General features: G+C 59.5%; 57 protein-coding genes (2 of these 57 running past the window's edge). 31 read left to right on the top strand and 26 right to left on the bottom strand.

Translation table 11 applies throughout. The features are described from left to right. The 5 genes from dadA to HBO23_RS04630 all read left to right on the top strand — a co-directional run. Positions 1–676 carry the 3' portion of a D-amino acid dehydrogenase gene (gene dadA, locus HBO23_RS04610; protein WP_017135861.1) on the top strand. Its footprint begins 629 nt before the window's first position, so the window shows 676 of its 1,305 coding nt (coding positions 630–1,305); the start codon falls outside the window, past its left edge; the stop codon is at positions 674–676. Beyond that, a complete protein-coding gene (locus HBO23_RS04615; RefSeq protein ID WP_017135862.1) occupies positions 648–1,001 on the top strand; it encodes a RidA family protein in 354 nt (117 codons plus the stop codon). Before dadA ends, HBO23_RS04615 begins: the two co-directional genes overlap by 29 nt. A 79-nt stretch (positions 1,002–1,080) precedes the next feature. Beyond that, the gene (gene alr / locus HBO23_RS04620; protein ID WP_170036713.1) at positions 1,081–2,154 is read left to right on the top strand and encodes an alanine racemase; all 1,074 of its coding nucleotides are present in this window, start codon (positions 1,081–1,083) and stop codon (positions 2,152–2,154) included. Between the two features lie 116 nt (positions 2,155–2,270). Further along, a complete protein-coding gene (locus tag HBO23_RS04625; RefSeq protein WP_017135864.1) occupies positions 2,271–2,819 on the top strand; it encodes a cupin domain-containing protein in 549 nt (182 codons plus the stop codon). Between the two features lie 181 nt (positions 2,820–3,000). Next, positions 3,001–3,417 (top strand): c-type cytochrome, encoded by a 417-nt coding sequence (locus HBO23_RS04630; protein WP_170037030.1) that lies wholly within the window; start codon positions 3,001–3,003, stop codon positions 3,415–3,417. A 74-nt stretch (positions 3,418–3,491) separates the two neighbouring features. Here HBO23_RS04630 and HBO23_RS04635 read toward each other — a convergent pair whose 3' ends face one another. From HBO23_RS04635 to HBO23_RS04650, 4 genes are read right to left on the bottom strand one after another with little or no spacing between them, the layout of a single operon-like run. Then, positions 3,492–3,848 carry a hypothetical protein gene (locus tag HBO23_RS04635; RefSeq protein WP_017135866.1) on the bottom strand — a complete coding sequence of 119 codons (357 nt, stop codon included), beginning with the start codon at positions 3,846–3,848 and terminating at the stop codon, positions 3,492–3,494. Further along, positions 3,848–4,558 (bottom strand): hypothetical protein, encoded by a 711-nt coding sequence (locus HBO23_RS04640; RefSeq protein ID WP_225933017.1) that lies wholly within the window; start codon positions 4,556–4,558, stop codon positions 3,848–3,850. The genes HBO23_RS04635 and HBO23_RS04640 overlap by 1 nt, the downstream gene beginning before the upstream one ends. Beyond that, complete coding sequence (locus HBO23_RS04645) at positions 4,555–5,313, bottom strand: ferritin-like domain-containing protein (RefSeq protein ID WP_186354645.1); 759 nt, start codon at positions 5,311–5,313, stop codon at positions 4,555–4,557. Before HBO23_RS04645 ends, HBO23_RS04640 begins: the two co-directional genes overlap by 4 nt. A gap of 42 nt (positions 5,314–5,355) precedes the next feature. Beyond that, complete coding sequence (locus HBO23_RS04650) at positions 5,356–6,690, bottom strand: saccharopine dehydrogenase C-terminal domain-containing protein (RefSeq protein ID WP_170036715.1); 1,335 nt, start codon at positions 6,688–6,690, stop codon at positions 5,356–5,358. Between the two features lie 328 nt (positions 6,691–7,018). Between HBO23_RS04650 and HBO23_RS04655 the strand changes: the two genes are divergently transcribed. After that, positions 7,019–8,941, top strand: coding sequence for an acetyl-CoA hydrolase/transferase family protein (locus HBO23_RS04655; RefSeq protein WP_170036717.1), 1,923 nt, complete (start codon positions 7,019–7,021; stop codon positions 8,939–8,941). Positions 8,942–9,073: 132 nt separating this feature from the next. Here HBO23_RS04655 and HBO23_RS04660 read toward each other — a convergent pair whose 3' ends face one another. Both HBO23_RS04660 and rep read right to left on the bottom strand, forming a co-directional pair. Then, positions 9,074–9,646: a xanthine phosphoribosyltransferase gene (locus tag HBO23_RS04660; RefSeq protein ID WP_010207474.1), complete on the bottom strand. Its 573-nt coding sequence runs from the start codon at positions 9,644–9,646 to the stop codon at positions 9,074–9,076. Between the two features lie 58 nt (positions 9,647–9,704). Then, positions 9,705–11,714: a DNA helicase Rep gene (gene rep / locus HBO23_RS04665; RefSeq protein WP_017135871.1), complete on the bottom strand. Its 2,010-nt coding sequence runs from the start codon at positions 11,712–11,714 to the stop codon at positions 9,705–9,707. A gap of 255 nt (positions 11,715–11,969) precedes the next feature. On the opposite strand from rep, the gene HBO23_RS04670 reads away from it, so the two are divergent. After that, a complete protein-coding gene (locus tag HBO23_RS04670) occupies positions 11,970–13,634 on the top strand; it encodes an EAL domain-containing protein (RefSeq protein ID WP_170036719.1) in 1,665 nt (554 codons plus the stop codon). Between the two features lie 129 nt (positions 13,635–13,763). On the opposite strand, the gene HBO23_RS04675 is transcribed toward HBO23_RS04670, so the two are convergent. Beyond that, entirely contained in the window at positions 13,764–15,167 is a 1,404-nt protein-coding gene (locus HBO23_RS04675; protein WP_170036722.1) for a NorM family multidrug efflux MATE transporter, read from the bottom strand. A gap of 136 nt (positions 15,168–15,303) precedes the next feature. Here HBO23_RS04675 and HBO23_RS04680 point away from each other — a divergent pair, with 136 nt between their 5' ends. Beyond that, positions 15,304–16,224, top strand: a complete 921-nt coding sequence (locus HBO23_RS04680; RefSeq protein WP_017135874.1) for a LysR substrate-binding domain-containing protein — start codon at positions 15,304–15,306, stop codon at positions 16,222–16,224. Positions 16,225–16,391: 167 nt separating this feature from the next. Then, on the top strand, positions 16,392–18,368 hold the full coding sequence (locus tag HBO23_RS04685) for a methyl-accepting chemotaxis protein (protein WP_170036724.1): 1,977 nt from the start codon (positions 16,392–16,394) through the stop codon (positions 18,366–18,368). Between the two features lie 3 nt (positions 18,369–18,371). Here HBO23_RS04685 and HBO23_RS04690 read toward each other — a convergent pair whose 3' ends face one another. Next, a complete protein-coding gene (locus HBO23_RS04690; RefSeq protein WP_170036726.1) occupies positions 18,372–19,286 on the bottom strand; it encodes an ABC transporter six-transmembrane domain-containing protein in 915 nt (304 codons plus the stop codon). A 112-nt stretch (positions 19,287–19,398) separates the two neighbouring features. On the opposite strand from HBO23_RS04690, the gene HBO23_RS04695 reads away from it, so the two are divergent. Beyond that, positions 19,399–19,977, top strand: coding sequence for a TetR family transcriptional regulator C-terminal domain-containing protein (locus HBO23_RS04695; protein ID WP_170036728.1), 579 nt, complete (start codon positions 19,399–19,401; stop codon positions 19,975–19,977). A gap of 182 nt (positions 19,978–20,159) precedes the next feature. Here the strand turns inward: HBO23_RS04695 and HBO23_RS04700 are convergent, their stop codons facing one another. Together HBO23_RS04700 and HBO23_RS04705 are read right to left on the bottom strand one after the other, a co-directional pair. After that, complete coding sequence (locus tag HBO23_RS04700; protein WP_138452421.1) at positions 20,160–21,656, bottom strand: YifB family Mg chelatase-like AAA ATPase; 1,497 nt, start codon at positions 21,654–21,656, stop codon at positions 20,160–20,162. Between the two features lie 197 nt (positions 21,657–21,853). Beyond that, a complete protein-coding gene (locus HBO23_RS04705; RefSeq protein ID WP_058421153.1) occupies positions 21,854–22,117 on the bottom strand; it encodes an accessory factor UbiK family protein in 264 nt (87 codons plus the stop codon). Between the two features lie 421 nt (positions 22,118–22,538). On the opposite strand from HBO23_RS04705, the gene glnK reads away from it, so the two are divergent. The 4 genes from glnK (at position 22,539) to sutA (ending at position 25,316) form a co-directional block, all read left to right on the top strand. Beyond that, complete coding sequence (gene glnK, locus HBO23_RS04710; protein WP_002555808.1) at positions 22,539–22,877, top strand: P-II family nitrogen regulator; 339 nt, start codon at positions 22,539–22,541, stop codon at positions 22,875–22,877. Between the two features lie 35 nt (positions 22,878–22,912). After that, entirely contained in the window at positions 22,913–24,253 is a 1,341-nt protein-coding gene (locus HBO23_RS04715) for an ammonium transporter (RefSeq protein WP_017135897.1), read from the top strand. 209 nt (positions 24,254–24,462) lie between these two features. After that, a complete protein-coding gene (locus HBO23_RS04720) occupies positions 24,463–24,888 on the top strand; it encodes a secondary thiamine-phosphate synthase enzyme YjbQ (protein ID WP_099550273.1) in 426 nt (141 codons plus the stop codon). Positions 24,889–24,989: 101 nt separating this feature from the next. Next, entirely contained in the window at positions 24,990–25,316 is a 327-nt protein-coding gene (gene sutA / locus HBO23_RS04725) for a transcriptional regulator SutA (protein ID WP_017135899.1), read from the top strand. 168 nt (positions 25,317–25,484) lie between these two features. On the opposite strand, the gene HBO23_RS04730 is transcribed toward sutA, so the two are convergent. The 6 genes from HBO23_RS04730 to HBO23_RS04755 are packed head-to-tail and all read right to left on the bottom strand — an operon-like array spanning position 25,485 to position 30,073. Next, a complete protein-coding gene (locus HBO23_RS04730; protein WP_170036730.1) occupies positions 25,485–26,186 on the bottom strand; it encodes an HAD family hydrolase in 702 nt (233 codons plus the stop codon). Beyond that, complete coding sequence (gene xerC, locus HBO23_RS04735; protein ID WP_017134991.1) at positions 26,183–27,082, bottom strand: tyrosine recombinase XerC; 900 nt, start codon at positions 27,080–27,082, stop codon at positions 26,183–26,185. Before xerC ends, HBO23_RS04730 begins: the two co-directional genes overlap by 4 nt. A gap of 2 nt (positions 27,083–27,084) precedes the next feature. Next, on the bottom strand, positions 27,085–27,801 hold the full coding sequence (locus HBO23_RS04740; RefSeq protein WP_056860805.1) for a DUF484 family protein: 717 nt from the start codon (positions 27,799–27,801) through the stop codon (positions 27,085–27,087). 13 nt (positions 27,802–27,814) lie between these two features. After that, complete coding sequence (dapF, locus tag HBO23_RS04745) at positions 27,815–28,645, bottom strand: diaminopimelate epimerase (RefSeq protein ID WP_017134993.1); 831 nt, start codon at positions 28,643–28,645, stop codon at positions 27,815–27,817. 3 nt (positions 28,646–28,648) lie between these two features. Further along, complete coding sequence (lysA, locus tag HBO23_RS04750; protein WP_170036732.1) at positions 28,649–29,896, bottom strand: diaminopimelate decarboxylase; 1,248 nt, start codon at positions 29,894–29,896, stop codon at positions 28,649–28,651. Positions 29,897–29,905: 9 nt separating this feature from the next. Further along, positions 29,906–30,073: a lipoprotein gene (locus tag HBO23_RS04755; protein WP_017134995.1), complete on the bottom strand. Its 168-nt coding sequence runs from the start codon at positions 30,071–30,073 to the stop codon at positions 29,906–29,908. A 239-nt stretch (positions 30,074–30,312) separates the two neighbouring features. On the opposite strand from HBO23_RS04755, the gene cyaY reads away from it, so the two are divergent. The 3 genes from cyaY (at position 30,313) to rnk (ending at position 31,408) form a co-directional block, all read left to right on the top strand. Next, positions 30,313–30,645 (top strand): iron donor protein CyaY, encoded by a 333-nt coding sequence (gene cyaY / locus HBO23_RS04760; RefSeq protein ID WP_099550435.1) that lies wholly within the window; start codon positions 30,313–30,315, stop codon positions 30,643–30,645. A 2-nt stretch (positions 30,646–30,647) separates the two neighbouring features. Beyond that, positions 30,648–30,866 carry a DUF1289 domain-containing protein gene (locus HBO23_RS04765; RefSeq protein ID WP_056860802.1) on the top strand — a complete coding sequence of 73 codons (219 nt, stop codon included), beginning with the start codon at positions 30,648–30,650 and terminating at the stop codon, positions 30,864–30,866. A gap of 131 nt (positions 30,867–30,997) precedes the next feature. Next, positions 30,998–31,408, top strand: coding sequence for a nucleoside diphosphate kinase regulator (gene rnk, locus HBO23_RS04770; RefSeq protein ID WP_017134998.1), 411 nt, complete (start codon positions 30,998–31,000; stop codon positions 31,406–31,408). Here the strand turns inward: rnk and HBO23_RS04775 are convergent. From HBO23_RS04775 to HBO23_RS04785, 3 genes are all read right to left on the bottom strand, one after another. Continuing rightward, positions 31,405–34,245 carry a class I adenylate cyclase gene (locus tag HBO23_RS04775; protein ID WP_170036734.1) on the bottom strand — a complete coding sequence of 947 codons (2,841 nt, stop codon included), beginning with the start codon at positions 34,243–34,245 and terminating at the stop codon, positions 31,405–31,407. The two genes, rnk and HBO23_RS04775, sit on opposite strands and share 4 nt — an antisense overlap. 171 nt (positions 34,246–34,416) lie before the next feature. After that, positions 34,417–34,671, bottom strand: a complete 255-nt coding sequence (locus HBO23_RS04780) for a TIGR02647 family protein (RefSeq protein ID WP_010207442.1) — start codon at positions 34,669–34,671, stop codon at positions 34,417–34,419. A 95-nt stretch (positions 34,672–34,766) separates the two neighbouring features. Then, on the bottom strand, positions 34,767–35,051 hold the full coding sequence (locus HBO23_RS04785) for a hypothetical protein (RefSeq protein WP_017135000.1): 285 nt from the start codon (positions 35,049–35,051) through the stop codon (positions 34,767–34,769). Positions 35,052–35,177: 126 nt separating this feature from the next. Here HBO23_RS04785 and HBO23_RS04790 point away from each other — a divergent pair, with 126 nt between their 5' ends. Next, on the top strand, positions 35,178–35,837 hold the full coding sequence (locus HBO23_RS04790) for a glutathione S-transferase (RefSeq protein ID WP_170036736.1): 660 nt from the start codon (positions 35,178–35,180) through the stop codon (positions 35,835–35,837). 100 nt (positions 35,838–35,937) lie between these two features. Here the strand turns inward: HBO23_RS04790 and argH are convergent, their stop codons facing one another. Beyond that, complete coding sequence (gene argH, locus HBO23_RS04795) at positions 35,938–37,332, bottom strand: argininosuccinate lyase (protein WP_008439335.1); 1,395 nt, start codon at positions 37,330–37,332, stop codon at positions 35,938–35,940. Between the two features lie 504 nt (positions 37,333–37,836). Between argH and HBO23_RS04800 the strand changes: the two genes are divergently transcribed. From HBO23_RS04800 to HBO23_RS04835, 8 genes are all read left to right on the top strand, one after another. Beyond that, positions 37,837–38,583 (top strand): LytTR family DNA-binding domain-containing protein, encoded by a 747-nt coding sequence (locus HBO23_RS04800; protein WP_099550278.1) that lies wholly within the window; start codon positions 37,837–37,839, stop codon positions 38,581–38,583. A 139-nt stretch (positions 38,584–38,722) separates the two neighbouring features. Further along, the gene (hemC, locus tag HBO23_RS04805) at positions 38,723–39,664 is read left to right on the top strand and encodes a hydroxymethylbilane synthase (protein WP_017135003.1); all 942 of its coding nucleotides are present in this window, start codon (positions 38,723–38,725) and stop codon (positions 39,662–39,664) included. Then, a complete protein-coding gene (locus HBO23_RS04810; RefSeq protein ID WP_138451795.1) occupies positions 39,661–40,410 on the top strand; it encodes a uroporphyrinogen-III synthase in 750 nt (249 codons plus the stop codon). The genes hemC and HBO23_RS04810 overlap by 4 nt, the downstream gene beginning before the upstream one ends. 41 nt (positions 40,411–40,451) lie before the next feature. Then, positions 40,452–41,567: a uroporphyrinogen-III C-methyltransferase gene (locus HBO23_RS04815; protein WP_099550279.1), complete on the top strand. Its 1,116-nt coding sequence runs from the start codon at positions 40,452–40,454 to the stop codon at positions 41,565–41,567. 5 nt (positions 41,568–41,572) lie between these two features. Then, positions 41,573–42,814, top strand: a complete 1,242-nt coding sequence (locus HBO23_RS04820; RefSeq protein ID WP_138451791.1) for a heme biosynthesis protein HemY — start codon at positions 41,573–41,575, stop codon at positions 42,812–42,814. 2 nt (positions 42,815–42,816) lie between these two features. After that, a complete protein-coding gene (locus HBO23_RS04825) occupies positions 42,817–43,017 on the top strand; it encodes a hypothetical protein (protein WP_032865418.1) in 201 nt (66 codons plus the stop codon). A gap of 28 nt (positions 43,018–43,045) precedes the next feature. Beyond that, a complete protein-coding gene (locus HBO23_RS04830) occupies positions 43,046–43,567 on the top strand; it encodes a disulfide bond formation protein B (protein ID WP_138451789.1) in 522 nt (173 codons plus the stop codon). Between the two features lie 209 nt (positions 43,568–43,776). Beyond that, entirely contained in the window at positions 43,777–44,235 is a 459-nt protein-coding gene (locus HBO23_RS04835) for an Rsd/AlgQ family anti-sigma factor (RefSeq protein WP_017135007.1), read from the top strand. A gap of 53 nt (positions 44,236–44,288) precedes the next feature. Here HBO23_RS04835 and HBO23_RS04840 read toward each other — a convergent pair whose 3' ends face one another. Further along, on the bottom strand, positions 44,289–44,966 hold the full coding sequence (locus HBO23_RS04840; protein ID WP_170036738.1) for an FKBP-type peptidyl-prolyl cis-trans isomerase: 678 nt from the start codon (positions 44,964–44,966) through the stop codon (positions 44,289–44,291). A 192-nt stretch (positions 44,967–45,158) separates the two neighbouring features. Between HBO23_RS04840 and HBO23_RS04845 the strand changes: the two genes are divergently transcribed. Beyond that, a complete protein-coding gene (locus HBO23_RS04845) occupies positions 45,159–46,379 on the top strand; it encodes an AlgP family protein (RefSeq protein WP_170036740.1) in 1,221 nt (406 codons plus the stop codon). On the opposite strand, the gene HBO23_RS04850 is transcribed toward HBO23_RS04845, so the two are convergent. Further along, the gene (locus HBO23_RS04850) at positions 46,376–46,837 is read right to left on the bottom strand and encodes a TIGR02444 family protein (RefSeq protein WP_170036742.1); all 462 of its coding nucleotides are present in this window, start codon (positions 46,835–46,837) and stop codon (positions 46,376–46,378) included. The genes HBO23_RS04845 and HBO23_RS04850 overlap by 4 nt on opposite strands. A 50-nt stretch (positions 46,838–46,887) precedes the next feature. Between HBO23_RS04850 and HBO23_RS04855 the strand changes: the two genes are divergently transcribed. The 3 genes from HBO23_RS04855 to HBO23_RS04865 all read left to right on the top strand — a co-directional run bounded on the left by HBO23_RS04855 (position 46,888) and on the right by HBO23_RS04865 (position 50,091). After that, complete coding sequence (locus HBO23_RS04855) at positions 46,888–48,798, top strand: ATP-binding cassette domain-containing protein (RefSeq protein ID WP_056860786.1); 1,911 nt, start codon at positions 46,888–46,890, stop codon at positions 48,796–48,798. Continuing rightward, complete coding sequence (locus tag HBO23_RS04860; protein ID WP_169988013.1) at positions 48,798–49,370, top strand: mechanosensitive ion channel family protein; 573 nt, start codon at positions 48,798–48,800, stop codon at positions 49,368–49,370. The genes HBO23_RS04855 and HBO23_RS04860 overlap by 1 nt, the downstream gene beginning before the upstream one ends. An 88-nt stretch (positions 49,371–49,458) precedes the next feature. After that, positions 49,459–50,091 (top strand): LysE family transporter, encoded by a 633-nt coding sequence (locus tag HBO23_RS04865; RefSeq protein ID WP_017135232.1) that lies wholly within the window; start codon positions 49,459–49,461, stop codon positions 50,089–50,091. A 153-nt stretch (positions 50,092–50,244) separates the two neighbouring features. Here HBO23_RS04865 and HBO23_RS04870 read toward each other — a convergent pair whose 3' ends face one another. Genes HBO23_RS04870 through HBO23_RS04885 form a run of 4 tightly spaced genes read right to left on the bottom strand, consistent with a single transcriptional unit; the run spans position 50,245 to position 53,388 of the window. Then, positions 50,245–50,985: a penicillin-binding protein activator LpoB gene (locus HBO23_RS04870; RefSeq protein ID WP_170036744.1), complete on the bottom strand. Its 741-nt coding sequence runs from the start codon at positions 50,983–50,985 to the stop codon at positions 50,245–50,247. 3 nt (positions 50,986–50,988) lie between these two features. After that, positions 50,989–51,576 (bottom strand): penicillin-binding protein activator LpoB, encoded by a 588-nt coding sequence (gene lpoB, locus HBO23_RS04875; RefSeq protein ID WP_017135234.1) that lies wholly within the window; start codon positions 51,574–51,576, stop codon positions 50,989–50,991. A gap of 35 nt (positions 51,577–51,611) precedes the next feature. After that, entirely contained in the window at positions 51,612–51,983 is a 372-nt protein-coding gene (locus tag HBO23_RS04880; RefSeq protein WP_017135235.1) for a YcfL family protein, read from the bottom strand. Positions 51,984–51,993: 10 nt separating this feature from the next. Next, entirely contained in the window at positions 51,994–53,388 is a 1,395-nt protein-coding gene (locus tag HBO23_RS04885) for a hypothetical protein (RefSeq protein WP_170036746.1), read from the bottom strand. A gap of 268 nt (positions 53,389–53,656) precedes the next feature. On the opposite strand from HBO23_RS04885, the gene HBO23_RS04890 reads away from it, so the two are divergent. Continuing rightward, positions 53,657–54,737 carry the 5' portion of an FTR1 family protein gene (locus HBO23_RS04890; RefSeq protein WP_017135237.1) on the top strand. The gene runs 815 nt beyond the window's last position, so the window shows 1,081 of its 1,896 coding nt (coding positions 1–1,081); its start codon is at positions 53,657–53,659; the stop codon falls past the right edge of the window.

Raw genomic sequence — 54,737 nt, forward strand, 5'->3', positions numbered from 1 at the left:
GTGCAAGCAATTGGGCGTGGAATTCCGTTTCGAACAGGACATCCAGCGCCTTGATTACGCCGGTGATCGCGTTAATGGCGTGTGGATCGATGGCAAGCTGGAAACCGCCGACCGTTACGTACTGGCCCTGGGCAGTTACTCGCCCAAGCTGCTCAAGCCGCTGGGGATCAAGGCGCCGGTGTATCCGCTCAAGGGTTACTCACTGACCGTGCCGATCACCAACCCGGCGATGGCGCCGACTTCGACCATTCTGGATGAGACCTACAAGGTCGCGATCACCCGTTTCGACAACCGCATCCGCGTCGGCGGCATGGCTGAAATAGCCGGTTTTGACCTGTCGCTGAACCCTCGTCGACGTGAAACCCTGGAGATGATCGTCAACGACCTTTATCCTCAGGGCGGCGATTTGACCGAAGCCACTTTCTGGACCGGCCTGCGCCCGACCACACCCGACGGCACGCCGATTGTCGGTGCCACCCCGTTCAAGAACCTGTTCCTGAACACCGGCCACGGCACCCTTGGCTGGACCATGGCGTGCGGCTCTGGCCGTTTGCTGGCTGACCTGATGGCGAAAAAAACGCCGCAGATCAGCGCCGAAGGTCTCGATATTTCCCGTTACGGCAGCAACCACCAGGAGTCCGCAAAACATGTCAATCCAGCGCCAGCTCACCAATGAGCGCATGAGCCAGATCGTTGTTCACAGCGGTACCGTGTATCTGGCAGGGCAGGTCGGCGACGACATGAATGCCGGGATTGAACAGCAGACCCGCGAAACCCTGGCCAATATCGAACGTTTGCTGGACCTGGCCGGCACCGACAAAACCAAGTTGCTGTCGGTGACGATCTACCTCAAAGACATCGACGCCGACTTCGCCGGCATGAACGCGGTGTGGGACAAGTGGCTGCCTAAAGGCGTGGCCCCGGCCCGTGCCACGGTTGAGGCCAAACTGTGCGAACCAGAAATTCTGGTAGAGCTGTCCGTGGTGGCTGCGCTGCCTTAAACGTAGCTTTTTCCCCCGGCGCCGTGGCTGATAGTCGGCGCCGGTTTTTCTTCACTTTACCGCCTAGAAGCCTGCCGCCATGCGTCCTGCCCGTGCCCTGATCGACCTCCAAGCCCTGCGCCACAACTACCAACTGGCCCGTGAACTGACGGGGGCCAAAGCCCTCGCCGTGGTCAAGGCGGATGCCTATGGCCATGGTGCCGTACGTGTGGCCCAGGCGCTGGAAGCCGAGGCGGATGGGTTTGCGGTGGCGTGCATCGAGGAGGCATTGGAGCTGCGGGCTGCCGGGATTCGTGCGCCGGTATTGCTGCTGGAAGGTTTTTTCGAAGCTGACGAACTGCCGCTGATCATCGAACATGATTTTTGGTGCGTGGTGCATTCGTTGTGGCAGTTGGAAGCCATCGAACAAGCCCGGCTGAGCAAACCGCTGACCATTTGGCTCAAGCTCGACTCGGGCATGCACCGCGTGGGCCTGCACCCCAAGGATTACCACGAGGCGTACCAGCGCCTGCTGGCCAGCGGCAAAGTGGCCAGGATCGTACTGATGAGCCACTTCGCCCGCGCCGATGAACTCGATTGCGTGCGCAGTGACGAGCAAGTGGCGGTGTTTGAAGCGGCCCGCCAAGGCTTGTCGGCCGAGGTCAGCCTGCGTAATTCGCCGTCGGTGATGGGCTGGCCGAATATGTCCAGCGACTGGGTGCGCCCAGGCATCATGCTCTACGGTGCTACGCCGTTTGGTGAGGACCAGGCCATCGCTGCGCGTTTGCAGCCGGTGATGACCCTGGAATCGAAAGTCATCTGCGTGCGTGAATTGCCGGCCGGTGAGCCGATCGGTTACGGCGCCAAGTTCATCACGCCAAAACCGATGCGCGTCGGCGTGGTTGCCATGGGCTATGCCGACGGCTACCCGCGCCATGCACCGACCGGCACGCCAGTGCTGGTGGCAGGCCAGCGCAGCCAGTTGCTGGGCCGAGTGTCCATGGACATGCTCTGCGTTGACCTCACCGACGTGCCCCAGGCCGGGCTCGGTTCCCCCGTGGAGCTGTGGGGCAAAAATATCCTTGCCAGTGACGTGGCGGCGGCTGCCGAAACCATCCCCTACCAGATTTTCTGCAACCTGCGCCGCGTACCAAGGCTCTATTGCGGGGCTTAAGCCGCGCCTACGAGCAGAGCCCACCGGGATTTAGGCCCAAGTGTTGTAAATACTGAACGCTGTCGCCATGATAACGCTCAACTACAACAAAGCCTGAATCCTAGGAGGCTCCTGCATTGGACGTCGGCGAACGACTGCAATCCATCCGTAAACTCAAAGGTCTTTCCCAGCGAGAGCTCGCCAAGCGCGCGGGTGTCACCAACAGCACCATTTCGATGATCGAAAAAAACAGTGTCAGCCCCTCGATCAGTTCCTTGCGCAAGGTGCTGGGCGGCATCCCCATGTCCATGGTCGAGTTCTTTTCCGAGGAGATCCTCCAGGAAAAACCGACGCAGATCGTCTATAAAGCCAATGAGCTGATCGACATCTCGGACGGCGCCGTCACCATGAAACTCGTCGGGCGCGCGCACCCCAGCCGGGCGATCGCGTTTCTCAACGAGATCTACCCGCCGGGCGCCGACACGGGCGAAGAAATGCTCACCCACGAAGGCGAAGAAACCGGGATTCTGGTGGAAGGTCGCCTGGAGTTGGTGGTCGGTCTTGAAACTTTTGTGCTCGAAGCCGGCGATAGCTACTACTTTGAAAGCACCAAGCCGCATCGTTTTCGCAACCCGTTCGACGTGCCGGCGCGGCTAATCAGCGCAGCCACACCTGCGAACTTTTGACAGAAGAGGCGTGCTGCCAGCGTTGCAGACACACCCGTTGCTGTAACCGTGAGGCCGAATCTCCCTTTATTTAATAGGGTTGTTTCGGCATGACGGGCTAACCGTTATACTTTCGCCGCCTGCGAAACCGTGGCCGCAGGCGTGAATAGCCACCATTGAGGGTGAACGCGTGAACCTAATTATGAAAATGCTGGCTGCACCAGCAACCGTACTGGCCCTATGGGCTGTCAGCGCTCAAGCTGCGACCAATGATGAAATTGCCAAGCGCCTGGAGCCTGTCGGCCAGGTGTGTGTCCAGGGCCAGGAATGCAAAGGGATGGAAGTTGCCGTGGCTGCGGGCGGCGGCGGCGGCGCGAAGACGCCGGATGAAGTGATTGCCAAGCACTGCAATGCGTGCCACGGCACGGGTTTGCTGGGCGCACCGAAGATCGGTGACAGCGCGGCCTGGAAAGACCGCGCCGACCACCAGGGCGGCCTCGACGGCCTGCTGGCCAAGGCGATCACCGGCTTGAACGCCATGCCGCCAAAAGGCACATGCGCCGATTGCTCGGATGACGAGCTTAAAGGTGCAATCGAGAAGATGTCTGGATTGAAGTAAAAAGTTAAGCCTTTACAAAAGGTTAGCCCGCAAAGTGGGCTAACCTTTGGGTAACAAGAGCGCTTTCGCATATTTTAAAGTACCAAAGTCGCCAGTAGCCCTACGGCTCCAAGAATGAATCCGATGAGTGCCCCGCGCCCCGGTAGTTCCTTTAGCATCGCATAAATGACGATGGGCTCTAATATAAGCAGCAGTGTGAGTGACGCCACTGTCACGATCCATATATTCCCTGTGCCTTGGTAACCTAACCAATAAGCGAATATCAGGCTTATGCCGGCAATGCATATGAGTAAAATAGGTTTTATAAAAAGTTCAGGATTTTCTATAACTCGTCCAGAAAGTTTTGAGGCATAAACTTCACTATAGATAGTTAGGATTTCGCCAAACACCATGAGCACCATGGAGGCTATTAAATAGTGACTGTTTTTCATTATTTATCTCTAGTTAGGATGTCTAGTATTTCACTCGCGGCAGCTTCCGCATAATCACTATTGCCTAGAAGAAAGTGTGGCCCGTCATGATCGAGCAAGAAAGTATTTCTGTAAGGGGTACTTTCAAGTTGAATAATACGGGTTAAGTTTTTTTCAATCAGCTCTAGACAAGATGAGTGGTTGTTTCTTAATAATTTTATAGCGTTTGCGAAATGGGTTGCTTCGTCGGCGATTAAGTTACAAATCCATGTGTCGAAGCCCGAGTGCCCAAACTGATTATAGAACGTATCTTTCTTGTATGTTTTGACTGAAATGTATTCATCGTACGCAAACACAGTAAGTAAGCTTAGTTCGTTTGATAAAATTTCTTCAAAGGGTTTAAAGTCGCTGTTTCTTGATTTTAAATTGTCCAAGAGAGTTTCTTCGTCTGTATTAAATATCAAACGATTCAGTTCTATAAAGCCGTCGGCATGATTTTTTTCATCTAAAAACCATAAGTCTAAATATTGCACGAAGTATGGGGAAAACTCAGAGCGTCTCGGATAAAGGTAGTGATACAGGTTTATCGCGTCGTACTCAGAGACTAAGTCAGCCAAAAAGAAATCCTCGTATTTTGGGTCAATGCCGGGATTGACCCAGTCGCTATTGGCGATTTCTTTGAATAGCGCTCTAGAGCTCCAATGACGCTTATTGAGGAAGGGAGGTTTCATTTTTTTGCTCCGTTTGATGTGTGAGTGTCATGGCTCAATTTTTTGATGATGGTTGGGATTATTGATTCTTGTATTTCTTTTTTAGTGATTGGATAATCAAGCGTGTTGTGGTCTAACACAAAGGTTCCTGTATATTCTGTTTTTTCAAAATCTAATGTGAAAAGCTCTTTAAGTATGGACGGGGCTTCTTGAAGCCTATTCGGGAATAGCTGTTTAGCTTGTTCTATGAAAAAGAAAAAATGCTTAGCTTCATCTCTTTTGGTTTTTCTGATCCAGACTGACAATTGCGAGGAACTAAAGTTGTCGTAATTTTTTATGCTGCGCTGATAGACGTGCGTCGTGATTATCTCGTCATACGCAAGCAAGATGAGAAGTCTAAGTGGGTCCTGCATAAAGGGGGCTAGGCTGTTGAAGTCGGATTGTCTTGTTTCAACTTCCATTGCTACAACGTCAAGCGGAATTCCTGTGTAGGCTGAATAAATCAGAGAGAAGCCATACGCGTGATCGATTTCATCTCTAAGCCAAGGCTTTAAAATATTTGCCAATTCAGAGATGCAAGCTGGATTCTGATCAGCGATATGCCAATAAAGCCTCCTTGCATCGTATTCGGTAATTATTGAGTCGAAGAAAATTTCTTTCCAAGTAGCCTTCTCTGCCTTGCTAAGCGTTAACGGAGGAAAGCAAAAATCCTTGAGAATTGAAGACGCATTGCTTAATTTTTTCGGCGTATTAGAGGTGCTCTGCATGTTATTCATGATAGCGGCCTTTTGGTAAAGTTATTTTTCAGGTAGACGGCTTCATACTAAAAAGTTACTGAAAGACAGCGTGTGGTCGACATCCGATGGTTTCCAGTCTGTCTGTTGACTGACGATGGGTTCCCAATAGTTAACAGTGATGTCGTATACGTAACGCCAATCCAAATTTTCCGACTCTATGACGCCAGCGTTTGGAAAGTATTCTGCCCATTTCATGCCGCCAATTATGCTGGAGGCAACCTGTAAGCTTGTCGCACTGTTGTAGTTGGCCATTTTCCTGGCTTTACCAATTGATAGATTTGACCCTAACCAGAAGGCGCGGAATTTTTTGCTGATTAGGAAAACGCCAAGCTCATCTATTCCCGAAATAATTTCGTCTTTCATAATCGTTTTTTTGATTTTTTCTGATTGCTCACTCTGACCCAAAAGTTGCATTGAATCGAGTGTCTGATCACAAGGTTCATACGCATAGTAAACAGTTGGGCGGTAGGTAGGATTCTCGGGGTCGCCTAAAGTCAAATATTCAGCAATTGACAGTGCTTCGTTATGGGTTAGTAAATAGGCAGAAAATTCCAAATAGTTAGGTGACCAGCTTTTAACTCTAACGTTACACCCTTGCTCTAGCATTTCTAGTGCATATCCATTTTTTCTTGCGCCGTAAGGAATTTCTGTTTCGTGTGTGCCCCAGCCCAATTCTGCTGCTTGCAGGCATTCGGTAACGAGACCGTCCACAGACCATGTGGAGACGAAGTTTAGGGGGGCGCGGGCTGATGCACTGACTTGGGAGTCATGCTCGGAGATTTGTATAACTTGTATTTCAAGGATGTTGGCAAGCGCTGCCCATTCAATCTGGTTTTTCGGTTCTGCTACTATGTTGTTTGCTGCGGCCATTTCTACTAAAGCTTTCTTTAATAAAATTGAGATGAAACCAGGATTTGCGCCATGGGCGACAACAGCGGTTGGGCCAGTAGTTTTCTGTTGATACGTTTTCATTACCTCGCGAAGCTGATAGTTTGTGATAAGCGCCTGGTATTTTTCGTCTTTGTAGGCCCACGGCTCTATACAGGTGTCTAGATAAAGTGAGTCATACTTTTGAGCCAGTTCTAAAAGCTCCAGGCTTGAGACAGATACTGCGAGGTTCACTAAAAAAGTATTTCCGTTTAAGTACGGCGAGAGTATGGGTTTGAAGTTTTCAGCGGTTATGGCCTTTTCTTCCAGGGTGGCTGAGAATTCGGTGGTGATTTCGATAAGGCTCTCGTTTAGGTGTTTCTCAAAAATTGTCACGTTCACTCCATTGTAATGCCTTGATAATAGTGGGAGCAGGCCTTGTGCGACGCTTCCGAAACCGATAATTATTATATGATTAATGTTTTTCATTGCACTTCCTTGGGTATTTGTATTCGTTAGGTGTATAGCCTTTTGAAGATGGTTTCATACTGAAATCGATATTAGTGCGTGGATATAATTTGTGTTTTGATCTTGTCCTAAATGAACGTAGGGCTTTTATTCAATGAGTCGTAAGGCTTTTCTTTGGTCGTAATCTCGGGTTAAACCTTTATGATATGTTTCTGTTTTAATTAGGCTTTTATTTGGCAGTTTCTTCATGCGCACAGGGATGGCCTTATCAAATTGATTGCTGTTCATTGCAGCAAAGACCCGGCAAGCTCGGTCCAACCCCTAATCACGGAATGTTCAGGAGGGTCGGATGGTGCAGTTGTGTTCAATCGAGCAAGCAGTTGACGACGTACTGGCACGCTTGCCGGCGCATATCCACATGGGCATGCCGCTCGGTCTGGGCAAGCCCAACCTGTTCGTCAATGCGCTGTACCGGCGTATCGCCAAGCTGCCGGAGCGCGAGCTGACGATCTATACCGCACTGGCCCTGGGCCGCCCGACCATGGTTGACGGCCTGCAGAAGCGCTTTCTCGAACCCTTTATCGAGCGGGTATTCGGCGACTATCCCGAGCTGGATTTCCTGGCGGATTTGCACAAGGACAGCCTGCCAAAGAACATCCGTGTGCAGCAGTTCTTCATGCAGCCCGGCAGCCTGCTGCATAGCGCGTCGGCGCAGCAGGACTACGTCAGCAGCAACTACAGCCACGCTGCCCGCGATATCAACGCCGCCGGCTTGAACCTGGTGGCGCAATTGGTCGCCAGCAGCGCCGAACACCCCGACCGGCTGAGCTTGAGCTGCAACCCCGATATCACCCTCGACCTGCTGCCGATGATCGCCAAGCGCCGCGAAGCAGGCGAAACCATCCTCGTCGTCGGCCAGGTTCACAGCGATTTGCCCTATATGCCCGGCGATGCCGAACTGGGTATGGACGCCTTCGATTACCTGATCGACGAGAAGGACAGCACCACGCTGTTCTCCACACCGAATATGCCGGTCGGCTTTCAAGACCACTTTATCGGCTTGCATGCCAGCACCCTGGTGCGCGATGGCGGCACGTTGCAGATTGGCATTGGCTCGATGGGCGATGCGCTGACCGCCGCCTTACTGGCGCGCCAGGCCGATAACGAAGCCTACCGGTTGTTGCTGACGGATCTGGATGTTTACCAGTGGGCGCCTTTGATCAGCCGCGAAGGCGGTGTCGAGCCCTTTGCGCGTGGCCTTTATGGATGCAGCGAAATGTTCGTCAACGGCCTGCTGGTGCTGGCCGATGCCGGGATTATTCGGCGCAAGGTCTACCCGGATGTGACGACCCAGCAGCAGGCCAACGCCGGCACCCTGGATGACGCCGCGCAGCCCGACGGTGTTTCCATTCACGGCGGTTTCTTCCTCGGGCCGCGCAGCTTTTACCAGCGTTTGCAGGAAATGACTCACGCCAAACGCCTCGAATTCAACATGACCGCCATCAGCTACATCAACGAGCTGTACGGGCAGGAAGCACTCAAGCGTCTGCAACGCCTGGATGCGCGCTTTATCAACAGCGCGATCATGGTGACGCTGCTCGGTGCGGGCGTGGCCGACCAGCTCGAAGACGGTCGCGTACTCAGCGGTGTGGGCGGGCAGTACAACTTTGTTGCGCAAGGCCATGCGCTGGAGGGCGCGCGTTCAATCCTGATTCTGCGCAGCTGGCGCGAGTCGGCGGGTGAGGTCAGTTCCAATATAGTCTGGGAGTACGGGCATTGCACCATCCCACGGCACCTGCGGGATATCGTCATTACCGAATACGGCATTGCCGACTTGCGCGGTCAGACGGATGCCAAGGTGATCGAGGCCTTGCTCAAGGTCACCGACTCGCGCTTCCAGAACGACCTGATCGAACAGGCGCAAAAGGCTGGCAAGCTGGCCAAGGACTTCGAACTGGACCCACGTTTTACTGAGAATACGCCGGAGCGGCTCAAGGGCATTCAGGCGCGGCATCGCCGGTTGTTCCCGGAATATCCGTTGGGCACTGACTTTACCGATGAGGAGCGAGACCTGTTGCGCGCCCTTAACTGGCTCAAGAGCAAATTCAAGCTGACGGAGATTCTGGAATTGGGCCGGGCTGCACTGGATGCACCGGAGCCGGAGGCGTTTCCTGAGCATTTGAAGCGCATGCGGCTGGATCAGCCGGAGGGGTTGAAAGAGGATCTGTATCAGCGCTTGCTGCTTGCTGGCCTCCAAGCCACCGCGCACTGACAGGCACCAAAAATCAAATGTGGGAGCTGGCTTGCCTGCGATAGCGGAGTGTCAGTCGACAGAGTTGTCGACTGTCAGGCCCTCATCGCAGGCAAGCCAGCTCCCACATTTTTAATCGAGTTCAGGCAGTGATTACTCGATGAAGGTGACGACGCCACCGGCCAGCGACTTCACCCGCGCCAGCGATTCAACCCGATAACCCTGCGCATCCAGCTCCGCACGGCCACCCTGGAACGACTTCTCAATCACAATCCCCAAGCCTGCAACGGTCGCGCCGGCTTGCTTGATGATCGAGATCAGCGCCTGGGATGCTTTGCCGTTGGCCAAAAAGTCGTCGATCACCAGCACGCGGTCGCTGCTGGTCAGGTGACGTGGGGAAATCGCCACGGTGCTTTCGACCTTCTTGGTGAAGGAATACACAGTGGCCGACAGCAGGTTTTCAGTCAGGGTCAGAGACTGCTGCTTACGGGCGAAGATCACCGGCACACCCAGGTTCAGGCCGGTCATGATCGCCGGTGCAATACCCGAGGCTTCGATGGTGACGATCTTGGTGATGCCCGAGTCCTTGAACAGCGCGGCGAATTCGTCGCCGATCAACTTCATCAGCGCCGGGTCGATCTGGTGGTTCAAAAAGGCGTCAACCTTGAGGACCTGATCGGAAAGCACGATGCCTTCTTCGCGAATTTTCTTGTGCAGTGCTTCCACGGAAAGCTTCCTCTAATGGCGCGGTTTGCGCCGAAAGTAGATTAAAAAGTAGTCGATTCTAGCGCTTTAACATCGCGCGTATGTCCGCCAAGGCGGTGTTGCCGCGAACGGCCTTCACCTCGGTCGGGGTGTCGTCATTGCCTTCCCAGGCCAGATCGTCCGGCGGCAGTTCATCCAGGAACCGGCTGGGGGCACAATCGATGATTTCGCCGTATTGCTTGCGCTTGGCCGCGAAGGTGAAGGCCAGTGTCTGACGTGCGCGGGTAATGCCCACGTAGGCCAGGCGCCGTTCTTCTTCGATGGTGTCAGCTTCAATGCTGGAGCGGTGCGGAAGGATTTCCTCTTCCATGCCCATGATGAACACGTAAGGGAATTCCAAGCCCTTGGACGCGTGCAGGGTCATCATCTGCACGCCTTCGGCGCCGTCTTCTTCTTCCTGTTGGCGCTCAAGCATGTCGCGCAACACCAGCTTGCCGATGGCGTCTTCGACGGTCATCTCGCCTTCTTCGTCCTTCTCCAGCGTGTTTTTCAACGCTTCGATCAGGAACCAGACGTTGCCCATGCGGTAATCCGCAGCCTTGTCGCTGGAGCTGTTGGTGCGCAGCCAGTTTTCATAGTCGATGTCCATGACCATGCTGCGCAGGGCGCTGATCGGGTCTTCGCCGGCGCACTGCTCGCGTACCTTGTCCATGAAGCGTTTGAAGCGCGACAGGCGATCGGTGAAGCGCGTGTCCAGGTGCTCGCCCAGGCCGATTTCGTCGGTGGCGGCGTACATCGAGATTTTGCGTTCGGTGGCGTAGTTGCCGAGCTTTTCCAGGGTCGTCGAACCGATTTCCCGACGCGGCACGTTGATCACGCGCAGGAAGGCGTTGTCGTCATCCGGGTTCACGATCAGCCGGAAGTAGGCCATCAGGTCTTTTACTTCCTGGCGTCCGAAAAAGCTGTTGCCGCCCGACAGGCGATACGGCACCTGGTGGTGCTGCAGTTTCAGCTCGATCAGCTTGGCCTGGTAGTTGCCGCGATACAGGATCGCGAAATCGCTGTAGGGCCGGTCGGTACGCAAGTGCAGGCTGAGGATTTCCACGGCCACGCGCTCGGCTTCGGCGTCTTCATTGCGGCAGCGGATCACGCGGATCTCGTCGCCATGGCCCATCTCACTCCACAGTTGTTTTTCAAACTCGTGGGGGTTGTTGGAAATAAGCACGTTGGCGCAGCGCAGGATACGGCTGGTGGAGCGGTAGTTCTGCTCCAGCATCACCACTTTCAGGGACGGGTAGTCGTCCTTGAGCAACATCAGGTTTTCCGGGCGCGCGCCACGCCAGGCGTAGATCGACTGGTCGTCGTCGCCTACCACGGTGAACTGGTTGCGCGTGCCGATGAGCATTTTCACCAGCAGGTATTGGCTGGCGTTGGTGTCCTGGTATTCGTCCACCAGCAGGTAGCGGACCTTGTTCTGCCATTTTTCGAGGATGTCGGCGTGTTCCTCGAACAGCTTTACCGGCAGCAGGATCAGGTCGTCGAAGTCCACCGCGTTGAACGCCTTGAGCGTGCGCTGGTAGTGGGTGTAGACGATGGCGGCGGTCTGTTCCTTGGGGTTGCGCGCGTTTTCCAGGGCCTGGGGCGGCAGGATCAGGTCGTTTTTCCAGGCGCCGATCATGTTCTTGATCTCATCCACGCCGTCGTCGCCTGCGTATTCCTTCTGCATGATGTCAGTCATCAGCGACTTCACATCGGTCTCGTCGAAGATCGAGAAGCCCGGCTTGTAGCCCAGCCGCACGTGCTCCTTGCGGATGATGTTCAAGCCCAGGTTGTGGAAGGTACACACCGTAAGGCCACGGCCTTCGCCGCCCTTGAGCAGCGTGCCGACACGCTCCTTCATTTCGCGCGCGGCCTTGTTGGTAAAGGTCATGGCGACGATGTACTGGGCACGGATGCCGCAGTTCTGGATCAGGTGCGCGATCTTGCGGGTGATCACGCTGGTCTTGCCGGAGCCAGCACCGGCGAGCACCAATAGAGGGCCGCCGACGTAGTTCACGGCTTCTTGCTGCCGGGGATTGAGTCGGGACATACAGAAATCAGGGAGTCGTTGTTCAAAAGGGCGGGCATTTTAACAGGCTGGCAAGATTCTGCTGCTTTAGAACGACGGTGTGACGTACCACTCGATCTAAATTTGCCGGTTTTGATACTTTGCCGCAGGATGTGACGGGTAACTGCAGCGAATGTATACCGTTAGCGTATTTGATAACCCTTATCATTGGTGATTATCAGGCCGCGCGTCATAATGCCCGCCGCCAAAAAATTTTGCAGAGTCTAGGGAGCTAGCTTGTCTACGCCTGTCGAACCCTTGCGTTTGCTGCTACTGGCCGATGAGCCAGCGTGGGCAGCGTTGTTGCGCGAGTGCCTGGCGCCGATGGGCGATGGGGCTGTGCTGGTCAGCGCGCCCAACTGGGACTCGGTGAGTCGTCTGTTCGATGACGACCACAGTGCCATGTTATTGACCACGCCCAGCCTGCAACCCGGCCCAGGCCGTTGCAGCCTGCCGTGCATATTGCTGCTGGAGCAGGAACCGCTGGTTTCACCGCTGGGTGTGAGCGACTGGCTGGTCTTTGGTGCATTGGATACCGATACCTTGCGCCGCTGCCTGCGCCACGTGCGTGAGCGCGGCGTGCTGGAAAACACCCTGCAGCGCCTGGCCGAGCAGGACCCGCTCACCGGTATCGCCAACCGCCAGGGTTTCCAGACCTTGCTGGCGGCGCGTCTAGCCGAAAACGAAGGCCGTGGCCTGGCCCTCGGCCATCTGGACCTCGACAATTTTCGTCACGCCAACGACGCCTTGGGCCATCAGGCCGGCGATCGTTTGATCCTGCAAGTGGTCTCGCGGCTCAAGAGCCAACTCGAAGCCGGTGACCAACTGGCGCGCCTGGGCAGCGACGAATTCGCCCTGCTGATCGACACCCGCCGTGCGCCCCAGCGCGCCGAGTGGATGGCCGAGCGCATTACCGAAGCCATGGCCGAGCCGTATTGGGTGGATGGCGAAAGCCTGCTGATCGGCTGCAGCCTGGGCGTGGCACATGCCCGTGCCCGCGCCGGGGCCGACCCGCTGATGTGGCACGCGCACATCGCCATGCAGCAGGCCAAGAGTACCCAGGGCTGTACCTTTCACATCTTCAACGAACGCATCAACCGCAACGCCCGCAGCCTGGCCGACCTGGAAAGTGAGCTGCGCCGTGCTCTGCGCCGCGACGAACTGGAGCTGCATTACCAGCCGCGCCTGGATTTGGACGACGGGCATATCGTCGGCCTGGAAGCGCTGGTGCGCTGGCGCCACGGCGAGCGTGGCCTGTTGCCACCCAGCGAATTCGTGCCCTTGGCCGAACAGAGTGGCCTGATTGTGCCATTGGGTTACTGGGTGATCTCGCGGGCCTTGCGCGATATGCAAGACCTGCGCGAACGCGGCCTGCCGCCGCTGCATATGGCGGTCAACCTGTCGTTTCGCCAATTCCAGGACAGCCAGTTGCTTTCGACGTTGAGCCGGCTGATCGCCGAGCGTGGTGTCGAAGCGCAGTGGCTGGAGTTCGAGCTGACCGAGACCGCCGTGATGCGCCGCAGTGACTTGGTCAAGCAGACCATGGACGCCCTTGGCCGCTTGGGTGTGCGGTTTTCCCTGGATGATTTCGGCACCGGTTTTTCCTCATTCGTGCACCTCAACAGCCTGCCAATTGCCTTGCTGAAGATCGACAAGAGCTTCGTCGGCGGCATGGAAGAGCGCGAAGAAAACCGCAAGCTGGTGCATGCCATGATCAACCTGGCCCACAACCTCAACCTGGAAGTGGTGGCCGAAGGGGTGGAAACCCCTGAACAGCTGGCGTTGTTGCGGCTGTTTGGGTGTGATCAGGCCCAGGGTTACCTGATCAGCAAGCCGTTGCCGTTGCCGGAACTGGTGGAGTATTTGACGTTCGGCAAGAGCCAGCAGGCGCTGCTGGGCTGAAGGTTGTAAACCCAATCAAAAATGTGGGAGCTGGCTTGCCTGCGATGGCGGTGGGCCAGCCAGCCAATTTGGCACCTGACACACCGCCATCGCAGGCAAGCCAGCTCCCACATTGACCGAGTACATTCTCTAGTCTGGTTGCATGGCCGGGAATTGCGTGCGCACTTCAGGCTCCTGCCGAATCATCCGCTTCATCTTCGCCTCAAACGCCCACGTCAGGCTGACGGCCGCACACGCCAGCCCAAGCGCCAAACCCCACCAGACACCGGTCGGCCCCCAACCCAGTGTGAACGCCATCAACCACGCCGACGGTGCGCCGATCAGCCAATAGCAACCCAGCCCGACCAGGAAGGTGGTCTTGGCGTCCTTCAGCCCGCGAATACAGCCCATGGCAATGGTCTGCACGCCGTCGAACAATTCGAACCACGCCGCCACGGCCAGCAGGCTGACCGCCAGCACGATGACGTCGTGGAAAGCCGGGTCGTTATGGTCCAGAAACAGTCCGATAAGCGCATCGGAAAACAGCCACAGCACAACGGCAAACCCCAACATCACCAATGCGCCAAAACCGATCCCGACCCGCCCGGCCATGCGTGCTTGCAGCAATTTACCGGCGCCGTAATGCTGGCCGATGCGCATGGTGATCGCATACGACATCCCCGCCGGCACCATGAACGCCACCGAGACGATTTGCAGGGCAATCTGATGCGCGGCCAATTGCGTACTGCCCATGGTGCCCATGCACAGCGCCGCGAAGGCGAACAAGCCGACCTCCACCGCGTAGGTGCCGCCAATCGGCAGGCCCAGGCGCCACAGCTCACGCAGATACTGCGTGTTAAGGCGCAACAGGCCCGTGCCGAGCGGGTAGGCCACGTAAGCGCGGTTGCTGCGGATGTACCACATCAACGCCAGGGCCATGCAGTTGGCGACGATCGCTGTGACCAGGCCGATGCCCATCAAGCCCAGCTTCGGCAGACCGAACATGCCCTCGATCAGCGCATGGTTGAGCAGGTAGTTAATGACGGTGCCGCCCAGGCTGATCACCATCACCGGTGTCGCCTTGCCGATGGCGCTGGTAAAGCCGCGCAAGGCCATGAAGCTCAGGTAGCCGGGCAGGGCGAACGGCAGGATGGTCAAGAATTGCCCAGCCGCCTGCACGTTGGTTTCGGTCTGGCCGAACATCAGCAGCACGGGCTTGAGATTCCACAACAGCAAGCCGGCCACCAACGCCATCAACCACGCCAACCAAAGACCTGCTTGGGTCAGGCGAGTGGCGCCTTCGATGTCACCGGCGCCATGACGGATGGCGACCAGCGTGCCGACGGCGGCAATCACACCGATGCAGAAGATCGCGACGAACGAATAGCTCGCGGCGCCCAAGCCGCCACCGGCCAGGGCTTCGGGGCTCAGGCGGGCCATCATCAGCGTGTCGGTCAGCACCATCAGCATGTGCGCCAACTGTGAGGCAATCAACGGCCCCGACAGCCGCAGAATGGCCCAGAGTTCAGTACGCACCGGATGTTGCATGATCATCACACTCAAAAAGTCAGAGGGTTGGGAAAGGGCTGATTCTCGGCGCTCCCGAGGCATTACACAAAAGGATAAAAGCGATCATTCGCATGATTAAAACTCATGGTAGGGTTGGGTATTGATCTGAGGGGGTTCTTCTATGGCACGCCGTCTACCGCCGCTTTATGCCTTGCGCGCCTTTGAAGCCGCCTCCCGGCACAACTCATTTACCCGTGCGGCGGATGAGCTTTCCATCACGCAAAGTGCTGTCAGCCGGCATATCCGTACGCTCGAAGAGCACTTCGCCTGCCGCCTGTTCCAGCGCAGTGGCCGCAACCTGCAGCTCACCGAAGCGGCGCGCCTGCTGTTGCCCGGCGTGCGCGAAGGCTTCGCGGCGCTGGAACGCGCCTGCCACACCCTGAACGCCGAAGACGACATCCTGCGCATGAAGGCGCCATCGACCCTGACCATGCGCTGGTTGCTGGCGCGGCTCAGTCGCTTTCGCGCCTTGCAGCCTGGCAATGAAGTGCAACTGACCAGTGCATGGATGAGCGTGGATGAAGTGGACTTCAACCAGGAACCCTTCGACTGCGCTGTATTACTGAGCTACGGGCACTTTCCTGCGGACTGGGAGGCCTGTTACCTGTTCCCCGAGTTGCTGATTCCGGTGGGTGCGCCCAACCTGCTCAATGACGGGCCGTGGGACGTCCCACGACTGGCAAGCGCCGAGCTGCTGCACCCCACACCCGACCGCCGTGACTGGCGCAATTGGCTGGAGCGCATGGGGTTGTCGTCCCAGGTGTCGCTCAAGGGTGGGCAGGTGTTCGATACCTTGGAGTTGGGCATGATCGCCGCCGCGCGGGGTTACGGCGTGTCCATGGGCGATTTGCTGATGGTGGCCGAAGATGTGGCCCAGGGCCGTTTGAGCCTGCCGTGGCCGACGGCGGTGGCCAGTGGGGAAAATTACTACCTGGTGTGGCCGAAAACCCGTCCCGGTGGTGAGCGTTTGCGGCGATTGGCGGAGTTTCTTCAAGGCGAAGTCAATGCCATGGAATTGCCCCAGGTCGAACGCCTTGCCTAGCGCTTCGGTGCAATCGTTTGCGCGGTACCCCTGTAAATCGCTCAAGTATTGTCTGCGCTTGCCGAATAAGGTGTGCTGGAACCTTTATTTTCCAGCGTTTCCCACCAGATAATTTGCCGAGCTGCGCTAAGAGATCAGGATGATCCTGGCCTCGGCCAGGAGCTGTCATGTCTCAACCTCGCGCTCGGATCGCCTCCCAGTTAGGCCTCGCCTTGGCCGTTATTTTGGCGGTCGTCATCAGCGGCAGTACTGTTTTTGCCCTGCGTTCCTTGGATTCGGCCAACCTCGACACCCGCGAGGAACACCTGGCCAGCGAGGCACGCTTGCTGGCCGATCAACTCAACACCTTCCACAGCACCTTGCGCGAAAGTACTCAGCGATTGAGCGGGCTGTTTGAAAAGCGCTTTGGCGCCGGGTTGAGTGTGCGCGCTGACCAGCAAGTCGCCGTGGCCGGTGTGCAGACCCCGAGCCTGCTGTTGGGCGATGAGGTGTTGAACAACAACTTCGCGGAGGTGGACGAGTTCAAGCAGATGTCCGGCGGCGTGGCCACTGTGTTTGTGCGCAGTGGCGAAGACTTCATTCGCATCAGTACCTCCCTGACCAAACAAGATGGCAATCGGGCCATCGGGACTGTGCTGGATCACCAGCATCCGGCCTACCAGCGCCTGTTGGCCGGGCAGAATTACATCGGGCGGGCGGTGTTGTTCGATCGCGCCTACATGACCCAGTACAGCCCCGTGCGCGATGCCGCCGGCAAGGTGATCGCCGTGTTGTTTATCGGCTTTGATTACACCGATGAGCAGAAGGCCCAGTTCGACAACCTCAAGCGCTTCCGTATCGGCCAGACTGGCTCACTTGCCTTGCTGGACGAACAGAAGCACTGGCTGGTGCCACCGGCGGGTGTGCAGGCGCTGGATCAGGCGGTTCCGGTGATGCTTGATCTGGCCAAGAACCCAGGCAAAGGCCGCTTCTGGAGCGACAAGGACGAAGACTTCTACAGCGTTGCGGTGCCGTTTGAAGGCGGGCCGTGGTCGGTGGTGGCGAGCATGCCGAAGTCCGAAATACGTGCAGTCACATGGGCGGTCGGCATTCGCCTGGTGATCGGCAGCGTACTGGCGATGTTGCTGGCAGTAGGCGCAGCGGTGTGGTTGCTGCGCAGCAAATTGCAGCCTTTGAGCGACTTGGTGCGCCAGGCCGAAGCCTTGGGCGCTGGCGATTTGAGCGCACGCTTGAATGTGTCCAGCCATGATGAAATCGGCCAGTTGGCGAGCAGCTTCAACCAGATGGGTGAGGCGCTTTCGACCATGGTCTCGCATATTCGCAAAGCGGCAGAAGAGGTCAACAGCCGGGCTCAGGCGTTGTCCGGCCTGTCGGGTGGGGCCTATGAGGGCATGGAGCAGCAGTCCGGCGAAATCACCAGCATGGCTGGCGCAGTGGAAGAGTTCAGCGCCACCTCGCTGAACATCGCCGACAACATGGGCAATACCGAGCGATTGGCCCAGGAAAACGCCCAGCAGACGCGTATTGGCCGCACCTCGATGCAAGAGGCGTCGTCGTCGCTGGAGCATATCGCCACTGCCCTCAACAGCACGGCCACGGTGATCAACACCTTGGGCCAGCGCTCCCAGGAAATTGGCGGAATCGTCGGCGTGATCACCTCGATTGCCGAGCAAACCAACCTGCTGGCGCTCAACGCCGCCATCGAGGCGGCGCGGGCCGGTGAACAAGGCCGGGGCTTTGCGGTGGTTGCCGACGAGGTGCGTAACCTGGCCTCGCGTACGCGCCAGGCCACCGACGAAATCTCGGTGATGATCCAAAGCATCCAGCAGGAAACCGGCAACGCCATCAGCACCATGGAGCACGGCAACGTGTTGATGCAGGAAGGCCTGTCGCGCAACGCCGACGTGGCCTCGGCCCTGGCGCGCATCGACGAGCAAAGCCGTTCGGCAGGCCAGCAATTTGCTGCCATTACCACCGCGACCCAGGAGCAGAGCAGCACGGCCAACGTGCTGAGCAGCAACTTGCAAAGCATCGCATTGGCTAACAGCGAACAGCGCGAAGTGGTGTCGAACCTGGCCATTACCGCCAAGGAACTGGAAACCCTGGCGGCAGGCTTGCGGCAGGAGGTCGACCGTTTTCGTTAAGGCTTAATGCTCGCCCAGGCCTGGGTCCACGCGCTTGCCGATATCCTTGAGGCGCGCCAGTTGGTCGACCATCCCAGGCGCCTCGTCCATGCTGGTGACGAAGGTCCACAGGTAGGTCATGACCGCGTAGATGTGGCCGGCCTTGACCGCCGGCGACAAAGCCAGCTGGCTGATCGCGACCACAAACAGCAGGGCTGCCAGCGTGCCGAGAAACAGGTACGCGGCGGCCTCGCGGTCGGACAGCCAGATGCGCAGGCGTGACAGCACGTGGTAGTGGCGACGCAAGGTCGGTGCGCCGACTTTTTCCACCAGGCCGATTTCTTTCTCCAGGCGATCATTCAGGCGCTCATGCAGTTCCTGGTTGCGCTGGGCAAAGCGTGGCAGCAGCGTCACGCATAAGAGCAGGGCGGCCAGGCACGCCAGGCCGACCCAAGGCTCAATCACGATCAGCATCACCGCCGCGCCAATAATCGAGACCAGCGCCGTGGCGATAATCGGCACGTGCTTTTCAAAGAAGTCGACGAATTCGCGCGCAAGCACCACCCGTGCGGCGGATTTTGAGGTGCTGTGGTTCTGCAGGCGCTGGTTAAGAATCACCGGCACCGCAAGGTCGGCGTAGATTCGCGTAAAGGTGCGCGTATCCAGCGCCCGTCGCGCCGCGCCGACCACCCAGAACGCCATCACCACCAACGCATAGAACAATGCGCTGGTGGCATCGCCACGGATAATCGAGTCCACCGCAAACCCGGCAAACAACGGGTAGGCCAACAGCAGCGCATTCTCCAGCGCCACCAGTGACAGTGTGCAGAACAGCTTGCCGGGGTATGCCTTGGCGATCGCCTTGAGCGTTTGGCCGGCGGATTGCTGGCCGATTTTCTTGCTTTCTTCAATCAGGATTTGCGGGGTCACGGATGACATGGGTGCACCAAAGGAGTGATAGACGCTATTATTGAGCGACTGCTCAAGTATCCTTGAGCGATCGCTCAAAAAGCAAGCGCCGCTTATCTACCGGCGCCCAAAGGAATTGCCCATGTCGCGTATCGACCGTAAAGACCAGATCATCGCCGCTGCCCTGGAGCTGTTTCGCAGCAAGGGCTTTGCCGATGTGTCCACCCGCGACCTGGCCGAGCATGCCGGCTTGTCGCGCAGCCACGTCTATCACTACTTCAGCGACTGGAACGAACTGCGTCGCGAAGCCTTTGTGCGCTTTGCCAATGAGCAATTGGATGAAGTGCGCGAGCCCTTGGCAGATGCTCCGCCACTTGAGGCGCTGGTGGGTTTTTTAGGTGATTGCCTGCCGAGCACCGCTGATGCCGGCTGGGCGTTGTGGCTGGATGCCTGGGACGAAGCCATGCACGACCCGCAAATGGCCCAGGCGTATCTGGTGATCAACGCGCAGTGGCAAGGCATGCTGGCTGAGGTGATTGAGCGAGGCGTGGCTGAGGGGATTTTTCGCTGCGACTCGCCGCAACGCGCGGCCCGGCAAATTTTCGCATTGGCGATGGGGTATGCCGATGACCTGATGCTCAAACCGTCTGCGGCGTCGGCCGAGGCGGTGCTGGATGAGGTCATGGAAGTGGCGCAGCTGCTGTTGGGTTTCTCCGCATAAGGGCTCGGTATTTACACCATTTCACTGTGGCGAGCGGGCTTGCCCCGCGTTGGGCTGCACGGCGGCCCCGGCTCTACCGGTTGAATCGTATTGGCCGGACCAGGAGCGCTTCGCACTCCAACGCGGGGCAAGCCCGCTCGCCACAAAAGCCCACATGCCACAGAATTTGCGTTCGTTAAGCGCTAGCCGACTGCCGCAGGCCGGTACTGCAAGGCCTCCTGCAAATGATGCCGGGCAATGTTTTCAACCCGCTCAAGGTCCGCCAGGGTGCGCGCTACCTTGAGCAGCCGGTGGGCTGCGCGCAGGGACAAGGTCAGTCGCTCGCAGGCGCTTTCCAGCCAGCCTTCATCGGCTTTTGCCAGTGTGCAGTGCTCGCGTAACCCCGGCAGATTCAGAAAGGCATTGGCGCAGCCCTGGCGCTTTTGCTGGCGTTCTCGAGCCTCTGCCACCTGCGCCGAAGCCGTCGCCGTATTATCGCCAGTGTGTTGGGTCGGGTTCAGCGCAGTGGTCTCCCGTGCCACGGTCAGGTGCAAGTCGATCCGGTCCAGCAACGGCCCTGAGAGCTTGTTGCGATAACGCTGAATCTGCTCCGGCGTACACCGACAGCGCCCGCTGGGTTCACCCAAATAGCCGCAAGGGCAGGGGTTCATGGCGGCCACCAATTGAAAACGTGCCGGAAAACTCACCCGGTCGCGGGCGCGGGAGATCACGATATGCCCGGATTCGAGCGGCTCGCGCAGCACTTCCAGCACCTTGCGATCAAACTCCGGCAGCTCATCCAGAAACAGCACGCCATGATGGGCCAGGGTAATTTCCCCCGGCTGCGGTTTTGACCCGCCGCCCACCAGCGCCGGCCCCGACGCTGAATGGTGCGGTTGACGAAACGGACGGTGCGGCCAATGGCTCAACGGCGCCAGGCTGACCACTGACTGAATGGCCGCCACTTCCAGGGCTTCCTGCTCACTCAAGGGCGGCAGCAAACCAGGCAGGCGGCTGGCGAGCAAGGTCTTGCCGGTGCCGGGTGGTCCGCTGAACAGCAGGTTGTGCGCGCCCGCAGCCGCAATCAGCAGTGCGCGCTTGGCGGCAAGCTGGCCTTGCACCTCACTCAGGTCCGGGTAGGGTTTGTTCAAGTACAGCAAGCCGTCGGATTTATACGGCTCAATCGGCACCAGCCCATTCAGGTGCGCCACCACTTGCAGCAGGTGGTCCACTGCAATCACCTTCAACCCCGACGCCAGGCACGCCTCCTCGGCATTTGCCCGCGGCACTATCACGGTGCGCCCGGCCTTGCGTGCGGCCAGCGCGGCCGGCAGCACACCTTTGACCGCCCGCACCTCACCGGACAGGGCCAATTCCCCCAGGCATTCCACGTCATCGAGCATCAATGCCGGCACCTGCACGCTGGCGGCCAGGATGCCCAAGGCAATCGCCAAATCAAAACGCCCACCATCCTTGGGCAGGTCGGCGGGCGCCAGGTTGAGGGTGATACGGCGGGCCGGGTATTGCAGCGCGCAGTTGAGGATGGCGCTGCGCACGCGGTCCTTGCTTTCCTTGACGGCGGTTTCCGGCAGGCCCACCAAGGTAAGCGATGGAAGACCATTGGCCATATGCACTTCGACGGTAACGGCGGGGGCTTCTACGCCAATTTGGGCACGGCTGTGGACGATGGCGAGGGACATGCTCGTTCCTTGAGTGGGAGGCCGCTTCCTGCGGGTTTTTCAAGGGTAGACGAGGTGAGATGCTTTCGAGGGCGGGAGGTTTTACTGAACGTATCCAAAGAGCGACGCAGAACACCGTGGGAGCTGGCTTGCCTGCGATAGCGCCAGTGAATTCAACACCGCTATCGCAGGCAAGCCAGCTCCCACAGGGGCCGGGTTTATTCAGCAGCGGGTGGCGTCAACCGCGCTTCCAGCTCCGCTACCTTCGCTTCCAGACTCTCCAGCCGCGCACGGGTGCGGGCCAGCACGACCATCTGGCTGTCAAATTCTTCCCGGCTCACCAGGTCAAGCTTGCTGAAGCCGCTTTGCAGCAGCGCCTTGAACTGGCTTTCGATTTCGTTGCGGGGCAGCGGGGTTTCGCCGCTGAACAGGCGAGAGGCGTGGCCGCTCAGGGCGTCGAGGAGGTCTTTGGGCGCGAGCATGGGAAATATTCCGGAAAACTGTTGGTCGGCAGTGTATCACGCAGCGTCTATAGTCCTTTCACGGCCGCGAGCGCACGCTTTTCGCGCAGAGGGCTGGGCGGCTACGCACTGTTTTTGTGCGCATTGCAGCCGCCAATACGCCCCGCAGGTGGGCATAAGTGGGCAAAGGACTGATTTCAGTGGTTTTTACGGAGCTGGCAAGGTTTCTGCTTAGACGATCATGACCCATGCACTGATGCAGTCGCTGTGACGAATGCAGTGCGCCGACGGATCAGGGGTACAGGTTTCGTCACCAGTGGTTCGCTGGCGTCGCAACGGCAAATGCCGAGGCGACGACGCGTTACAAAGCCAGGCACTGCGCTTAGACTTGAGACGGGTTTGTTTTCCTGGGGCAAGTCCACCAATTCGGGAGAGAGTTTTCATGAAGCTAGTCACTGCCATCATCAAGCCGTTCAAGTTGGACGATGTACGCGAGTCACTGTCCGAGATCGGCGTGCAGGGCATTACCGTTACTGAGGTCAAAGGCTTCGGTCGGCAGAAGGGGCACACCGAGCTGTATCGCGGCGCGGAATACGTGGTCGATTTCCTGCCAAAGGTGAAGATTGATGTCGCCATTGACGACAAGGATCTTGACCGGGTTATCGAGGCGATAACCAAGGCGGCCAACACCGGCAAGATCGGTGACGGCAAGATCTTCGTGGTCAATCTGGAACAGGCTATTCGCATCCGTACCGGCGAAACCGATACCGACGCAATCTAAGCCGCCAAACCCCCAACGCCCCAGGAGAAAACAATATGACTCTGCGTAAATTCGCAGGGCTAGGAGCCCTGTTGTCCCTCGTAATGCCGGCCCTGGCATTGGCGGCGGACCCAGCCCCTGCTCCAGTCCTCAATTCCGGCGACACGGCGTGGATGCTCACATCCACCGCGCTGGTACTGTTCATGACCATTCCGGGCCTGGCGCTGTTCTACGGCGGCATGGTGCGCTCCAAAAACATTCTTTCCGTGATGATGCAGTGCTTCGCCATCACCGGCCTGATCACCATCCTGTGGTTCGTTTACGGCTACAGCATGGCGTTCGACACCACCGGTATGGAAGCAGGCGTCGTCAACCTCAACTCGTTCGTGGGCGGCCTGTCCAAACTGTTCCTGTCGGGTGTAACCCCGGCGAGCATCACCGGCCCTGCGGCGCTGTTCCCTGAGGCGGTGTTTGTCACCTTCCAGATGACCTTTGCCATCATTACCCCTGCGCTGATCGTCGGTGCATTCGCCGAGCGTATGAAGTTCTCCGCGATGCTGATCTTCATGGGCGTCTGGTTCACCCTGGTCTATGCGCCGATTGCCCACATGGTGTGGGGCGGTCCGGGCTCGTTGCTGGGCGACTGGGGCGTGCTGGACTTCGCCGGCGGCACCGTGGTGCACATCAACGCCGGTGTGGCTGGCCTGGTGGCGTGCCTGGTACTTGGCAAGCGTAAAGGCTTCCCGACCACCCCGATGGCACCGCATAACCTGGGTTACACCCTGGTCGGTGCAGCCATGCTGTGGGTTGGCTGGTTCGGCTTCAACGCAGGTTCTGCTGCGGCGGCCAACGGTACTGCCGGTATGGCGATGCTGGTCACTCAGATCGCTACCGCTGCTGCGGCACTGGGCTGGATGTTCGCCGAGTGGGTCACCCACGGTAAGCCAAGCGCACTGGGCATTGCCTCGGGCGTAGTAGCCGGCCTGGTTGCAATCACTCCGGCTGCCGGCACTGTTGGCCCGATGGGCGCTCTGGTCATCGGCCTGGCAGCGGGCGTGGTGTGCTTCTTCTGCGCCACCACCCTGAAACGCAAACTGGGCTACGACGACTCCCTGGACGCCTTCGGTGTGCACGGTATCGGCGGTATCCTCGGCGCGATCCTAACCGGCGTGTTCGCAGCGCCTTCGCTGGGCGGCTTCAACGCGGCCACTACTGACATCGCGGCGCAAGTCTGGATCCAGTGCAAAGGCGTGGGCTTCACCGTGATCTACACGGCCATCGTGACTTTCATCATCCTCAAGGTGCTGGACATGGTGATGGGCCTGCGGGTGACCGACGAAGAAGAGGCGGTGGGCCTCGATCTGGCGCAACATAACGAGCGCGGCTACAACTTGTAAGTACGCGAAAAAAAGATGCCCGGCTTGCCGGGCATTTTTTTGTCTGGTGTTTGTCTGTGGCTAAAGGCGGATGGGTTTTTTGCCGAGTTTGTGATGGGATCCACACGGCACTTTTGAGGATGCGAAAGTCTTACATGCATGTAGGCGTATTCGACACTTTGTTTTTTCCCAGACCGCGCTAGAATGCGCGCCGATGGGCGGAGAACTGTATGTGGCAACAGACCCTGATTACCCTGCGGGCCAAGCCCCGGGGCTTTCACCTGGTAACGGATGAGTTGCTTGCCGGCATGCCTGAGTTAAAGGCTTGCCGAGTAGGCCTGTTGCATTTGTGGCTGCAGCACACCTCGGCCTCGTTGACCATCAACGAGAATGCCGACCCGGCGGTTCGCCGTGACTTCGAGCGTTTTTTCAACTCGCTGGTGCCGCAAGGGCGTGCAGGGTTCGAACACAACGACGAAGGTCCGGATGATCTGCCGGCGCACTTCAAGGCCAGTCTGCTGGGCTGCCAGTTGAGTTTGCCGGTCAAGGCCGGCCGCTTGGCGATAGGGACTTGGCAAGGTGTTTATCTGGGCGAGCACCGTGATCATGGCGGTGCTCGTAAAGTCCTCGCCACCTTGCACGGTGATGGGGCATAAGCCACTGGTTATCCAGTGGATGTGATTTTTTTCCGGCGACCTCGACAGAGGGTGAAGCTGGGCTATAACTAATCTGCTTTTCGCAAGTCATGAGGTAGAACATGAGCGACGATGATCTGGAAAACGACGACCTTGAAGTAGGCGACGACGACGAGGCTGAAGAAGGCCTTGAAGCGGCAGCTGAAGACGTTGCTGACGACGACGGTGGCGATGATGCACCCGCCCCGGCAGCCAAAGGCAAAGCCAAGGCCGCTGTCTCGGTAGACGAACTGCCGAGCGTTGAAGCCAAGAACAAAGAGCGCGATGCGCTGGCCCGTGCGATGGAAGAATTCCTCGCTAAAGGCGGCAAAGTGCAGGAAGTCGAGGCCAACGTGGTGGCAGACCCACCGAAGAAGCCGGATAACAAGTACGGCAGCCGACCTATCTGAGGTCAGCAGACTGCTTGTAAGAAAAAGCCCGCCGTCGCTGCGGGCTTTTTCATGCCTGAAACAAATTCTTAAAATTCATTGCATAGCCCTGTGGGAGCTGGCTTGCCTGCGATAGCGGTGGGTCAGACAGACCGCTATCGCAGGCAAGCCAGCTCCCACTTTGAATCTTCAGCGTGACTGCCAGCTGCGCAGCAGCTCCGGCAACTCTGTCAGGCTACGAATCTCTGCATCCGGCTGTTTATCCGCTTCCCACGGTTTGCCCGTCGGGTTGAACCACACCGCGCGAAGCCCGGCCTGCTGCGCACCGGCGATGTCATCGCCAGGATGATCGCCAATATGCACGGCCTGATTTGCATCCACGCCACCGCGCTGCAAGGCTTCCTGAAACAGCCGCGCATCCGGCTTGGCAATGCCGATATCCTCGGCGCGCAGGGCAAAGTGGAAGTAATCCGCCAGCCCCACGCGTTGCACATCGGCATTGCCGTTGGTGATCACGCCCAGCAGGAAGTGCTGGCGCAACGCCTTTAGCATGGGCTCCGCTTCCGGGAACGGAGTGAGCTGGTGACGGGCGTGAATAAACGCCTCGTAGCACACATCCGCCATCTGCGTGGCCTCAGGCTGTGGGTAACCCGCCTCTTCAAACGCGTGCATCAGGACCTTATGACGCAGGATGCTGATGCGATATTTAAGCTCTGGATGGCGCTCCAACACCTGCTGGCGAAGGCTGGCGAAATGTTCCAGGGGCAAGTCGCCAACCTTGGAGGCGTTAAGTGCCAGCCATTCGCGCATCGACGCCTCGGCGTTGATGATGACGGGTACGTTGTCCCAGAGCGTGTCGTCCAGGTCGAAGGTGATCAGCTTGATACTCATGAGTCGCCGCCCTTGATGCGTTTGGCCCGTGGATGGGCGCTGTCGTATACCGTCGCCAGGTGCTGGAAGTCGAGGTGGGTATAGATCTGCGTGGTCTTGATATCGGAGTGGCCGAGCAGCTCCTGCACGGCGCGCAGGTCCTGGGACGACTCCAGCATATGGCTGGCAAAAGAATGTCGCAGCATGTGAGGGTGCAGGTTTTGCCCCAGCTCGCGTTCGCCGGCAGCCTTGACCCGCACCTGAATCGCCCGTGGCCCCAGGCGTCGGCCTTGCTGGCTGACAAACACCGCATCGTCGGCCGGGTTGGTCAACAGGCGCAGCGGCAACCACAGCTGCAAGGCTTCGCGGGCCTTCCTGCCCACCGGCAGCACACGGGTCTTGCTGCCCTTGCCGAGCACTTGTACCAGGCCGTCCGCCAGGTCCAACTGATCCAGGTTCAGGCCGGTCAGCTCCGACAAACGCAGGCCCGAGGAATAAAACAGCTCAAGAATCGCCTGGTCACGATGGGCCAGGAAGTCATCCTCAACGGCGCCGTCCAGCAGTTGCAGGGCGCGGTCGGTGTCGAGGGTCTTGGGCAGGCGCCGTTCGCCCTTGGGCGGCGACAGGCCGTTGGCCGGGTCGTGGTCGCACAGGCCTTCACGGTTGAGGTAGTGATAGAGGCCGCGTACCGCTGAGAGCAGGCGCGACAGGCTGCGCGAAGACTGGCCCGCCTGGTGCAGGCGCGCGATCAGGCTGCGCAGGCTCTGGATATCCAGCGCCTTCCAGCTGGTGATCTGTTGTTTTTCGCAGTACGCCAGGACCTTGTTCAGGTCCCGTCGATAGGCTTCCAGGGTGTGAGGCGACACCTGGCGCTCGTTGCGCAGGTGAGCGCAATAAGCGTCCAGTTGCCGTTCCATGGCTAGCGCACCGCGCGCAGGGTGGTGGTGTGGCGGGGCAAGACGCGACCCAGCACTTCGGCGATGTAGGTCAAGAACAGCGTGCCCACCGAGCTTTTGTAGTGCGCAGGGTCACGGCTGGCAATCGCCAGCACGCCGTGCAAGCCTTGATGGCTGAGGGCGACTACGGCGGTGGAGCCGATCTGCTTGCGCTGTTCGGCGCCAAACAGGAAATCCAGCTCGTGTTCACGCAAGGTGCCGCTGATGGTCTTGCCTTCCGAGAGCAGGCCGCCGATTGCGGTTTGCGCGTCGCTGCCGCTGACCCAACGGCCCACCGGCATCGGGTTGTCGCTGAACAAAATCAGGCTGACAAACGGCACCTGAAAGTCCTGGCGCAGGCTGTCTTCCACGGCGATGACCGTTTCTTCCAGGCTGTTGGCGTCCATCAGGGTCAGTATCAGGCGGCGGGTCTTGTCGAACAAGCGGTCGTTGTCGCGGGCCACATCCATCAGGTGTGAAAGCCGATGGCGCATTTCGATATTGCGCTCGCGCAGGATCTTCATCTGCCGCTCCACCAGCGACACGGTATCGCCACGCTGGTGGGGGATGCGCAGGGCGGGCAGCAGTTCTTCGTGTTCGACGAAGAAGTCCGGATTAGCCTCAAGGTACGCCGCGACAGCAGCGGCCTCCAGACTTTCGCTTGGGGTTGCTTGGGCGGGTACTTGAGGCTTATCGGTCATTAGCTTGGCTCACTCATAGACGGACCTGTCCTTCGTATACACGCGAGGCCGGCCCGGTCATCATCACCGGGTGGCCAGGCCCTGCCCACTCGATGGACAAACGCCCACCCGGCAGGTCGATCAATAGGGGCGAATCCATCCACCCCTGGCTGATCGCGGCGACGGCTGCGGCGCAAGCACCGGTGCCGCACGCCTGGGTTTCGCCGGCGCCGCGTTCCCATACACGCAGCTGCGCGCGGGTACGGTCGATCACCTGCAAAAAGCCCACATTGACCCGCGCTGGAAAGCGCGGGTGATGCTCGATCTTCGGCCCCAGCTCATGCACCGGGGCGTTGTTGATGTCGTTGACCCGCAGTACGGCATGGGGGTTGCCCATGGAGACGGCAGCGATGTCGACGATTTTGCCTTCTACATCCAGCGCGTAACTGGCGGCCTGCTCGGTGGCCTGAAACGGAATATCCGCTGGCACCAGGCGTGGCGCGCCCATGTTGACGCTGATCTGGCCGTCGCTGCGAATGTCCAGCTCGATCACGCCGCTTTTGGTCTCGACACGAATCTGGCGCTTGGCAGTCAGGCGTTTGTCCAGCACAAAGCGCGCAAAGCAGCGCGCACCGTTGCCGCACTGTTCCACTTCGGAGCCGTCGGAGTTGAAGATCCGGTAACGGAAATCCACCTCCGGGTTGCTCGGCGCCTCGACGATCAGCAATTGGTCGAAACCGATGCCGGTGTGCCGGTCGCCCCACTGTTTGGCGTGCTTGGGCAGGATGTGCGCGTGCTGGCTGACCAGGTCCAGGACCATAAAATCATTACCCAGCCCGTGCATCTTGGTAAAACGCAGCAGCATGGCTTACTCCGGCAGCAGGCTTTCGCCAGCAAACAACTCGGCTACCGTCTCGCGGCGACGCACTTCAAACGCTTGATCACCGTCCACCAGCACCTCGGCGGCACGGCCGCGGGTGTTGTAGTTGGAACTCATGACAAACCCGTAGGCACCGGCCGAATGCACGGCCAGCAGGTCACCTTCTTCCAGGGCCAACTGACGATCCTTGGCCAGGAAGTCGCCGGTTTCGCAGATCGGGCCGACGATATCGTAGGTGCGGCCTTCACCCTCGCGCGGGGTTACGGCAGTGACGTCCATCCACGCCTGGTACAGCGCCGGGCGGATCAGGTCGTTCATCGCCGCATCAACGATGGCGAAATCCTTGTGTTCGGTGTGCTTGAGGTACTCGACCTGGGTCAGCAGCACGCTGGCGTTGGCAACGATATAACGGCCCGGCTCGAACATCAGGGTCAGGCCGAGGCCTTCGGTGCGCTCACGCACAGCCTTGATGTAATCGGCGATCAGCGGCGGTTCTTCATCGCGATAACGCACACCCACACCACCACCGAGGTCGATGTGTTGCAGGTAGATGCCGCACTCGCCAAGGCGATCGGTCAGCGCCAGCAGGCGATCAAGGGCGTCCAGGAACGGAGGCAGGGTGGTCAGTTGCGAGCCGATATGGCAGTCGACACCCAGCACTTCCAGGTTCGGCAGCTGTGCGGCACGGATGTACACGTCCTCGGCGTCGGCAATGGCGATGCCGAACTTGTTCTCTTTGAGACCGGTGGAGATGTAAGGGTGCGTGCCGGCATCGACGTCCGGGTTGACGCGCAGGGAGATCGGCGCGCGAACGCCCATCTCGGCGGCGACCACTTGCAGGCGCTCCAGCTCGTCGGTGGATTCGACGTTGAAGCAATGCACGCCCACTTCGAGCGCGCGGCGCATGTCTTCGCGGCTTTTGCCGACGCCCGAGAAGACGATCTTGTCAGCCTTGCCGCCGGCAGCCAGAACACGTTCCAGCTCGCCACGGGAAACGATGTCAAAACCAGCGCCAAGACGCGCCAGGACATTCAGTACACCCAGGTTGGAGTTGGCCTTGACCGCGTAGCACACCCTGTGTGGAACGCCTTCCAGTGGGTCGGTGAACGAGCGGTATTGGGCTTCGATGTGCGCACGCGAGTACACATAGGTCGGGGTGCCAAACTGCTCGGCAATCGCGGACAGCGCCACGCCTTCCGCGAACAGCTCGCCGTCCCGGTAGTTAAAAGCGTCCATGATGTTCCCTTAGTAAGTGTCGTGCTTATGCGCTTTCGCAGCTTTCTGCGACGACTGTGCCTGGTCGTTCGGGTCTTTGCTGTCATCGGGCAGGTACAGCGGGCCTTTTTGACCACAGGCACTAACGAGGCAAGCGACCGCGACGAGCGCAGCAAGGGAAGAGATCAGGCGCTTCATGGCGAAATCCTTGAATATGCATTAATTGCGCCCGAGTATACCGACCACCCGGCAGCTTGCCTATGCGCCGTAATACCCGTCCGGCGGGGGTTTGCCGAGCATGTCGCGATTCGGCCTACGCTAAATGAGGATATTTCACGCGGCTGCGGGTAATGAAATCGGTATCCTTTGCAATCATCATGGCGCGTCCGTATCGTGCGCCGCTTGAGCGTGACCAGACACTTTTCGAGGTTCCCACAATGAGTTTGACCGAAGCCCGTTTTCACGACCTGGTGGATTCGACCCAGCAGGCGCTGGAAGATATTTTCGACGACAGCGGCCTGGATGTGGACCTGGAGAACTCGGCTGGCGTGCTGACCGTTAAGTTTGAAAACGGCACCCAACTGATCTTCAGCCGTCAGGAGCCGCTGCGTCAGCTATGGCTGGCGGCGCGTTCGGGTGGTTTTCACTTCGACTACAACGAAGAAGACAAAAACTGGCAGTGCGATACCAGCGATGAGCTGTTAAGCGAAATGCTCGCACGCCTGGTCCAGGAACAAGCCGGCGCCGAGCTGGACTTCGACGAGATCTGATCGTGACCCAGCCTGCACCTGTACGCCCACCCAAGCCGCTGTTCAGCAATGTCAGCCCGGCAGTGCCGTCACCTTGTATCAGTTTGTGTCGCCTGGACGAGCAAAAAGTCTGCCTTGGCTGCTACCGGCACGTGGAAGACATCCGCGAATGGCGCTCCGCCGACGATGCCCGGCGTCGAGTGATCTGCGCCGAGGCCGAACAGCGCAGGGCGCGCGCCTGAGGCCGTCTTGTTTATTTGTGACGCTGTGGTAGTGTCCGGGTACGCCTCAACTCATCGAGGCCCGTGAGAACCCCGCCTTTTCCTGGCGGGGTTTTGCTTTTTTGTGCAGAAAAAAGGAGTCTGCCTGAATCATGACCGCACCTTCCATCATTCTTACCCGTCTTGACGTGCAGCGTCTGGAGCAATTGATCGACCGCTTGGGCGACGACTCTCCCGGCGCCGAAGCGTTGCAAGCCGAACTCGACCGCGCCGAAGACGTGGTTGGCCACGATGAAGTGCCTGCGGGTGTCGTGACCATGAACTCCAGCGTGCATTGCCGTGAGCAAGGCAGCGGCAAGGACTACCACCTGACCCTGGTGTACCCGAAGCACGCGAACGCCGATGAAGGCAAAATTTCGATCATGGCTCCGGTAGGCAGCGCCTTGCTTGGCCTGCAAGTGGGCCAGCACATCGACTGGCCGGCGCCGGGCGGCAAAACCCTCAAGCTTGAATTGCTCAGCGTCGAAGGCCAGCCCAAAGATGGCGGCGCCTTCCCTCTCTAAATCTGGCTCAGCGCCGCATTCAGCGACAACTCCAGCTCGGCCTTGTAACGCAGATACAAGTTGCTCGGGCTTTGCACATCACCGAGCAGGCCGGACAGGTCCAGGTCGGTGATGTAGCAGCGGTAAAGCTCGGTCTCCCGGCGTTGCCCGACGATTTCCTGGGCGACCACGGCAAACAGTTGGTCGCCGAACTCCAACTCCGAAAACTCCCGTTGATTGCAATACAGCGTGATGCCGACCTGGCCGGGTGCGGCCTTGCCGATAATCGCCTGCACGTCATAAAACGGCTTGTTGGTCGGGTTTTGCGGCACCGGCCGAGGCTCGATGCCGCGGGCGCGGTGGCTGCCTGACGGCAACAGTTGGTAATACAAAGTCTGCACTTCACCTAGCTGTTGCTGTGTATCCAGCGGTGCCAGGGCTTCGCGACGATAGATGATCGACTGCAGGAAGCGCTGCAGCGGCGCCAGCAGGCTTTGCTCATCATGAAACGGCAAGCGTTGCTGCCACAGCGCGTTGAACTCATCCAGCACATACAGCTCGGCGAAGCCTTCATTGACCCGGTAGAACACCTGCACACAATCAGCCATGCCCATGGGCAGCAGCAGGGCCAGGTCGTGGTCTTCCAGCGCCATGGCATCCAGGTGCAGCGGGCTGTAGCTGGCCAGTTCTTCGCTGAGGTAGGCGATCAGCGCATCCTGGGTCAGCAGTGGCACGTGAGTGGCCTGGCCCGGCGTCAGTTCCATCACGTGATAGTGCTGCTGCACCTGCAGGAGGTAGCGGTGATTGGACTGGCTCAGCAGCAGGTTCTGCACGGTGTCGAAAATTTCTTCCACCCGCTGGGCAATGAATTGCGCACGGTTGTGGCAGAAGCAGCGCACCCGCAGGCGTGGCAGGTGGTTCGGCGGCAGTTGGTTGAGGTAGTCGCGCAGGCAGTCGAGCAGTGCATGGGGGCCGTCGTAGCGGCTGACCAATACCTCGTTCCAACTGTTGAGCGTGACCTGATCCAGGGTCAGCACCAGGTTGTCGCGCACACCGGCGTAGCTCAGGGAGTCAGTGCGCTCGGTGGTCATCAGGATATTCAAGTCGCGGTGATGCTTGAGCGGGTCGACGCCGACGTTGATCAGCAACAGCACCTCTTCCGGTACCGCCGAGCGCAACAGGCGGTCTTCATCAACGCTGGCCAGGGGCAGGGCGATGGTCTGTTGCAGGCAGCCCAGCAGGTTGAACAGCTCGAATTCCGTCATGTCGCTGACGCCTGGGTGCAAGGCCAGGCGCGTGCTGCTGTCGATCACGCCGTTGCGATGGCACCAGGTGAGCATTTCCAACAGGTCGCGGCTGCGCTTGATCGGCGCGAAGTGCTCCCATTCCAGCGCCGTGAGGTTGCCGTTGTACAAGCCCCAGTGGTGCTGGCCGGGCTCTTTGCGGTTGGGCGATTGCACCAGGGTCAGGGTGTCTTCGGCCAGGTCCGGGGCGATGCCGGGGTTGATGAACTCGACCTTGCCGGCTTTACGCTCAAACGCGGCATACAGGCGCCGACCCAGCACATTGAGGTCGCGCTTGTTGATCAGGCTGACGGTCTGCTCGGTGCGAGCGAACTGGGTGAGAAAGCGGTAGCTGTAATTGAGTTCGCTGACCAATGCGCGGCGCTCGGAAGCCACCTGGCGCACTTTCCACTGGCTGCGGCTGTCCAGCAAGGCCAGTTGGCGCTGGTCCCAACCCCATTCATGGGCCAGGCGTTCCAGCAACAGCCGCTGCCAGCTGGTGCTGCGTTGGCCGGCGCTGAGCTTGCGATTGACCTTCAGGTACAGCGCGCGGCGTACCAGCTCCAGGCGATCGGGTTCATTGCGCGCCCTGAGGTATTCCTCGATGCGACGGTAGACCACGATGTACGGGTCCAGCTCGTCCAGGTCCATCTGGTTGGCAAACACCGCACGTTTGAAGCGCAGGCTCAGGCAGTGCACGTTCGGGTGTTCGCTGGCGTACACCTCGGTCAGCAGCAGCTTGAGCACCGATTTGTAAGGCGACTCGATGCCCTTGAACAGTTGCCACAACCCCGCGCCGATAAATTCGCCAGGCGGGATGTGCGCCAGGTGGCCGAGGTCGAGGGTTTCATCGGCGCGGATAAAACGTTTGGAGATCAGCGCGTGGGTGAACTCGGCGTAACGGGTTTCTTCATAGACCGGCACCAGCCACCAGATGGGCGTGCGCCCGGCGAGCCAGATGGCGGTGCGGTAGAACTCATCCAACAACAGGTAATGCTGGGTGGTGCCGCAATCGTCAGAGCTCAGTTGCGTATCGCGCTCGCCTGAAACAAAGCGCGTCGGCTCGATCAGAAAGAAATGCGCCTCGGCGCCCATGGTCAAGGCCCAGGCTTCCAGCAACTGGCACTTTTTGCGCAGCTCGGCCAGTTCGTTCTCGCCAAGGTCCGGAGCGTGGCAGACCCACACGTCCATGTCGCTCTGGTCCGCCTGGGCCAGGGTGCCGAGGCTGCCCATCAGGAACAGGCCATGGATCGGCCGCGGCGGGTTGCCATGGCGCGGCTTATAGGAGAACGAGCGGGTCAGGCGCTGGGCTTCGGTGAGGGCCTGGGCGTCGGGTTCGAAATTCGACAAGCCTGCCGGCGTGCTGCTCGAGACGTAGCCGGGCAACAGCGGGTGGTTGACGTGGAAAAACAACGGCAGCAGGGTCAGCACGTTTTGTTGGCGCGGCGTCAGCCCTTCGACGGCGCGGGCCATGCGGCCTGCATTGAGGGCCATGAAGCGCGCACGCAACTGGGCCAGCACCTTGCGGTCGATGCCTTCGTCCAAGTCGGGGCGGATTTCATGGGTGCGGGTCATTTCTGGGTCGTTGGCTCGCAGAGCCCGACGTGGGCGGCCGTGTAGGAGTTTACAGCCAGAAGCGTAGGAGGTTTAGATGATATGTGGCTTTTTGGCGTCAGAATTTTGTGCGGCCCACAGCAACGCCCTCGGAATCCGCAGCAGGCGGACCCCATGGGCGACAGTAAGGTGTCAGGCAGCTTCTTTGGTAGTGGCGGTAGTCAGGATAGTCAGCAGGGTTTGCGCTTGCTCGGCAGCGTCGCGGCCGAGGCTGGTCAGGTAGCCCCCATCCGGCTGGTCGATCAGGCCTTTGGCATGAAGGCGTTTGGCAGCGGCGATGGCAGTAGGCGCGGCGGTCTGGTGGACTTTCAGACCTTCCTTGGTGCTGTCCAAGGGGAAGAGTACAAGGATTTCCAGTTCGGCAACCAACTCAGGGGTATACGACATAAGGACTCCAGACTTTCTAAAATTTATTAGAGGCTAGCAGGCCATAAGGTGAACGCACTTTGCCGAACTGTCCAGCGTGTTGCTGCGTGCCCGGACTATTCCTTTTCCGGCGGCAACTCAGGCAGCGCCCGCAGTGCTGTTTCGTACCATTCGGTATTGAATGCGCGATCCTCGTCCAGCATCGCGTCGATCTCGAAAGCCAGCACGTGAGCCATGAGATTCAGGATCTCTTCACGCTCATAACCCACCAGGGTCAGTTTGTTGAACGTAGCCTTGGCGGCAGGCGGGTTGTCGCTTTCGATCTGATTTTCGATCGCTTCGATCAGTGTATTTTCGGTGAACTCTTCTTCGTCGCTGTCGATATCGGTCGGCTCGCTCATGGCAGGCTCCTCAAGGAAAGGGCGCCAGTCTACCGCCATTCAGGCAACTGATGCTGCTGGTCAGGCGGCCTGCATGGATCTATAACTCTTGCAGCCAACCCCACACCCGGCCTGGAGGCATTCGCAATGCTCAAGCTTTACGGATTTTCGGTCAGCAACTACTACAACATGGTCAAACTGGCGCTGCTGGAGAAAGGCCTGCCGTTCGAAGAAGTGCCGTTTTACGCAGGCCAAACCCCTGAAGCCCTGGCCGTCAGCCCGCGTGGCAAGGTGCCGGTGCTGGGCGTCAAGCAAGGCTTTATCAACGAAACCAGCGTGATCCTCGAGTACATCGAGCAAACCCAGGAAGGCCCGTCATTGCTACCCGCCGACCCGTATCAGCGCGCCCAGGTGCTGGCGTTGTGCCGGGAGATCGAGCTGTATATCGAGTTGCCCGCCCGCGCGTGTTTTGCCGAGGCGTTCTTTGGTATGCCGGTGCCGGATGCGATCAAGGACAAAACCAAGGCTGAGTTGTTGCTGGGGGTTGGTTCTTTGGGCCGGCACGGCAAGTTCGCGCCGTATGTGGCGGGTGAGAGCTTCACGATTGCCGATCTGTATTTCATGTACAGCGTGAACCTCGCCTGCGCGGTGGGCGAGAAGCTGTTTGGCCTGGATTTGCTGGCGCAGTTGCCGAAGGCCAAGGCCTTGCTGGAGCGCTTGCATGAGATGCCCAACGCCAGGAGGGTGGCGGCGGACAGGGAGGCAGCGATGCCGGCGTTTATGGCGATGATTGCGGCCAAGAAGTAGATATTTGGCGGCAGGGATGACGCTATCGCAGGCAAGCCAGCTCCCACATTTTGAATTGTGAACCCATTCAAGTGTGGGAGCTGGCTTGCCTGCGATGCTTTTAGCGGCTGGCGAGCAGTGCCTGGCCGCGCACAACGGCTGCCTTGACCTGCGCCGGCGCAGTGCCGCCCACGTGGTTACGGGCATTCACCGAGCCTTCAAGGGTCAGCACGGCGAACACGTCCTGCTCGATCTGGTCGCTGAACTGGCGCAGTTCTTCCAGGCTCATTTCCGCCAGGTCCTTGCCGGTGTCCACGCCGTACTTCACAGCATGGCCGACGATTTCGTGGCAGTCACGGAATGGCAGGCCACGGCGCACCAGGTAGTCCGCCAGGTCGGTGGCAGTGGAGAAACCGCGCAATGCCGCTTCACGCATGATCGCGTGCTTGGGCTTGATCGCCGGGATCATGTCTGCAAACGCACGCAACGAATCGCGCAGGGTGTCGGCAGCGTCGAACAGCGGCTCTTTGTCTTCCTGATTGTCCTTGTTGTAGGCCAGAGGTTGGCCTTTCATCAAGGTCAGCAGGCCCATCAGCGCGCCGAACACACGGCCGCTCTTGCCGCGCACCAACTCCGGTACATCGGGGTTTTTCTTTTGCGGCATGATCGAGCTGCCGGTGCAGAAGCGGTCCGGCAGGTCGATGAACTGGAATTGCGCACTGGTCCACAGCACCAGCTCTTCGGAGAAGCGCGACAGGTGCATCATCGCAATGCTGGCGGCGGCGCAGAATTCGATGGCGAAGTCGCGGTCCGACACGCCGTCCAGGGAGTTGCCGCCCACGGCGTCGAAACCCAACAGCTGCGCGGTGTATTCGCGGTCGATCGGGTAAGTGGTGCCGGCCAATGCCGCGCTGCCCAACGGCATGCGGTTGGCGCGCTTGCGGCAGTCCACCAGGCGCTCGTAGTCGCGGCTGAGCATTTCGAACCAGGCCAGCAAGTGGTGGCCGAAGGTCACAGGCTGCGCGGTTTGCAAGTGGGTGAAACCGGGCATGATGGTGCCGGACTCACGCTCGGCCTGCTCCAGCAGACCTTTTTGCAGGCGGGTGATTTCGGCCAGGATCAGGTCGATCTCGTCGCGCAGCCACAGGCGGATATCGGTGGCCACCTGGTCGTTACGGCTGCGACCGGTGTGCAGTTTCTTGCCGGTCACACCGATGCGGTCGGTGAGGCGCGCCTCGATATTCATGTGCACGTCTTCCAGGTCGACGCGCCAGTCGAACGTGCCGGCTTCGATCTCACCGCGGATGGTGGTCAGGCCGTCGATGATGCTGTCGCGCTCGGCGTCGGTCAGCACGCCGACCTTGGCCAGCATCGTGGCGTGGGCGATCGAGCCCATGATGTCGTGGCGGTACAGGCGCTGGTCGAAGGTGACGGAGGCGGTGAAGCGCGCGACGAAGGCGTCGACGGGTTCACTGAAGCGGCCGCCCCAGGACTGGTTGGTCTTGTCGGTGCTCATGGATTCGCTCGTGATCTGCTTAAAAAGAGGCGTGGAGGTGTGCCGCCGATAATAACAGGGTTGCCCGTTGAGGCGATGCTACGGGTGATCGGCATTTTTATTTGCGCCAAGGATGGCTAAGTGCCTTGCCGCCGAACGCATCCGGGACGAGACTGGGGGCAGGCGTTAATTGAAACGATATTTGACGATTGAGCAATATCGTCTCAGCGAGCGTCTACAGTTGCACTGATAGAGCGTGAATGCACCAAAGTCGGGTGATGCGGTCATAGCCCAGACTATCCATTAAAAAAGGGGGGTATTCGGATTGTGTATCAGCAAACCCTACGACGATGCCCAAAGGCAGCAGGTCTTGGGCGCAATTGAACAGGTCCGGGTAAATTTGGGTGCCGCTGCCGGGGCACTTTTTGCCGCTCGCGCTAGTCTTAGCGTGGATCGCTGTGACGCAAGTCACCGCACCTGTCTACGCTATCCTTGTGCGAGACTCACGCAGGAATCCAGCGCAATATGAATGTCCTGATCGTTGATGACGAACCCCAAGCCCGCGAGCGACTGAGCCGTTTGGTCAGTGAACTCGAGGGTTATACAGTCCTTGAACCGAGCGCCACCAACGGCGAAGAGGCGTTGACGCTGATCGACAGCCTCAAGCCGGACGTGGTGTTGCTCGATATCCGCTTGCCGGGCCTTGATGGCCTGCAAGTCGCCGCCCGTTTGAGTGAGCGAGAATCGCCACCTGCCGTGGTGCTGTGTGCCGCTCAAGAAGAGTTTTCCACCGAGACCCTGGAAGCCAGCGGTGTCAGCTTCATCGTCAAGCCGGTGGCGAGTGAAGCATTGCTCAAGGCCCTTAAGAAGGCCGAGCGACCAAACCGCGTGCAACTCGCTGCGCTGACCCAGCCGGCCGCCCAAAGTGGCAATGGGCCGCGCAGCCATATCAGCGCGCGGACCCGCAAGGGCATCGAGCTGATCCCGTTGGACCAGGTGGTCTACTTTATTGCCGATCACAAGTACGTGACCCTGCGTCACGAGACCGGCGAAGTGTTGCTCGACGAGCCGCTCAAGGCCCTTGAAGATGAGTTTGGCGACCGCTTCGTGCGCATCCACCGCAACGCACTGGTGGCGCGCGAGCGAATAGAACGCTTGCAGCGCACGCCTTTGGGGCACTTTCAGTTGTTCCTTAAAGGGCTTAACGGTGATGCCTTGATCGTCAGCCGACGTCATGTCGCCGGCGTGCGCAAGATGATGCAGCAGCTTTAGCCCAAGGGCTGTAGCGAGGCCTGCATTCCGATATCCCGGTGCGACGTGGCCAGGGAGGCCCCGCACTTGCTGATTCAAATCAAAGCGTGTTTGCCTGAGCTGTTATTATCTGCCGTATCTATTCAGTACGGATTGATCCATGTCCTCTCGCGAAATCCGCATCGCCACTCGTAAAAGCGCCCTGGCCTTGTGGCAGGCCGAATACGTCAAAGCACGCCTTGAACAGGCTCATCCAGGCCTCAAAGTATCCCTGGTGCCCATGGTGAGTCGCGGCGACAAGCTGCTTGACTCACCCCTGTCGAAGATCGGCGGCAAGGGCTTGTTCGTCAAGGAACTGGAAACCGCGCTGCTCGAAAACCAAGCCGACATCGCCGTGCATTCGATGAAAGACGTGCCCATGGACTTCCCCGAAGGCCTGGGCCTTTTTTGCATCTGCGAGCGTGAAGACCCGCGTGATGCCTTCGTCTCCAATACCTACGTGTCCCTGGATGACCTGCCGTTGGGCAGCGTCGTCGGCACCTCCAGCCTGCGTCGTCAGGCGCAATTGCTGACCCGTCGCCCGGACCTGCAGATTCGTTTTTTGCGCGGCAACGTCAACACCCGATTGGCCAAGTTGGACGCCGGCGAATATGACGCGATCATCCTTGCGGCTGCCGGCTTGATCCGCCTGGGCTTCGAAGACCGCATCACCTCGGCCATCAGCGTCGAAGACAGCTTGCCAGCCGGCGGGCAGGGCGCAGTCGGCATTGAATGCCGCACCGCCGACAGCGAAATCCATGCCTTGCTCAAACCCCTCGACCACCACGACACCGAAGTGCGTGTCACTGCTGAACGTGCCCTCAACAAGCACCTCAACGGTGGCTGCCAAGTGCCGATTGCCTGCTACGCGGTGCTTGAAGGTGAAAACCTCTGGCTGCGTGGCTTGGTCGGTGATCCGGACGGCGGCACGTTGCTCACCGCCCAGGTGCGTGGGCCACAACGTGACGCGACCGCCTTGGGTATCCAGGTCGCAGAAGAGTTGCTGGGCAAGGGCGCCGGCGCCATTCTGCAAAAAGTCTACGGCGAGGCCGGCCCGCAGTGACCGATTGGCGCGTGCTGCTGACGCGGCCCGCTGAAGAGTCGGCGGCCGTGGCTGCGTTGTTGGCCCAAGCTGGTATTTTCAGCAGCAGCCTGCCGTTGCTGGATACCGAAGCTTTGCCCGCCACGCCCGAGCAACGGGCTGTTTTTGCTGACCTGGGCCGCTATAGCGCGGTGATTGTGGTGAGCAAACCGGCTGCACGCCTGGCTGTGCAGCAATTGCAGCAGCCCTGGCCATCGTTGCCGTGGTTCAGTGTGGGCGCTGCCACTGCGCAGGTACTGGCCGATCACGGTCTCAACGTTCACTATCCGCAAACCGGCGACGACAGCGAGGCCTTGCTTCAATTGCCGGCCTTGCGCGAAGCTGCCGCGCAGCCCGGTGCCCGGGTGTTGATCCTGCGTGGCGAGGGCGGCCGGGAGTTGCTGGCTGAGCGTTTGCGTGAGCAAGGTGCTAGTGTCGATTATCTGGAGTTGTATCGTCGTTTCCTCCCGGCTTACCCCGCCGGGGCGCTGATGCAACGCATCCAGTTGGAACGCTTGAACGGCCTGGTGGTCAGCAGTGGGCAGGGTTTTTTACACCTGCAAGCCCTGGCCGGCCCCGATTGGCCGAAGGTGGCTCAGCTGCCGTTGTTCGTGCCCAGCCCTCGCGTGTCTGAAATGGCGCGGGCCGCTGGTGCAGAAAAAGTTGTGGATTGTCGCGGCGCGAGTGCCGCGGCTTTGTTAGTGGCGTTGCGCAGCGCTGCCTCATAAGGCATGCGGCGCCCACTCTCTGATACGCAAAGGACGGATACGTGAGCGAAACAACCTTGCCTAAAGATGACACCCAACCCGCACTTGATGCGCCGGTAGAGTCGCAGGTCGCCGCGCCACGCCGTGGCAATGGCCTGGCGGTTGTGGCCCTGTTGCTCGGTGCCGCAGGCGTCGCCGCCGGTGGCTGGGGGATCTGGCAGGTCCGTGCCCTGCAAGCCAGCAACCAGCAGCAGTTGGGCCAGGTACAGACCCTTGATGATCAATCCCAATCCCTCAAGCAAAGCCAGCAACAGCTGGCGGCGCGCCTGGCGCAGTTGCCTGGGGCGGACGAGCTTGAGGAGCGCCGCCGCCTGGTCGCCCAATTGCAGGGTGACCAGCAGCGTCTGAGCCAACGCCTTGAAACCGTGCTGGGCGCCAGTCGCCAGGACTGGCGCCTGGCTGAAGCCGAACACCTGATCCGCCTGGCCAGCTTGCGCCTCTCTGCCTTGCAGGACATCAACAGCGCCCAGTCACTGGTCCAGGGTGCTGACGAAATTCTGCGCGAACAGAGTGACCCAGGCGCCTACGCCGCCCGCGAGCAGTTGGCCAAGAGCCTTGCCGCGCTACGCAGTACCGAGCAACCCGACCGCACCGGTTTGTACCTGCAACTGGCGGCACTGCGCGATCAGGTCGTAGCGCTTGCGGCTATCGCACCGGAGTATCAGCTCACTGAACCTGCGTCCGAAGGGCGCTCGACCACCGATACGGAAAATCGCCTGAGCCAGTGGTGGGAGCAGATCTCTCGTTACTTCCGAATCGACTTCAACCCCGATGACAACATTCGCCCGTTGCTCGCCGGCCAAGGCCTGAATCAGGTGCGCCTGGCGCTGAGCCTGGCGCTGGAGCAAGCCCAGTGGGCCGCACTTAACGGCGAAACGGCGGTGTACAGCCGCTCGCTGGGTGAAGCGCGCAGCGTGCTGCAGGACAACTTCAATCAGGACAACCCGCAGAGCAAGGCGATGCTGGCGCGCATTGCCGAGCTCGAGCCCAAGGCGGTTTCGGTGGTGACGCCGGACCTGGCCAGCAGCCTGGCCGCAGTGCAGGCCTATCTTGAGCGCCGTCATCTGTCTGCCGATGAAGCCAAGGCGTCGGCGGGCACGCCGGCGACCCAGGAGTAGAGCCGATGAAGCGTTTTTATGTGATCCTGGTGTTGGCGGTTGCGATCGCTCTGGCACTGGGCGTGGGTATTTCGAAACACACCGGCTACGTGCTGATTACCTATCCCCATCTGCTGCATTACGAATCGAGCCTGTGGGCCACGCTGGTGGCGGTGTTTGCCGTCTTTCTGGTGATCTACCTGCTGCGTGTGCTGCTCAGCTTGCTCACCACCTCCGGTGGCGTAGTCAACCCATGGTCGCGGCGTAACCGCAGCCGTCGTGTGCAGATAGCCATCGAGCAAGGCCAGATGGACCTCGCCGAGGGCCGCTGGGCCAGCGCCGAACGTCACCTGCATCGCGCTGCTGAAGCCGAGCGTCAGCCCTTGTTGTACTACCTCGGCGCCGCACGTGCTGCCAACGAACTGGGCCGGTATGCGGAGTCCGACGGTTTGCTGGAGCGTGCCTTGGAACGCCAGCCACAGGCGGAACTGGCTGTGGCCCTGAGCCATGCGCAACTGCAGATGGACCGTGGCGACACTGAAGGTGCGCTGGTGACGTTGCAAGCGATGTACGAGCGTCACCCACATAACGCGCAGGTCTTGCGCCAATTGCAGCGTCTGCATCAGCAGCGGGGCGATTGGCCGTCGGTGATTCGCTTGTTACCCGAACTGCGAAAGGACAAGGTACTTCCCGCTCCCGAGCTGGCTGAGCTTGAGCGCCGTGCCTGGGGTGAAAACCTTGGGCTGGCGGTCGAGCGTGAACAGCAGGGCGAAGCCGGGTTGCAGTCTTTGGAGAGAGCGTGGGAGCAACTGACCTCCGCCCAGCGCCAGGAACCGCAACTGGTGTTGGCTTACGCTGAGCAACTGCGTCGGCTGGGTGCTGACACCAAGGCCGAAGAAGTGCTGCGTGGCGCAATCAAGCGCGGCTATGACAGCCATCTGATCCGGCTTTACGGTTTGTTGCGTGGCAGTGACCCGGGCCGTCAGCTGAAATTTGCCGAAGGCTGGCTCAAAGACCATCCGGGGGATGCCAGCCTGTTGTTGACACTGGGTCGCCTGTGTCTGCAAAACAGTCTGTGGGGCAAAGCACGCGACTATCTGGAAAGCAGCCTGCAAGTGCAGCGTAATCCCGAAGCCTGTGCCGAGCTGGCGCGCTTGCTGGCCCAACTGGGCGACACCGAGCGCAGCAACCAGTTGTTCCAGGAAGGTCTGGGGCTTCTGGACAGCCGCTTGCTGGCATCACCGCTGCCGGTGCCTGCGCGAGTGTAGGAATGAAGGTCAAGGTTGGCCGGACCTTTCTGAGGGCCAACCTTTCTTTATCGCGTAAAACCCGGGCGCTAAAGCTCTACGTAGCAAATTCCTACCGCCAACTGCTTGAAGTCATCCAGGTTCTGACGGCATATCCCCAGGCTGTTGCGGAATTGTCTGCTCTGGCGCGTATTGAAAGGAGTCAGGCCTTTACTCTACCGTAAGGGTCTATCTCCTGCGGTACGGATGACAATGTCTTTGGCCCCTTCACGCTCTCTGTTTCTCCTGGCGTTCTTGGCTGGTGCGCTGACGTTGGGTGCGTCTTTTTATCTTGAGTTCGGCGCGCTCTTGCGTCCTTGCTTCCTGTGTCAGGTGCAGCGCATCTTTTTGGCCGCATTCACTCTGATTAACCTGGCTGCGGCGATTCATAACCCAAAACGTTCAGGGGTCTACCTATACGGGTTGGCCAGCATGGGCTGCGCAATGCTCGGGGCCATCACTGCGGTACGCCAGGTGCTGCTACAAAATGCCGCGCCGGAGCAGGCCAATGATTGCTGGCCCAGCCTTCACTACATGATTGAAAACCTGTCGTTATGGCAAGCACTGCAACTGACTGTAAAAGGCACCGTGGACTGCGTAGAGCTCAACTGGACACTGTTTGACCTGAGCCTGCCCGAATGGAGCCTGTTGTTCTTTTTGGCGATGCTGGTGCTCGGCATCATGCAGTTTTCACGATTGTTGCCGGGCCGTCGCTTGCACCCTGCGAGGTATTGAAAATTCGCCGTAATGTGTAGGACGGGATTAAACACTTGTATGAACTTTCTCTCCTGCGTACCTTGAAGCCATAGTCATGCGGGCATAATCTGGCCCGCACGCGTTATAGAAACCGTTTGTGACATGCGGCCTTGTCCGGCTCCCGCCTCAATGTTTGAGGTGTTGCGCGGGCACAGGCGGCAGCGCCCCTATAGGGAAGAGAGATCACCATGCTGGAAAGTTGTCAGAATGCTCAGGAACGCTGGGGTGGGGTGCACAAGCTGATCGACAGCTGGTTGAAGGCACGTCACGAACTGGTTCGAGCCTTTGATGCTCTTGGCGCCAAGCCCGAGGCACTGGCTGAGAATCGCAAACCGTTGCAAGAGTTCTGCGGCGTGCTGATGGATTACGTATCTACGGGCCACTTTGGTGTCTACGATCAACTGACCAAGGAGGCTAAAGCCTTTGGCGATGATCGAGGGTTGGAGCTGGCTGATACTATCTATCCGCGCTTGGAGGCTATCACTGAGAAGCTCGTTGCCTTTAACGACCTGTGTGATGCCGGCAAGTGTGTCATTGAGAAATTCAAAGAGCTGGGTGGGTTGCTGCATGAGCGCTTCGAGTTGGAAGACTGCCTGATCGAAGTGCTGCACAACGCTCACAAAGAAGAGTCGGCCGCCCAGGCTTGACCCTCAGAGTGAGATAAAAAAACGGTGCGCATGGCGCACCGTTTTTTATTGGGTCAGTGGCGAGTGCCGAGCAATTCGATCTCGAACACCAGTGGCGTATACGGCGGGATCAACTCACCCGCACCGTCGGCGCCATAGGCCTGGGCGGAGGGAATTACCAAGCGCCATTTCGCGCCTACCGGCATCTGCTGCAGCGCGCTGCTCCAACCACTGATCACACTGTCCAGGCGAAACCATTGGGGCTGAATGCTCTTGTCGAAGACTGTCCCATCGGGCAGCCGTCCTACGTAATTTACGTGCACCTCATCACTGGCCAGCGGTTTGCTGCCGTTGCCGGGTGCCAGCTCGGTTAGCAGGATGCCATCTGCCAGTTCACGCACGCCGCTGACGGATTTTTCCTTGGCTAAAAACTGCTGTTCGGCAGCGAGGGCTTTTTCGCTTTGTGGAACCTCGGCGTCGGCAGCGTTTTGTGCTTCGTGTTGCGCAAGGATCTGTTCGATGCGTGCATCGTCCAGCGCCAATGGCTTGCCCTGATAGGCTTGCTTGAGGCCATCGAGCAGGGCTTGGATCTGCAGGTCGGGAACCTGCTGGCGCAAGCGCTCGCCGAGGCTTGCGCCCAAACTGTAGGCAAGGTCGTGTGGGTCTGGGGCGGTGGTTTTGGACGGCGATTGCTCGCCTGCATTGGCCACGCCAATCGCCAAGCCAAGCACTAAAAAAAGATAACGCGACATGCTGTTTCTCCCGCCGAAAGTGCGACGGATTATGCCAGTGTGAGTGGGCAAAAAGTGCCGCAGTTTTTTGTTATATCGATAAGAATTTACTCACGGTGCAACGCAAGGCAAACGATACTGTCAACATGCCCTAGCGGCGGTAAGAGCAGAGGGCTAGTATGAGCCGCACCCACGTCAGCCAGGAGGTAAACCATGTCGGCCAAACAGAAGCCTGTTAATACCCCGTTGCATTTACTCCAACAACTTTCGGGCAGCTTGCTCGAACATCTGGAAAGCGCATGTTCCCAAGCGTTGGCCGATGCAGAAAAACTGCTCGCCAAACTGGAAAAACAACGCGGTAAAGCGCAAGAAAAGCTGCACAAATCCCGCACCAAACTGCAAGACGCCGCGACTGCCGGCAAAGCCAAGGCACAAGCCAAAGCCAAAGACGCGGTCAAAGAACTTGAGGACCTGCTGGACGCTCTCAAGGATCGCCAAGCTGAAACCCGCACTTACATTTCCCAACTCAAAAAAGATGCTCAGGAAAGCCTGAAACTGGCCCAGGGCGTTGGTCGAGTGAAAGAAGCTGTGGCTAAAGTATTGGGCGCCCGCACACCGGCAAAAGCTGCCGCGTCGAAAGCTCCAGCCAAGGTTGCGGCCAAGCCAGCTGCAAAAACTGCTGCTGCAAAACCAGCGGCCAAGCCAGCTGCTAAAACCGCTGCTGCAAAACCAGCGGCCAAGCCAGTTGCTAAAACCGCTGCTGCAAAACCAGCGGCCAAGCCAGCTGCTAAAACCGCTGCTGCAAAACCAGCGGCCAAGCCAGCTGCTAAAACTGCTGCTGCAAAACCAGCGGCCAAGCCAGTTGCTAAAACCGCTGCTGCAAAACCAGCGGCCAAGCCAGCAGCTAAAACCGCTGCTGCAAAGCCAGCGGCCAAGCCAGCAGCTAAAACCGTTGCTGCAAAGCCAGCGGCCAAGCCAGCAGCTAAAACCGCTGCTGCAAAGCCAGCGGCCAAGCCAGCAGCTAAAACCGCTGCTGCAAAACCAGCGGCCAAGCCAGCAGCTAAAACCGCTGCTGCAAAGCCAGCGGCCAAGCCAGCAGCTAAAACCGCTGCTGCAAAACCAGCGGCCAAGCCAGCTGCTAAAACTGCTGCTGCGAAACCAGCCGCCAAGCCAGTGGCTAAACCCGCTGCTGCAAAACCAGCCGCTAAGCCAGCTGCCAAACCTGCTGCCGCGAAACCGGCCGTTAAGCCAGCTGCCAAACCTGCTGCCGCTAAGCCAGCTGCAAAGCCAGCCGTTGCCAAGCCTGCTCCGGCCAAGCCAGCAACTCCGGCAGCCGCGCCTGCTACCCCGGCAGCGTCCAGCGCTCCAACCGCATCGGCCAGCAGCACCCCTGCACCGGTAGCGCCAAGCACCACCCCAACCAGCGCTTCCTAAGTGCGGGTGGCCACGACGCGCAGCTGCTGCAGCGCGTCGTGGTCAAGGTTGGCGGCTTCGGTCGCCAAGCCTTCCAGCCATTTCGGTTGCCTCACTTCCCCAGTCGGCCATGCCTGCGCCAACGCTTCCAGGCGCGCTAACAATTCCCGTTCGGCCTCCAGCTCCAGAGCTTTGACTCGCTCGCGTAACGCCGCAAGCGGCAAATCCTGTTGCGCCAGGGATCGCCATTGCATGCGCATCTGTCGTAACGGTTTGACCACCGTTTTTTGCCAAGGGCGTGCTAGCTGCTGCAGTGCCTGAATACGCGCAGGCTCAAGTGCAACGCCACGCTGCTCCAGCCAGGCGCCACACAGCAACAGGCACACATCCGCGCCGTGTTCCTGCAAGCGCAGGCAGGCGGCTTCGCACCCTGGGCGGGCGTAAATTGATAGGGCAAAGCTCCACAGGTCAGCGCACATATTCACACCCAAGCCAGCGGCCAACGAAGCTGGTAGACTCCGCCGCCATTATGATCCGACTTCAAAGCCTAACATTACAGCGTGGCCCGCAACGTCTTCTTGAAGACGCCGAGCTGACCCTGCACGCCGGTCACAAAGCCGGCCTGATCGGTGCCAACGGCGCCGGCAAATCCACGTTGTTCGCCCTGTTGCTGGGTGAGCTGACCCCGGATTCCGGGGACTGCTTGCTGCCGGCCGACTGGCGCATCGCCCATATGCGCCAGGAGATCGACACCCTCGACCGCATTGCGATCGACTACGTGCTCGATGGCGACCTGCGCCTGCGCCAGGTGCAACACGACCTGGCCGAGGCCGAGAAAGCCCAGGACGGCGCCGCTCAGGCCCGCCTGCACTCGGAGCTGGACAGTGCCGACGGTTACACCGCCGACGCCCGCGCCCGCAAGATGCTGGCCGGTCTTGGGTTTACCAACGAACAGATGGATCGCCCGGTCGCCGACTTCTCGGGTGGCTGGCGCATGCGCCTGAACCTGGCCCAGGCGCTGATGTGCCCCTCGGACTTGTTGCTGCTCGACGAACCGACCAACCACTTGGACCTCGATGCGATCCTGTGGCTGGAAGACTTCCTCAAGAACTATCAGGGCACGTTGTTGCTGATTTCCCACGACAGGGACTTCCTCGACGCCGTGGTCGACAACATTGCCCACGTCGAACAGAAGAAAATCACGCTGTACCGAGGCGGCTACACCGCGTTCGAACGCGCGCGCGCCGAGCGTCTGGCCCAGCAGCAACAGGCCTTCGAAAAGCAGCAGGCGCAACGTGCGCACATGGAAAGCTACATCGCCCGGTTCAAGGCCCAGGCCACCAAGGCCCGCCAGGCCCAGAGCCGGATCAAGGCGCTGGAGCGCATGGAAGAGCTGTCGGCGGCCCATGTCGATTCGCCGTTCGACTTTGTATTCCGTGAATCGGTGAAGATCTCCAGCCCACTCCTGGACCTGTCGGACGCCCGCCTGGGTTATGGCGACAAAACCATCCTGGAGAAGGTCAAGCTGCAGCTCACGCCGGGTGCGCGCATCGGTTTGCTTGGCCCTAACGGTGCGGGCAAATCGACGCTGATCAAGAACCTGTCCGGCGAGCTTGAGCCTTTGGCCGGCCGCCTGACCCGTGGCGAGAACACGGTGGTGGGCTACTTCGCCCAGCATCAGCTGGATTCCCTGGATTCCAAGGCGAGCCCGTTGCTGCACCTGCAGCGTCTGGCGCCGACAGAGCGCGAGCAAACGTTGCGCGACTTCCTCGGCGGCTTCGACTTCCGTGGCGCACGCATCGATGAGCCGGTGCTGAATTTCTCGGGTGGCGAAAAAGCCCGTCTGGCCCTGGCGTTGATTGCCTGGGACAGGCCGAACCTGCTGCTGCTCGACGAACCGACCAACCACCTGGACCTGGAAATGCGCCTGGCGCTGACCATGGCCCTGCAGGAGTTCAGTGGCGCGGTGCTGGTGGTGTCTCACGATCGCCACTTGCTCAAGAGCACTACCGACAACTTCCTGCTGGTGGCTGACGGCAAGGTCGAAGAGTTCGACGGCGACCTGGACGACTATGCGCGCTGGCTGACCGATTACCGCCTGCGCAACGCGCCGGTGAGTAATACGCCGGTGAACCCCGACAAGACCGACAAGAAGGCCCAGCGCCAGGCCGCCGCTGCCCTGCGCCAGCAGTTGGCGCCGCACAAGCGCGAAGCTGACAAGCTGGAAGCCGAACTGGGCAAGGTGCATGAGCGCCTGGCCAAAATCGAAACCAGCCTGGGCGACAGCGCCGTCTACGAGGCGGCGCGCAAGGACGAGCTGCGCGACCTGCTGGCCGAACAGGCCAAGCTCAAGGTGCGCGAAGGGCAGTTGGAGGAAACCTGGATGGAAGCCCTCGAAGTGCTCGAAACCTTGCAAGCGGAGCTGGAGGCGCTGTCCTGATGGAAGCGTTGCAGTTGCCGCTGCCGGCACAATGGATCGCGCCGATCTGGGTCGGCGTGCAGATACTGCTGATCCTGCTGGCGGGTTATTTCGCCCAGCGCTTCGTGGCCAAAGGCTTGAATCGACTGGGTGAACGCTACCCGTTCCCACCGCAGTTGCTGATGCCACTGCGTGGCGGCCTGCGCTGGCTGATCATGGGCAGTGCGCTGATTTTTGTGCTGGAGCGCCTGGGCGTTTCCGCCACTGTCTTGTGGACGGCGTTGTCGGGGTTTGTCGCAGTCGCGGCCGTGGCGTTTTTTGCCATGTGGTCGGTACTGTCCAACCTGCTGTGTGCGATTTTAATCTTCACTGTCGGGCCGTTTCGCCTCGGTGATATCGTCGAGCTGGTGGATACCGTCGACAAGCCGGGTGTAAAAGGCCGGGTGGTGGCGATTAACTTGCTCTACACCACATTGATCGAAGTGGAGGAGGCTGGCACTGACAGTGCGATGGTACAGGTGCCAAATAGTCTGTTCTTCCAGCGCTCGGTGCGACGTTGGCCAGGTACCCATATGTTTCCGGGTGACCGTTGACACTCAATGCGGGTAAAAATCTGTAGCCAGCCTTCACTCGGCGGAGTTAGCTTTAGGCACAACCGCTAATTCTTCTCCGAGGTGTGTAATGGCACTCGACACATGGCTTGCCTTTTTCCTGGCCAGTTGGATCATCTCTCTTTCCCCCGGCGCTGGTGCCATCGCTTCGATGTCCAGCGGCCTGCAATACGGTTTCCTGCGCGGCTACTGGAACGCCATTGGCCTGCAACTGGGCCTGGCGATGCAGATCGCCGTGGTGGCGGGCGGCCTGGGTGCCATTCTTGCGGCCTCTTCGACCGCGTTTTATGCGATCAAATGGTTTGGTGTGGCGTACCTGGTGTACCTGGCCATCAAACAGTGGCGCGCCTTGCCGATGGACATGAGCGAGGATGCGACGATACGCCCGATCGGCAAGCCAATGGCGATGATGTTCCGTGGCTTCCTGGTCAACGCCAGCAACCCCAAGGCCCTGGTGTTCATGCTGGCGGTTCTGCCGCAGTTCGTGAACCCGCAAGCGCCGCTGCTGGTCCAGTACCTGATCCTGGGCGCAACCATGATCAGCGTCGATATGATCGTAATGGCGGGTTACACGGGGCTTGCGTCGAAAGTCTTGCGGCTGCTGCGCACACCCAAGCAGCAAAAACGCATGAACCGCACGTTTGCAGGCTTGTTTGTGGGAGCTGCGGGGTTTCTCGCCAGTTTGCATCGCGCAACGGCTTGATTGACGAAAACCGGCTAAAAATGTGGGAGCTGACTTGTCGAGTCGTCGCACCGCTGCGATAGCATCACCGAGGTGTAACTGACGCACCGCAGTGTCTGCATCGCAGGCAAGCCAGCTCCCACATTTGTTATGTGTTGGCTTTGAAACGCGTGCTCAGCGCAGAATCTTCGGCGCTTCGTCCCTTGGCAGGTTATTGCGCAATGCAGGCTTGCCCGGGTCTGCGTAGCCACCTCCCAGCTGTTCCGCCAGTTGGCGCGCCACATCCTCACCCAAGGCTTTCGACACTTCCCGCACCACACGCGGCCGGTTCAGGCTCACACGCACGTCACGGTTGTTCACCAGCTTGGTGTCCTGGCCTTCACCCATGGCGGTAAATGCCGAGGTGATCTCGAAGGTGCGGGTATTGATCAGGCTGAAATCGGCCACCAACGTCAGGCCCAGCACTGCGGAGTAGCTGTTGGTGTGGTCCAGGGCGTTGATGTCCTGGGTGAAGTCGATGTCTGACAGCGTACCGAACAGCACATAGTCCGCGCCCTTGAAGTTACCGGCCTTGATGCGTTTGATCACATCATAGACGTCACCCTTGGCGTCGGCGGTGTAGGGCGTGCCCTGAACCAGCTGAAACTGGTGTGACTTGAGTATCTCGCCCTTGATATCACCGCTGAATTTACGCAACTCAGTCTGTTCGATGTAGCTGGTGCGGCTCTCGTACTCGCTGTAGGTCGAGGCACCGCTGGCGTTGTACGCGCTGGCCTGGAAGTTGTTGCTGGCCGACACCGCGTGGATGTACTCCTCGACGCGCGCCTCATACGCCAGGTCGGTGACCGCGATCTTCGGGGCGGCCGAGGCGCCAAAGGCGCACAGCAGGCTGATCATGCCGATCCATGCACGCATTGCTTAGCGCTCCGTGGTCTTGCGGATTTCTTTCTCGTCCATCCATTCGGCCAGGCCGCTTTCAACGTCGATCAGTTGCAGGCTGAACTTGTAGAACACGTCCTTGTAGTCCGAGCTGCGCTTGACGATGGAGCTGATGGAACCTTCCAGGCGGTATTTGGCGGCGACCATGTTGCCGGTCTTGCTCACCGTGGATTTCTTGTACAGGCCGCTCTGGTTTTGCAGCTTGAGCTGGTCGACCTGGCTTTGCATGTCGGTGTTATCGCTGGCGAAACGCGCGGTGCCGGTTTTCATCAGCTGGGTCTTGATCGACGTGGTGATCTCGCGGGTATCGATGTACTCGCTGGTCTTGTTCTTCACGTCATAGACCTGTACCACCGGGCGGCCTTGCAGGATGCCGGACTGGGCCAGGGAGCGGGTCATGCTCTCGGCAATCATCTGCAGGTCGGTGGAGCCGAACTCGTTGGTCACCAGTTCCACGGCCTTGGAGTCGCCGTAGCTGATGTTCTTGCCGCCGAGTACCGGCGAGGTGTTGGAGCAACCGCTGGCCAGAAGGGCAACGAGGGCGAGAATCGAGAAGCGTGCAAACATGGGGAAATCTCTCTGAATACGGTTAGCGCAGCGGCTCAAGGGGTTTTCACTTCGAGACGGAAGTCAGCGGCCTGGGGCAGGTTGGCGATCGCAGGCAGGAACGTTGCCTGGTTGGCGTACAGGTTCAGCACTTTCCAGGTTTCTTCATCACCCACCGGGAAACCATCGGCACCCAGCCAGGCGAAGCGGTAATACATCATCTGGTTGCTGCTGGTGATGTTGCTCAACTGCACCTTGGCGGTCAGGAAGCCATTTTCGCGGGCCACGCGAATGGCGCCGACGGCGATGCCCTTGAACTTGCCCATCACCACGATTTTGCTGGCGGCGCTGCCGGGTTCCGGTGGCGGCGCAGTGGCGCAGCCGGCGAGCAGGACCAGCGCCAGGGCGCCGAGGATGAAATGACGCATAGCGTGCTCCTTAAGGTTGTTTGAGGGCGATAGCCTGGACGGAAGTGCTCGGCACCACATGGGCTGCAAGGCCACCGGCGAACACCTGGTTGCCGACCACGCGCAGGGTGATGACCTGATAGCGCTGGTCGGCCTTGACCGTCACCCGCGTGCCGCCCAGTGCGTTGGGCAAGCTGACTTGGTGCTCGCCGTGCTTGAGGCGCAGGCGTGTCACTTGGGTCATGTCCGGCAGGGTGCGCCAGGTGCGGGTGTCGGCGCCTTCGGTCACGGCCGAGGCGATGCCCAGCACCAGCCCCGCCATGGGGTTGGTCTTGTTCAGGTTGTTTTGTGTCACGCCACGGCTGACCGCACGCACAGTGGTGCGCAGGATGATCCCCGGCATGTCGTCACGCAGGGCGCGGCGGGACATGGCGGTGGTGCTGTTGAGCGCGGTGAGGTTCTGCTGTTTTCCGTCGACGCCGATCTGGCCGAAGGCCTGGGTGGAAGTGTCGGCCTTGATCACCGGGAACGACAGCGGGGTGATCACCAAGTGGCCGTCAATCGGAATCGGCAGCGGCAGGCGGATCGAGTCACGCGCCGGTGCCAGGCCACTCTGCACCACGATGAGTACATCGGTCTCGTCGGCGCCGACCTTGGACTTGTCCAGGTCCAACAACGCCTGTTCCAGCAGCGGTGTGTTGGGGCGCAACTCGGCAGCCTTGCGATAGCCCGGTGCAGCCAGGTCTTTTTCACCCAGGGCTTCGTAGACAAAGCCTGCCAGGTAATGGCTGAACGCACTCTGGTAACTGTTCTTCAGGCCGACCACTTCCGGCGCGTCCAGCGCTTCCACCGGGTAGCCGCGCAGGTCTTTGATCTGGGTAGTGACGCCCTGGCGCTCGGCTTCGTTTTCGCGCTTTAAGTATTCCTTGTCCCGCAGGTCGGCGATTACGGCTTCGCGCTCGTGGGTCTTCTTGATCTCGGTGCGGGCGCCGTCGAAATCATTCAGGGCCAGCAGGTTCAGGGCCATCTGGGTGGTCAGCATGACTTTTTCGTAGTCATAACCTTCGTAGCGACGCACCTTGTCGTTGACCAGGAAGCTGCCGAACTGGGCGAGGTACTTTTCGCTGTCGAACTTGACCGATTCTTCCCACTTGAACACTTGCAGGTCGGCGCTGCGCCAGGCGGTCTGGCTGCCGGTGAGGTCGCCTTTGGCGCGCAACAACTCGCCCTTTTCAAAGAAGTAGAGCAGGTCCTTGTCTTCGCCGGTGTTGTTTTTTTCCAGCAGGGTCAGGGCGCCGTCGACGTTACCGGTGGCCAACTGCTGGTTGGTGGCTTGCAGCTCGGTGTCGTAGCTGCGAAACATTGAACAACCGGAGAGCAAGGTAACCGCCGCCAGTGTGAGCGGGGTTAAGGCGCGAAATGCCATGCAAACTTCTTCCCTGAGAGTGATCGGCTGATGTGCAAATTCCTCATAAAAACGAGGAAATAAATTCCCTTTTGCAATAACAGGGCGCGGCATTATAGGCGTCATTGCTGGCAAAACAATGGCTTTTTGCCGCTGCAAGTGGCGCTGAGATGCCATTGCTTGTCTCTTGATTGCACGGGGCTCACAGGCGCCAAATCACGAACGCCTTGAGTCAAACGCTTTAAAATTCAACAATGTGTTACTTCGTATTTCCCTTTGAGATTCATTCATGATTGCCCCCATCCGTTTTCTCGCCTGGTTGCTGCTGCCAGCCTTGATGTCATGCAGCTTCAACCTGCTGGCCGCGACTGCCGAGGGCGCCCCACAAGCCCTGCATTTGTTGGACTACATTGGCGCTGACTACCCTCCGACGGTGGAGGCGGGCAAGGTTATCGATGAATCCGAATATCGCGAACAAGTAGAGTTTCTCGGGGTGTTGCAGGGGCTGGTGGCCGAGCTGCCGCAAAGGCCGGAGCGCGCCGAGTTGGTCAAGGGCGTCGACGAATTGTTAGCGGCTGTATCCGCTCACCAGGACGGCGCGACCGTCGCCCGCCAAGCCCGTCAGCTGGGCGCCAAGTTGGCGGTGGCCTATGAAGTCAGCCAGGCACCGGCTATCACGCCAGACCCTGCGCGGGGGGCGCCGCTGTACGCCCAGCACTGCTCGGTGTGCCACGGTACTGCCGGTGCGGGTGATGGCCCGGCGTCCACGGGCATGACGCCGCCGCCAGCGAACCTGCGCGATGCGGTACGTCTGGACCGCCTGAGTCTCTACGCGATTTACAACACGTTGGGCCTGGGTGTTGAAGGCACCGACATGCCGTCCTTCGCCGACCAACTGGATGACCGTCAGCGCTGGGACCTGGCCACCTACATTGCAGGCTTCACCGCCGACCCGGCTGCCGCCAAAAGCGAACAGCCTTTCAACCTTGCCGACCTCGCTCGCCAAACCCCCAACGAGGTGCTGGCAGCCAGTGGCCCAGCCGCTGCCGCGACGTTCCGCGCCCAGCGTGCGCAGCCGCCACAGGTTAAGCGTGGCCCGGCGCAGTTGCTCGACTACACCGCGACCACGTTGGACAAGAGCCTCGCCGCGTTCCGCAACGGCGATCACGAACAGGCCTATGACCTTTCGGTCGCAGCGTACCTGGAAGGCTTTGAGCTGGTAGAAAGCTCCCTGGATAACGTCGACGCCAACGTGCGTAAAGACACCGAGAAAGCCTTGATGGCCTACCGGCAGTCGTTGCAGGACGGCCTGCCGGTCGAGCAGGTGCAACAGCGCCTGGACGTGGCCAAAGGCAAACTCACCGAATCCG

This window comes from Pseudomonas sp. WS 5532 (genome assembly GCF_012985445.1).
Classification (GTDB): Bacteria; Pseudomonadota; Gammaproteobacteria; order Pseudomonadales; family Pseudomonadaceae; genus Aquipseudomonas; species Aquipseudomonas edaphica.

What these genes read in the sequence shown, in the direction of transcription:
- HBO23_RS04615 (WP_017135862.1), top strand. Translation starts at nt 648, where the DNA reads ATGTCAATCCAGCGCCAGCTCACCAATGAGCGCATGAGCCAGATCGTT.
- alr (WP_170036713.1), top strand. Translation starts at nt 1,081, where the DNA reads ATGCGTCCTGCCCGTGCCCTGATCGACCTCCAAGCCCTGCGCCACAAC.
- HBO23_RS04630 (WP_170037030.1), top strand. Translation starts at nt 3,001, where the DNA reads ATGAAAATGCTGGCTGCACCAGCAACCGTACTGGCCCTATGGGCTGTC.
- HBO23_RS04635 (WP_017135866.1), bottom strand. Translation starts at nt 3,848, where the DNA reads ATGAAAAACAGTCACTATTTAATAGCCTCCATGGTGCTCATGGTGTTT.
- HBO23_RS04640 (WP_225933017.1), bottom strand. Translation starts at nt 4,558, where the DNA reads ATGAAACCTCCCTTCCTCAATAAGCGTCATTGGAGCTCTAGAGCGCTA.
- HBO23_RS04645 (WP_186354645.1), bottom strand. Translation starts at nt 5,313, where the DNA reads ATGAATAACATGCAGAGCACCTCTAATACGCCGAAAAAATTAAGCAAT.
- HBO23_RS04650 (WP_170036715.1), bottom strand. Translation starts at nt 6,690, where the DNA reads ATGAAAAACATTAATCATATAATAATTATCGGTTTCGGAAGCGTCGCA.
- HBO23_RS04655 (WP_170036717.1), top strand. Translation starts at nt 7,019, where the DNA reads ATGGTGCAGTTGTGTTCAATCGAGCAAGCAGTTGACGACGTACTGGCA.
- rep (WP_017135871.1), bottom strand. Translation starts at nt 11,714, where the DNA reads ATGTCCCGACTCAATCCCCGGCAGCAAGAAGCCGTGAACTACGTCGGC.
- HBO23_RS04675 (WP_170036722.1), bottom strand. Translation starts at nt 15,167, where the DNA reads ATGATCATGCAACATCCGGTGCGTACTGAACTCTGGGCCATTCTGCGG.
- HBO23_RS04680 (WP_017135874.1), top strand. Translation starts at nt 15,304, where the DNA reads ATGGCACGCCGTCTACCGCCGCTTTATGCCTTGCGCGCCTTTGAAGCC.
- HBO23_RS04685 (WP_170036724.1), top strand. Translation starts at nt 16,392, where the DNA reads ATGTCTCAACCTCGCGCTCGGATCGCCTCCCAGTTAGGCCTCGCCTTG.
- HBO23_RS04690 (WP_170036726.1), bottom strand. Translation starts at nt 19,286, where the DNA reads ATGTCATCCGTGACCCCGCAAATCCTGATTGAAGAAAGCAAGAAAATC.
- HBO23_RS04695 (WP_170036728.1), top strand. Translation starts at nt 19,399, where the DNA reads ATGTCGCGTATCGACCGTAAAGACCAGATCATCGCCGCTGCCCTGGAG.
- HBO23_RS04700 (WP_138452421.1), bottom strand. Translation starts at nt 21,656, where the DNA reads ATGTCCCTCGCCATCGTCCACAGCCGTGCCCAAATTGGCGTAGAAGCC.
- HBO23_RS04705 (WP_058421153.1), bottom strand. Translation starts at nt 22,117, where the DNA reads ATGCTCGCGCCCAAAGACCTCCTCGACGCCCTGAGCGGCCACGCCTCT.
- glnK (WP_002555808.1), top strand. Translation starts at nt 22,539, where the DNA reads ATGAAGCTAGTCACTGCCATCATCAAGCCGTTCAAGTTGGACGATGTA.
- HBO23_RS04715 (WP_017135897.1), top strand. Translation starts at nt 22,913, where the DNA reads ATGACTCTGCGTAAATTCGCAGGGCTAGGAGCCCTGTTGTCCCTCGTA.
- HBO23_RS04720 (WP_099550273.1), top strand. Translation starts at nt 24,463, where the DNA reads ATGTGGCAACAGACCCTGATTACCCTGCGGGCCAAGCCCCGGGGCTTT.
- sutA (WP_017135899.1), top strand. Translation starts at nt 24,990, where the DNA reads ATGAGCGACGATGATCTGGAAAACGACGACCTTGAAGTAGGCGACGAC.
- HBO23_RS04730 (WP_170036730.1), bottom strand. Translation starts at nt 26,186, where the DNA reads ATGAGTATCAAGCTGATCACCTTCGACCTGGACGACACGCTCTGGGAC.
- xerC (WP_017134991.1), bottom strand. Translation starts at nt 27,082, where the DNA reads ATGGAACGGCAACTGGACGCTTATTGCGCTCACCTGCGCAACGAGCGC.
- HBO23_RS04740 (WP_056860805.1), bottom strand. Translation starts at nt 27,801, where the DNA reads ATGACCGATAAGCCTCAAGTACCCGCCCAAGCAACCCCAAGCGAAAGT.
- dapF (WP_017134993.1), bottom strand. Translation starts at nt 28,645, where the DNA reads ATGCTGCTGCGTTTTACCAAGATGCACGGGCTGGGTAATGATTTTATG.
- lysA (WP_170036732.1), bottom strand. Translation starts at nt 29,896, where the DNA reads ATGGACGCTTTTAACTACCGGGACGGCGAGCTGTTCGCGGAAGGCGTG.
- HBO23_RS04755 (WP_017134995.1), bottom strand. Translation starts at nt 30,073, where the DNA reads ATGAAGCGCCTGATCTCTTCCCTTGCTGCGCTCGTCGCGGTCGCTTGC.
- cyaY (WP_099550435.1), top strand. Translation starts at nt 30,313, where the DNA reads ATGAGTTTGACCGAAGCCCGTTTTCACGACCTGGTGGATTCGACCCAG.
- rnk (WP_017134998.1), top strand. Translation starts at nt 30,998, where the DNA reads ATGACCGCACCTTCCATCATTCTTACCCGTCTTGACGTGCAGCGTCTG.
- HBO23_RS04775 (WP_170036734.1), bottom strand. Translation starts at nt 34,245, where the DNA reads ATGACCCGCACCCATGAAATCCGCCCCGACTTGGACGAAGGCATCGAC.
- HBO23_RS04780 (WP_010207442.1), bottom strand. Translation starts at nt 34,671, where the DNA reads ATGTCGTATACCCCTGAGTTGGTTGCCGAACTGGAAATCCTTGTACTC.
- HBO23_RS04785 (WP_017135000.1), bottom strand. Translation starts at nt 35,051, where the DNA reads ATGAGCGAGCCGACCGATATCGACAGCGACGAAGAAGAGTTCACCGAA.
- HBO23_RS04790 (WP_170036736.1), top strand. Translation starts at nt 35,178, where the DNA reads ATGCTCAAGCTTTACGGATTTTCGGTCAGCAACTACTACAACATGGTC.
- argH (WP_008439335.1), bottom strand. Translation starts at nt 37,332, where the DNA reads ATGAGCACCGACAAGACCAACCAGTCCTGGGGCGGCCGCTTCAGTGAA.
- HBO23_RS04800 (WP_099550278.1), top strand. Translation starts at nt 37,837, where the DNA reads ATGAATGTCCTGATCGTTGATGACGAACCCCAAGCCCGCGAGCGACTG.
- hemC (WP_017135003.1), top strand. Translation starts at nt 38,723, where the DNA reads ATGTCCTCTCGCGAAATCCGCATCGCCACTCGTAAAAGCGCCCTGGCC.
- HBO23_RS04820 (WP_138451791.1), top strand. Translation starts at nt 41,573, where the DNA reads ATGAAGCGTTTTTATGTGATCCTGGTGTTGGCGGTTGCGATCGCTCTG.
- HBO23_RS04825 (WP_032865418.1), top strand. Translation starts at nt 42,817, where the DNA reads ATGAAGGTCAAGGTTGGCCGGACCTTTCTGAGGGCCAACCTTTCTTTA.
- HBO23_RS04830 (WP_138451789.1), top strand. Translation starts at nt 43,046, where the DNA reads ATGTCTTTGGCCCCTTCACGCTCTCTGTTTCTCCTGGCGTTCTTGGCT.
- HBO23_RS04835 (WP_017135007.1), top strand. Translation starts at nt 43,777, where the DNA reads ATGCTGGAAAGTTGTCAGAATGCTCAGGAACGCTGGGGTGGGGTGCAC.
- HBO23_RS04840 (WP_170036738.1), bottom strand. Translation starts at nt 44,966, where the DNA reads ATGTCGCGTTATCTTTTTTTAGTGCTTGGCTTGGCGATTGGCGTGGCC.
- HBO23_RS04845 (WP_170036740.1), top strand. Translation starts at nt 45,159, where the DNA reads ATGTCGGCCAAACAGAAGCCTGTTAATACCCCGTTGCATTTACTCCAA.
- HBO23_RS04850 (WP_170036742.1), bottom strand. Translation starts at nt 46,837, where the DNA reads ATGTGCGCTGACCTGTGGAGCTTTGCCCTATCAATTTACGCCCGCCCA.
- HBO23_RS04855 (WP_056860786.1), top strand. Translation starts at nt 46,888, where the DNA reads ATGATCCGACTTCAAAGCCTAACATTACAGCGTGGCCCGCAACGTCTT.
- HBO23_RS04860 (WP_169988013.1), top strand. Translation starts at nt 48,798, where the DNA reads ATGGAAGCGTTGCAGTTGCCGCTGCCGGCACAATGGATCGCGCCGATC.
- HBO23_RS04865 (WP_017135232.1), top strand. Translation starts at nt 49,459, where the DNA reads ATGGCACTCGACACATGGCTTGCCTTTTTCCTGGCCAGTTGGATCATC.
- HBO23_RS04870 (WP_170036744.1), bottom strand. Translation starts at nt 50,985, where the DNA reads ATGCGTGCATGGATCGGCATGATCAGCCTGCTGTGCGCCTTTGGCGCC.
- lpoB (WP_017135234.1), bottom strand. Translation starts at nt 51,576, where the DNA reads ATGTTTGCACGCTTCTCGATTCTCGCCCTCGTTGCCCTTCTGGCCAGC.
- HBO23_RS04880 (WP_017135235.1), bottom strand. Translation starts at nt 51,983, where the DNA reads ATGCGTCATTTCATCCTCGGCGCCCTGGCGCTGGTCCTGCTCGCCGGC.
- HBO23_RS04885 (WP_170036746.1), bottom strand. Translation starts at nt 53,388, where the DNA reads ATGGCATTTCGCGCCTTAACCCCGCTCACACTGGCGGCGGTTACCTTG.